The sequence below is a fragment of the Clostridioides sp. ES-S-0010-02 genome (assembly GCA_020641055.1).
Taxonomy (GTDB): domain Bacteria; phylum Bacillota; class Clostridia; order Peptostreptococcales; family Peptostreptococcaceae; genus Clostridioides.
Map to the genome: position 1 here is coordinate 2331516 of CP067345.1, position 57110 is coordinate 2388625.

76 protein-coding genes and 3 pseudogenes (2 of these 79 cut by a window edge) are annotated in these 57110 nt (G+C 27.9%); 15 read left to right on the forward strand and 64 right to left on the reverse strand.

What is annotated here, in order from left to right:
* The 53 genes and pseudogenes from JJC01_10600 to JJC01_10860 form a co-directional block, all read right to left on the reverse strand.
* Window positions 1-155: the 5' end (the start) of a hypothetical protein gene (locus JJC01_10600; protein UDN56648.1), read on the reverse strand. Its footprint begins 541 nt before the window's first position; only the first 155 of its 696 coding nucleotides appear in the window; it begins with the start codon at window positions 153-155; its stop codon lies off the left edge, out of view.
* 119 nt (window positions 156-274) lie between these two features.
* Window positions 275-442, reverse strand: a complete 168-nt coding sequence (locus tag JJC01_10605; GenBank protein UDN56649.1) for a hypothetical protein — start codon at window positions 440-442, stop codon at window positions 275-277.
* A gap of 413 nt (window positions 443-855) precedes the next feature.
* Window positions 856-1608, reverse strand: coding sequence for an SHOCT domain-containing protein (locus tag JJC01_10610; GenBank protein ID UDN56650.1), 753 nt, complete (start codon window positions 1606-1608; stop codon window positions 856-858).
* A gap of 72 nt (window positions 1609-1680) precedes the next feature.
* Window positions 1681-4464: a phage tail tape measure protein gene (locus JJC01_10615; protein UDN56651.1), complete on the reverse strand. Its 2784-nt coding sequence runs from the start codon at window positions 4462-4464 to the stop codon at window positions 1681-1683.
* A 3-nt stretch (window positions 4465-4467) separates the two neighbouring features.
* On the reverse strand, window positions 4468-4614 hold the full coding sequence (locus tag JJC01_10620; protein UDN56652.1) for a hypothetical protein: 147 nt from the start codon (window positions 4612-4614) through the stop codon (window positions 4468-4470).
* Between the two features lie 26 nt (window positions 4615-4640).
* Window positions 4641-5111, reverse strand: a complete 471-nt coding sequence (locus JJC01_10625; GenBank protein UDN56653.1) for a hypothetical protein — start codon at window positions 5109-5111, stop codon at window positions 4641-4643.
* Between the two features lie 30 nt (window positions 5112-5141).
* Window positions 5142-5573 carry a phage tail tube protein gene (locus tag JJC01_10630; protein ID UDN56654.1) on the reverse strand — a complete coding sequence of 144 codons (432 nt, stop codon included), beginning with the start codon at window positions 5571-5573 and terminating at the stop codon, window positions 5142-5144.
* Between the two features lie 14 nt (window positions 5574-5587).
* Window positions 5588-6658 carry a phage tail sheath subtilisin-like domain-containing protein gene (locus tag JJC01_10635; GenBank protein UDN56655.1) on the reverse strand — a complete coding sequence of 357 codons (1071 nt, stop codon included), beginning with the start codon at window positions 6656-6658 and terminating at the stop codon, window positions 5588-5590.
* Window positions 6659-7108 (reverse strand): hypothetical protein, encoded by a 450-nt coding sequence (locus JJC01_10640; GenBank protein UDN56656.1) that lies wholly within the window; start codon window positions 7106-7108, stop codon window positions 6659-6661.
* Window positions 7109-7118: 10 nt separating this feature from the next.
* A complete protein-coding gene (locus tag JJC01_10645) occupies window positions 7119-7529 on the reverse strand; it encodes an HK97 gp10 family phage protein (protein UDN56657.1) in 411 nt (136 codons plus the stop codon).
* Complete coding sequence (locus JJC01_10650) at window positions 7529-7879, reverse strand: hypothetical protein (protein ID UDN56658.1); 351 nt, start codon at window positions 7877-7879, stop codon at window positions 7529-7531. Before JJC01_10650 ends, JJC01_10645 begins: the two co-directional genes overlap by 1 nt.
* Window position 7880: 1 nt before the next feature.
* The gene (locus JJC01_10655; protein ID UDN56659.1) at window positions 7881-8228 is read right to left on the reverse strand and encodes a phage head-tail connector protein; all 348 of its coding nucleotides are present in this window, start codon (window positions 8226-8228) and stop codon (window positions 7881-7883) included.
* A 28-nt stretch (window positions 8229-8256) separates the two neighbouring features.
* On the reverse strand, window positions 8257-8478 hold the full coding sequence (locus JJC01_10660; protein ID UDN56660.1) for a Rho termination factor N-terminal domain-containing protein: 222 nt from the start codon (window positions 8476-8478) through the stop codon (window positions 8257-8259).
* A 12-nt stretch (window positions 8479-8490) separates the two neighbouring features.
* On the reverse strand, window positions 8491-9429 hold the full coding sequence (locus JJC01_10665; protein UDN56661.1) for a hypothetical protein: 939 nt from the start codon (window positions 9427-9429) through the stop codon (window positions 8491-8493).
* Window positions 9430-9460: 31 nt separating this feature from the next.
* Window positions 9461-10060, reverse strand: a complete 600-nt coding sequence (locus tag JJC01_10670) for a phage scaffolding protein (GenBank protein UDN56662.1) — start codon at window positions 10058-10060, stop codon at window positions 9461-9463.
* A gap of 118 nt (window positions 10061-10178) precedes the next feature.
* Window positions 10179-10370 (reverse strand): hypothetical protein, encoded by a 192-nt coding sequence (locus tag JJC01_10675; protein ID UDN56663.1) that lies wholly within the window; start codon window positions 10368-10370, stop codon window positions 10179-10181.
* 34 nt (window positions 10371-10404) lie between these two features.
* Window positions 10405-11265: a hypothetical protein gene (locus tag JJC01_10680; GenBank protein ID UDN56664.1), complete on the reverse strand. Its 861-nt coding sequence runs from the start codon at window positions 11263-11265 to the stop codon at window positions 10405-10407.
* Window positions 11266-11445, reverse strand: a complete 180-nt coding sequence (locus JJC01_10685) for a hypothetical protein (protein UDN56665.1) — start codon at window positions 11443-11445, stop codon at window positions 11266-11268. It abuts the gene before it with no gap.
* A gap of 68 nt (window positions 11446-11513) precedes the next feature.
* Window positions 11514-11711 (reverse strand): hypothetical protein, encoded by a 198-nt coding sequence (locus tag JJC01_10690; protein UDN56666.1) that lies wholly within the window; start codon window positions 11709-11711, stop codon window positions 11514-11516.
* Complete coding sequence (locus JJC01_10695; protein ID UDN56667.1) at window positions 11704-13125, reverse strand: minor capsid protein; 1422 nt, start codon at window positions 13123-13125, stop codon at window positions 11704-11706. The genes JJC01_10690 and JJC01_10695 overlap by 8 nt, the downstream gene beginning before the upstream one ends.
* Window positions 13126-13134: 9 nt before the next feature.
* Window positions 13135-14718, reverse strand: a complete 1584-nt coding sequence (locus tag JJC01_10700) for a phage portal protein (protein UDN56668.1) — start codon at window positions 14716-14718, stop codon at window positions 13135-13137.
* A 19-nt stretch (window positions 14719-14737) separates the two neighbouring features.
* Window positions 14738-16144 carry a phage terminase large subunit gene (gene terL, locus JJC01_10705; protein ID UDN56669.1) on the reverse strand — a complete coding sequence of 469 codons (1407 nt, stop codon included), beginning with the start codon at window positions 16142-16144 and terminating at the stop codon, window positions 14738-14740.
* Entirely contained in the window at window positions 16137-16865 is a 729-nt protein-coding gene (locus JJC01_10710; GenBank protein ID UDN56670.1) for a helix-turn-helix domain-containing protein, read from the reverse strand. The genes terL and JJC01_10710 overlap by 8 nt, the downstream gene beginning before the upstream one ends.
* 37 nt (window positions 16866-16902) lie before the next feature.
* A complete protein-coding gene (locus tag JJC01_10715; GenBank protein UDN60159.1) occupies window positions 16903-17535 on the reverse strand; it encodes a queuosine precursor transporter in 633 nt (210 codons plus the stop codon).
* Complete coding sequence (locus tag JJC01_10720) at window positions 17532-18299, reverse strand: hypothetical protein (protein UDN56671.1); 768 nt, start codon at window positions 18297-18299, stop codon at window positions 17532-17534. Before JJC01_10720 ends, JJC01_10715 begins: the two co-directional genes overlap by 4 nt.
* On the reverse strand, window positions 18299-18790 hold the full coding sequence (locus JJC01_10725) for a ParB N-terminal domain-containing protein (GenBank protein UDN56672.1): 492 nt from the start codon (window positions 18788-18790) through the stop codon (window positions 18299-18301). The genes JJC01_10720 and JJC01_10725 overlap by 1 nt, the downstream gene beginning before the upstream one ends.
* Window positions 18791-19457: 667 nt before the next feature.
* Window positions 19458-19964 (reverse strand): hypothetical protein, encoded by a 507-nt coding sequence (locus JJC01_10730; protein UDN56673.1) that lies wholly within the window; start codon window positions 19962-19964, stop codon window positions 19458-19460.
* A gap of 111 nt (window positions 19965-20075) precedes the next feature.
* A complete protein-coding gene (locus JJC01_10735) occupies window positions 20076-20360 on the reverse strand; it encodes a hypothetical protein (GenBank protein UDN56674.1) in 285 nt (94 codons plus the stop codon).
* Window positions 20361-20374: 14 nt separating this feature from the next.
* Window positions 20375-20782: a RusA family crossover junction endodeoxyribonuclease gene (locus JJC01_10740; protein UDN56675.1), complete on the reverse strand. Its 408-nt coding sequence runs from the start codon at window positions 20780-20782 to the stop codon at window positions 20375-20377.
* A 12-nt stretch (window positions 20783-20794) separates the two neighbouring features.
* A pseudogene (locus JJC01_10745) lies at window positions 20795-21599 on the reverse strand (DNA adenine methylase).
* A 136-nt stretch (window positions 21600-21735) separates the two neighbouring features.
* On the reverse strand, window positions 21736-21966 hold the full coding sequence (locus tag JJC01_10750) for a DUF3850 domain-containing protein (GenBank protein UDN56676.1): 231 nt from the start codon (window positions 21964-21966) through the stop codon (window positions 21736-21738).
* Between the two features lie 82 nt (window positions 21967-22048).
* Window positions 22049-22372 (reverse strand): DUF1827 family protein, encoded by a 324-nt coding sequence (locus JJC01_10755; protein UDN56677.1) that lies wholly within the window; start codon window positions 22370-22372, stop codon window positions 22049-22051.
* A gap of 17 nt (window positions 22373-22389) precedes the next feature.
* Window positions 22390-22602, reverse strand: a complete 213-nt coding sequence (locus JJC01_10760) for a hypothetical protein (GenBank protein ID UDN60160.1) — start codon at window positions 22600-22602, stop codon at window positions 22390-22392.
* A 44-nt stretch (window positions 22603-22646) separates the two neighbouring features.
* Window positions 22647-23336 carry a hypothetical protein gene (locus JJC01_10765; GenBank protein UDN56678.1) on the reverse strand — a complete coding sequence of 230 codons (690 nt, stop codon included), beginning with the start codon at window positions 23334-23336 and terminating at the stop codon, window positions 22647-22649.
* 112 nt (window positions 23337-23448) lie between these two features.
* Entirely contained in the window at window positions 23449-23625 is a 177-nt protein-coding gene (locus JJC01_10770; protein UDN56679.1) for a hypothetical protein, read from the reverse strand.
* Window positions 23626-23739: 114 nt separating this feature from the next.
* The gene (locus tag JJC01_10775; protein UDN60226.1) at window positions 23740-23979 is read right to left on the reverse strand and encodes a hypothetical protein; all 240 of its coding nucleotides are present in this window, start codon (window positions 23977-23979) and stop codon (window positions 23740-23742) included.
* On the reverse strand, window positions 23976-24116 hold the full coding sequence (locus JJC01_10780; GenBank protein UDN56680.1) for a hypothetical protein: 141 nt from the start codon (window positions 24114-24116) through the stop codon (window positions 23976-23978). The genes JJC01_10775 and JJC01_10780 overlap by 4 nt, the downstream gene beginning before the upstream one ends.
* A gap of 9 nt (window positions 24117-24125) precedes the next feature.
* A complete protein-coding gene (locus tag JJC01_10785; protein UDN56681.1) occupies window positions 24126-24500 on the reverse strand; it encodes a hypothetical protein in 375 nt (124 codons plus the stop codon).
* 12 nt (window positions 24501-24512) lie between these two features.
* Window positions 24513-24770, reverse strand: coding sequence for a hypothetical protein (locus tag JJC01_10790; GenBank protein UDN56682.1), 258 nt, complete (start codon window positions 24768-24770; stop codon window positions 24513-24515).
* Entirely contained in the window at window positions 24757-24942 is a 186-nt protein-coding gene (locus JJC01_10795; GenBank protein UDN56683.1) for a hypothetical protein, read from the reverse strand. Before JJC01_10795 ends, JJC01_10790 begins: the two co-directional genes overlap by 14 nt.
* Window positions 24943-24944: 2 nt before the next feature.
* A complete protein-coding gene (locus JJC01_10800) occupies window positions 24945-25244 on the reverse strand; it encodes a hypothetical protein (GenBank protein ID UDN56684.1) in 300 nt (99 codons plus the stop codon).
* 69 nt (window positions 25245-25313) lie between these two features.
* Window positions 25314-26147, reverse strand: coding sequence for a hypothetical protein (locus JJC01_10805; protein ID UDN56685.1), 834 nt, complete (start codon window positions 26145-26147; stop codon window positions 25314-25316).
* A gap of 15 nt (window positions 26148-26162) precedes the next feature.
* Window positions 26163-26873, reverse strand: coding sequence for an MBL fold metallo-hydrolase (locus JJC01_10810; GenBank protein UDN56686.1), 711 nt, complete (start codon window positions 26871-26873; stop codon window positions 26163-26165).
* A complete protein-coding gene (locus tag JJC01_10815; protein ID UDN56687.1) occupies window positions 26873-27745 on the reverse strand; it encodes a recombinase RecT in 873 nt (290 codons plus the stop codon). Before JJC01_10815 ends, JJC01_10810 begins: the two co-directional genes overlap by 1 nt.
* Before the next feature lies 1 nt (window position 27746).
* Window positions 27747-29699, reverse strand: a complete 1953-nt coding sequence (locus JJC01_10820; protein ID UDN56688.1) for a DUF2813 domain-containing protein — start codon at window positions 29697-29699, stop codon at window positions 27747-27749.
* Window positions 29700-29780: 81 nt separating this feature from the next.
* Window positions 29781-29951 (reverse strand): hypothetical protein, encoded by a 171-nt coding sequence (locus JJC01_10825; GenBank protein ID UDN56689.1) that lies wholly within the window; start codon window positions 29949-29951, stop codon window positions 29781-29783.
* 12 nt (window positions 29952-29963) lie between these two features.
* Window positions 29964-30179 (reverse strand): hypothetical protein, encoded by a 216-nt coding sequence (locus tag JJC01_10830; protein ID UDN56690.1) that lies wholly within the window; start codon window positions 30177-30179, stop codon window positions 29964-29966.
* A gap of 14 nt (window positions 30180-30193) precedes the next feature.
* A complete protein-coding gene (locus tag JJC01_10835; protein UDN56691.1) occupies window positions 30194-30421 on the reverse strand; it encodes a hypothetical protein in 228 nt (75 codons plus the stop codon).
* Window positions 30422-30543: 122 nt separating this feature from the next.
* Window positions 30544-31449 carry a hypothetical protein gene (locus JJC01_10840; protein UDN56692.1) on the reverse strand — a complete coding sequence of 302 codons (906 nt, stop codon included), beginning with the start codon at window positions 31447-31449 and terminating at the stop codon, window positions 30544-30546.
* Window positions 31450-31452: 3 nt separating this feature from the next.
* Window positions 31453-31659: a hypothetical protein gene (locus JJC01_10845; protein UDN56693.1), complete on the reverse strand. Its 207-nt coding sequence runs from the start codon at window positions 31657-31659 to the stop codon at window positions 31453-31455.
* Window positions 31660-31705: 46 nt separating this feature from the next.
* The gene (locus JJC01_10850; GenBank protein UDN56694.1) at window positions 31706-32413 is read right to left on the reverse strand and encodes an antA/AntB antirepressor family protein; all 708 of its coding nucleotides are present in this window, start codon (window positions 32411-32413) and stop codon (window positions 31706-31708) included.
* Between the two features lie 28 nt (window positions 32414-32441).
* Window positions 32442-32894: a helix-turn-helix transcriptional regulator gene (locus tag JJC01_10855; protein ID UDN56695.1), complete on the reverse strand. Its 453-nt coding sequence runs from the start codon at window positions 32892-32894 to the stop codon at window positions 32442-32444.
* Window positions 32895-33008: 114 nt separating this feature from the next.
* On the reverse strand, window positions 33009-33230 hold the full coding sequence (locus tag JJC01_10860; GenBank protein UDN60161.1) for a helix-turn-helix transcriptional regulator: 222 nt from the start codon (window positions 33228-33230) through the stop codon (window positions 33009-33011).
* Between the two features lie 164 nt (window positions 33231-33394).
* Here JJC01_10860 and JJC01_10865 point away from each other — a divergent pair, with 164 nt between their 5' ends.
* The 3 genes from JJC01_10865 (at window position 33395) to JJC01_10875 (ending at window position 35898) form a co-directional block, all read left to right on the forward strand.
* Complete coding sequence (locus tag JJC01_10865) at window positions 33395-33790, forward strand: helix-turn-helix transcriptional regulator (GenBank protein UDN56696.1); 396 nt, start codon at window positions 33395-33397, stop codon at window positions 33788-33790.
* A gap of 616 nt (window positions 33791-34406) precedes the next feature.
* Window positions 34407-34655, forward strand: coding sequence for a helix-turn-helix transcriptional regulator (locus tag JJC01_10870; GenBank protein ID UDN60162.1), 249 nt, complete (start codon window positions 34407-34409; stop codon window positions 34653-34655).
* 196 nt (window positions 34656-34851) lie between these two features.
* On the forward strand, window positions 34852-35898 hold the full coding sequence (locus JJC01_10875; GenBank protein UDN56697.1) for a site-specific integrase: 1047 nt from the start codon (window positions 34852-34854) through the stop codon (window positions 35896-35898).
* Between the two features lie 414 nt (window positions 35899-36312).
* Here the strand turns inward: JJC01_10875 and JJC01_10880 are convergent, their stop codons facing one another.
* Together JJC01_10880 and JJC01_10885 are read right to left on the reverse strand one after the other, a co-directional pair.
* A complete protein-coding gene (locus JJC01_10880) occupies window positions 36313-36996 on the reverse strand; it encodes an isoprenylcysteine carboxylmethyltransferase family protein (protein UDN56698.1) in 684 nt (227 codons plus the stop codon).
* A gap of 251 nt (window positions 36997-37247) precedes the next feature.
* A complete protein-coding gene (locus tag JJC01_10885) occupies window positions 37248-38138 on the reverse strand; it encodes an MBL fold metallo-hydrolase (GenBank protein UDN56699.1) in 891 nt (296 codons plus the stop codon).
* Between the two features lie 148 nt (window positions 38139-38286).
* On the opposite strand from JJC01_10885, the gene JJC01_10890 reads away from it, so the two are divergent.
* From JJC01_10890 to JJC01_10905, 4 genes are all read left to right on the forward strand, one after another.
* Window positions 38287-39147 (forward strand): YitT family protein, encoded by an 861-nt coding sequence (locus JJC01_10890; protein ID UDN56700.1) that lies wholly within the window; start codon window positions 38287-38289, stop codon window positions 39145-39147.
* A 510-nt stretch (window positions 39148-39657) separates the two neighbouring features.
* Window positions 39658-40224, forward strand: coding sequence for a TerD family protein (locus JJC01_10895; protein ID UDN56701.1), 567 nt, complete (start codon window positions 39658-39660; stop codon window positions 40222-40224).
* Between the two features lie 41 nt (window positions 40225-40265).
* Window positions 40266-40847: a TerD family protein gene (locus JJC01_10900; protein UDN56702.1), complete on the forward strand. Its 582-nt coding sequence runs from the start codon at window positions 40266-40268 to the stop codon at window positions 40845-40847.
* 804 nt (window positions 40848-41651) lie between these two features.
* Window positions 41652-41969, forward strand: a complete 318-nt coding sequence (locus JJC01_10905) for a hypothetical protein (protein UDN56703.1) — start codon at window positions 41652-41654, stop codon at window positions 41967-41969.
* Between the two features lie 51 nt (window positions 41970-42020).
* Here JJC01_10905 and JJC01_10910 read toward each other — a convergent pair whose 3' ends face one another.
* Entirely contained in the window at window positions 42021-42587 is a 567-nt protein-coding gene (locus tag JJC01_10910) for a hypothetical protein (GenBank protein ID UDN56704.1), read from the reverse strand.
* A gap of 544 nt (window positions 42588-43131) precedes the next feature.
* Window positions 43132-43326: pseudogene (locus JJC01_10915) on the reverse strand (DUF1835 domain-containing protein).
* Window positions 43327-44534: 1208 nt separating this feature from the next.
* Between JJC01_10915 and JJC01_10920 the strand changes: the two are divergent.
* Window positions 44535-44927, forward strand: a pseudogene (locus JJC01_10920) (LysR family transcriptional regulator substrate-binding protein).
* 131 nt (window positions 44928-45058) lie between these two features.
* Here the strand turns inward: JJC01_10920 and JJC01_10925 are convergent.
* A complete protein-coding gene (locus tag JJC01_10925; protein ID UDN56705.1) occupies window positions 45059-45964 on the reverse strand; it encodes a LysR family transcriptional regulator in 906 nt (301 codons plus the stop codon).
* Window positions 45965-46091: 127 nt separating this feature from the next.
* On the opposite strand from JJC01_10925, the gene JJC01_10930 reads away from it, so the two are divergent.
* Window positions 46092-47723, forward strand: a complete 1632-nt coding sequence (locus JJC01_10930) for an FAD-dependent oxidoreductase (GenBank protein UDN56706.1) — start codon at window positions 46092-46094, stop codon at window positions 47721-47723.
* A 2-nt stretch (window positions 47724-47725) separates the two neighbouring features.
* Window positions 47726-48673: a (4Fe-4S)-binding protein gene (locus tag JJC01_10935; GenBank protein ID UDN56707.1), complete on the forward strand. Its 948-nt coding sequence runs from the start codon at window positions 47726-47728 to the stop codon at window positions 48671-48673.
* 283 nt (window positions 48674-48956) lie between these two features.
* Here the strand turns inward: JJC01_10935 and JJC01_10940 are convergent, their stop codons facing one another.
* The 4 genes from JJC01_10940 to JJC01_10955 all read right to left on the reverse strand — a co-directional run bounded on the left by JJC01_10940 (window position 48957) and on the right by JJC01_10955 (window position 50970).
* The gene (locus JJC01_10940) at window positions 48957-49220 is read right to left on the reverse strand and encodes a DUF1883 domain-containing protein (protein UDN56708.1); all 264 of its coding nucleotides are present in this window, start codon (window positions 49218-49220) and stop codon (window positions 48957-48959) included.
* Window positions 49221-49325: 105 nt separating this feature from the next.
* The gene (locus JJC01_10945; GenBank protein ID UDN56709.1) at window positions 49326-49571 is read right to left on the reverse strand and encodes a hypothetical protein; all 246 of its coding nucleotides are present in this window, start codon (window positions 49569-49571) and stop codon (window positions 49326-49328) included.
* Between the two features lie 418 nt (window positions 49572-49989).
* Window positions 49990-50358: a C-GCAxxG-C-C family protein gene (locus JJC01_10950; GenBank protein ID UDN56710.1), complete on the reverse strand. Its 369-nt coding sequence runs from the start codon at window positions 50356-50358 to the stop codon at window positions 49990-49992.
* A gap of 441 nt (window positions 50359-50799) precedes the next feature.
* Complete coding sequence (locus JJC01_10955; GenBank protein UDN60227.1) at window positions 50800-50970, reverse strand: hypothetical protein; 171 nt, start codon at window positions 50968-50970, stop codon at window positions 50800-50802.
* A gap of 441 nt (window positions 50971-51411) precedes the next feature.
* Here JJC01_10955 and JJC01_10960 point away from each other — a divergent pair, with 441 nt between their 5' ends.
* The 5 genes from JJC01_10960 to JJC01_10980 all read left to right on the forward strand — a co-directional run bounded on the left by JJC01_10960 (window position 51412) and on the right by JJC01_10980 (window position 55167).
* Complete coding sequence (locus JJC01_10960) at window positions 51412-52368, forward strand: L-threonine 3-dehydrogenase (GenBank protein UDN56711.1); 957 nt, start codon at window positions 51412-51414, stop codon at window positions 52366-52368.
* 289 nt (window positions 52369-52657) lie between these two features.
* On the forward strand, window positions 52658-53005 hold the full coding sequence (locus JJC01_10965; GenBank protein ID UDN60163.1) for a hypothetical protein: 348 nt from the start codon (window positions 52658-52660) through the stop codon (window positions 53003-53005).
* A gap of 40 nt (window positions 53006-53045) precedes the next feature.
* The gene (locus tag JJC01_10970) at window positions 53046-54017 is read left to right on the forward strand and encodes an exonuclease domain-containing protein (protein ID UDN56712.1); all 972 of its coding nucleotides are present in this window, start codon (window positions 53046-53048) and stop codon (window positions 54015-54017) included.
* Window positions 54018-54124: 107 nt separating this feature from the next.
* Window positions 54125-54784 carry a DUF421 domain-containing protein gene (locus JJC01_10975; GenBank protein UDN56713.1) on the forward strand — a complete coding sequence of 220 codons (660 nt, stop codon included), beginning with the start codon at window positions 54125-54127 and terminating at the stop codon, window positions 54782-54784.
* A gap of 2 nt (window positions 54785-54786) precedes the next feature.
* The gene (locus JJC01_10980; GenBank protein UDN56714.1) at window positions 54787-55167 is read left to right on the forward strand and encodes a DUF4363 family protein; all 381 of its coding nucleotides are present in this window, start codon (window positions 54787-54789) and stop codon (window positions 55165-55167) included.
* 55 nt (window positions 55168-55222) lie between these two features.
* Here the strand turns inward: JJC01_10980 and JJC01_10985 are convergent, their stop codons facing one another.
* Complete coding sequence (locus JJC01_10985) at window positions 55223-56386, reverse strand: MerR family transcriptional regulator (GenBank protein ID UDN56715.1); 1164 nt, start codon at window positions 56384-56386, stop codon at window positions 55223-55225.
* A 226-nt stretch (window positions 56387-56612) separates the two neighbouring features.
* Window positions 56613-57110, reverse strand: the end of a protein-coding gene (locus tag JJC01_10990) for a DUF4872 domain-containing protein (protein ID UDN56716.1). It continues 555 nt past the right edge of the window; 498 of the gene's 1053 nt are visible here — the last part of the coding sequence; its start codon lies beyond the right edge, outside the window — the gene reads right to left on this strand; its stop codon occupies window positions 56613-56615.

Here is a 57110-nt window from a genome sequence, read left to right on the forward strand (position 1 = left end):
TGTATTTTACTTATAGCTATCCTTGGTTCTGTATACTCTAAAGCCATTCCTATTTGTTCTCTAGTCATTAATATATCTTTAGTATCATTTTCATAAAAATTACATTCTACTTCTCCAAAGTTTTCTGATTTGATTAATTCTAAATTAGTTTTCATATAAATTCCTCCTCAAATTGATTTGAAAGAAGTACCCTTATATGATAGAATATTTCATATAGAAGGCAACTTCTTGTACAAGTAGTCCATTTTGCTTTGGTCGGCGGTTGGGCTACTTTTTATTTGTCTTTTAGTAGTTTTATACCTCTTCTAACTCCTTCGGCTTTATCTATATTTTCTTTTTCACAATATTTTTCTAGAATATTTTTAGATTCTTCATCCAATCTTATAGTTATTCTACTACCTTTGGGATTATCTGTAGGTCTACCTATTTTTTTACTTGGCATATCTTCACCTCACTTTCGTCTGCCTTAATTATATTATATAGTTTCGGCAGACAAAAGTCAATTAAATATCCAATTTTTTCTAATTATTTTACCCAACCGACCAATTTGAGCAAAACAAAAGCACTTACCACAAAAGTAAGTGCTTTCTTTGTTTATTTAGTTTTGAATCCACATAGTTAATATAAAACGATTAATGCAGTTATAGCAATTATAGCGATACCAATATTTACATACCACTTAGTTAATATAAATTTGTAACACAAGTTTGGAGCGCTACTTTAGCTACGTTATTTACATACCACATTGTTAATATAATTCTGTACCTATATTATATCATTTTTTAACATATAAAGCACTTGAAACAATGTAATATCCAAGTGCTTTATATGTTTTATTTGATTATTATTCTAATATTATAAGTTCAATAATTCTTTTTTCTTAGTATTAAATTCTTCTTCTGTTATTGCTCCCATATCTAATAACTCTTTTAATGTTTTTATTTTCTCTAGTGGGTCAATAGCATTATTTTTATCAGCTATATTATTGTTAGCATCTTCAACTTTATTGTTTTTTCTATATTCAACTAATTTTTTATAAATAATTGCACATACATTGTCATTTTTCTTAAAAGATAATATAAAATCTTTACATTCTACTATTAAGTATTCCTTTTTATCTATTGTCTTTTTTTTCATAGCAAGAGCGAATGGTCCAAACAAAGCTATTCTAGTTGCTGTATACCTTCTAATAACTTCCTCTTCTTTTTCAATAGAAACACTTTTTATTTCTGAATATGAAATTTCAAAGACATCAATCATTTTATCATTTAAATTTTTTCCAGTCTTTTTAAATAATATTTTATTATCTTTAACTACAACAAATAAAAGCCCTTCTTCATTTAAAAGCGGGTGCCCTCCTATATATTCTAACATTACCATTTCGCTCTTGCTGAAGTTTCCTTCTTCATCTTTACTATTTTCCATACATTCTAAAATATCATTTTTAGTTAGTTTCTTTATTGGCTTTCCTGATGAAACTATCTCAACTCTGCATTTCTCAAGACAATTTTTACACAAGTATCCATCTGAAACTTTTAAATCATTTGTATCAGTTCCACAAATTATACATGGTTCTTTTGTTTTCTCTTTTCTACTGAATAATCCCATATTTATCCCCCTAAAATATAATAATTATACTACGATTATAGCATATACTGGTATCTTTTAGGAGAAATATGTCTATACACCACCAGCTATTCCTAATTTTATTTCTCTTACTAACATCTTAGTTAATTTAGTCATATCAGCTTCTTCTTTAACTGTAACACCACCTAAGTTTATATTTATAGTAATATTATTATCTTCTTTATTATTTGTAGTCTCGCTATTAGTTTTATTAACAGTATTTTGTTCAGTTCTTTGAGTTATAGCCTCTTTGTATTTACTTGTATAGTTACTCTCTTCAACTTCTTTAGGATTATACATTCTACTAACTAAACTGTTAACCATCCCAGTAATATTAGTCTCTAATTTTGGCAATGTCATTTTTATTCCATTCCAAATACCAGGAGGAAGAAATTTACCTACCAAATCCCTTAATTTCCAAGATGGAGAATGCACTCCAAAACCATCTTTAAATCCGCTTATTACACCATTTGCAAAATCTCCAATCTTACCTTTTAGCCAATCTCCAGCTCCTGTAATACCTTCCCAAAGCCCTTTAACAATATTTTTACCTATATCCATCACTTTTTTAGGTAAAGACTTCAATGTGTCCACTACTGTAGTAATTAATTTTTTAGCACCTTCTTTACCTTTAGTTGCCATTTGACTTCCCCAAGTAGCAACTTTTTGAATTGTATTTGTAAGCCAAGTCCAAACTCTGCTAGGTAAGGTTTGAAAAAACACCACTATATTATTAATAATCATCCTAGCATAAATTTGAGCATATGCTATCATAACCATACCCCACTGACCTATTTTTTGAACTGTATTCACTAACCAAGTCCAAATTTTATTAGGAAGTTGAGCAAAGAATGTTCCTATATTATTAATCCATATAGGAACATTTGTAACTAAGTAAGTCCAAACAGAAATACCCCAAGAAATTATTTTGCCTAATGCAAATCCTAATCCATAGCCAATTTTTGCAGGTAATTGTCCAAACCACACTCCAATATTATTTATCCATGTTGGAATAGTTTGAGTAAAGAAAGCTACAATAGCATTCCAACCATTTACAAAAGTCTGTTTTATATTGTTCCACATCTGTACAAACCAAGTTCCTGCATTTGAAAAACTTGTACATAGACTTTCCCAAGCTTGTGGAATAGTTTGTGTAAAGAAATTACATATACTTCCCCAAACTTTTGTTGCTGTTTCTTTTATATTGTTCCAAGCATTTATAACAAAATCTCTAAAGCCCTTGTTTGTATTCCACAAGACTACAAGTCCTGCTACGAGAGCGGTTACTGCAATTACAGCAATTCCTATAGGACCACCTAAAAGAGCACTTGCTTTTGCTAATAGCATTGTCCTAGCTTGAGCTATAGTCATTTCTGTAGTTAATACTCCAACCAAAATTTGAAAACTACTCAAAACCGTACCTGCCTCTGCCATGCCAACCATATAGGTTCTTACAGCCAACTTTGCCACAATCCAAGAGTTTTTCAGAGCTACAATGCTTTTAACTGCACTAGTCATAATAGAAGCTGTTTTTATACTTACAAAAATACTTGCGATTACAGGTCCATTCTTTAAAATCCAACTTAAAGAATCAATTAAAAGTGGTAATGCTTTAGTTGCAAGTTTTACAGCACTTGATAATCCATTTCCTATCTCATTTGCAAAACTATTTATCGACTTAACTCCATCATTTTTCAACCAATTGGCAAAGTCATTTAGAGCAGGTAACATCCGCTGACCAAGGGGTATCAACACATCTGCATTTATAATTCTGCCAATACCTTGTAACCCTTGTGAGAATGACGCATATTTAATTTGATTTATTTCATCCATAGTATTTTTTGTTTCATCAAACTTATCTCCTATATTGCCAAGTTGCCTACAAACGTCTGGTCCTAAATCTTCCCACATAGTCTTAAAAAGCTGAGCTCCAATAGTGCTTTGCTTCAAAGGGTCATTTACATCACCTATAGCTTTCATAGTGTCCATAAAAGCTTTCTTAGCAGATTCGCCTCCTCCTGCAAATTTCTTAGCCATATCGTCAGCGTTGAAACCTAGTTTCTTAAAAGCATCTACAGTAGTATTAGAACCATCGATTGCGTTTACAGAAAGTTCTTTTATTGCGTCTCCAACTTTGTCAAGGTTGAATGCTCCACTATTCATGCCTGTTTCAAAAATATTGAACATGTCTGTAGCAGTAAACCCAAATTTTTTAAATTGAACCGAATATTCATTAATATTATCGAGTAATTCGCCCGAATAATCTAATCCTCGTTGCTGCCCTTGTGCCATTAAATTAAATGCTTCGTCACCACTTATACCAAAATTTTGTATCAGTGCATCTGCTGACCTAATACTTTCAGATACCTCGTATCCGAATGTATCTCTGAATCCAATTGCTTTTTCAGTTAAACCTTGTATATTTCCAGTTGCTCCTGCTAGGCTTTTGTCCACTATAGACATAGCATTTGCTATATCTGCAAAATCCTCGCCAAAATTATTTTTATATACTCCAAGCATTGCATCTTTTAAATGTTCCATACCTTGTGCTGTATTTCCTGTTGACGCTTGTATTTGATTCAAAGCTTTTTGATAATCATCATTAGCTTTTATTGCCATCCCACCAATACTTAGCACTCCTGCACCTAATCCAGCACATGCTTTCGTTGCTATTTCTCCAACTTTCTTTAACTGTTCTTGTAATCTTTCTTGTGCTTCTGATGTTGAATCAGTTTGATTTTGAAGGGCTCTAGTAGCATCTCTAACTTGTTGTAGGGTTCTACTAGCTTCATCTCGCATTCTTATAACAGCTTCCAAAGCTCTGCTTCCTGCTGACATACTCTAAAGCCCCCCTCCAAAATTCTTTATTTCTTCTATTTTTTCATCCATTTCTTGATACATAAATGCTTTAGTTATACGTTTCTCTCCATGTTTAATCTTATAAAAAACAGATGGCATCATTCCTTTGTATTTAAACATTAAATACATTAAATTAACTTCACCATCTGTTTTTATTAGTTTTTTATTTTTTCTTCTATTCTCTTATCTTTTTCAGAATTAGATTCGCTATATCCATTCAGCTCACATATTTTGTTATATAAATCATTTATTTCACCTGCTAATAACATTTTTCTTAGCAATTCCCTTGGTGTTGGAGATTTAAAATGTTTTAATAGTTCTTTATCTTTAAATGTTTTGCAAGAAGCTAATATAATATTTGTTTTCATTTTAAAATTATCTAAATCCTTTAATGAACCATTCTCTATTTTCAGTCCACTTGACTGTAATTCGTCAAAAGTTTCGGGTTCTAATGCTGTGCACTCAAAAGGTAACTCTATACCTACTTTTTTGCAAAATATTTTGTATGTCATGCTTGGCATTTTAATTTCACCTGCATCCATTTTGAGTAATAATTCTACTATATTTTTTACTTCTGTTACTTCTTTTTTATCTACTATTTCTTTTTCTAATCTATTTTCGCTCATACTAATTCTCCTTTTTATTGTTAATTATTTTTATGCTGCATCTAATATCTCAAAATCTTCAAAAGTGAAAGATGCTTCAATCTCTCCTTCTTTTCCATTTTCCCAATCTATAATTGATAATCCATCAAAAGAAACTCCAGTTAAAGAGATTCTTTCCACCCCTTTAGCATCAGGGTCAGCTAGTTTACTTATAATAGTAAATTTAGGCTCTCTACCTTCTTTTATAATTTGAGTTATATACTTTAACATATTTGAATCTACATGATATAGAGTTATAGAACCTTCCGCACTAGCACCTATCACTTTTTGACCTTTAATCATTTTTCTAGGTCTGACTATTTCAGCTTTATCTAGTTTTATTTCAGCTTTTAATGCTTTGCACTCTGCTATTTGTACCTCATTTAACCAACACTCTCCAAATGTTCCATTTATTACGTTTTTACTTTCAAAACTTGTAGCCATGTTATCACCTCTTTCTACATTTGAACTCTTATATCTATATCTTCCATCGCATCAACTAATTTTAGATTTATTAGGTAAAATCCATTTGAACCAGTATTAGCTTCTTTTATTTCATTCTCTTTCATTTTACTAACATCTACTTTTTTACTTTCTAAGTATTCTTTTTGCTTTTCTAAGTCAATTTCGACTGTAAAATTAGAGTCAATCAATTCTTGTCTTGTTAATTCAGTTAAATATGACTGTACAGCTACTATGAATAAACATTTATTGTCATAAGTGTTAGGGCATTTACGTAAATACTTCTCTACATAAATATTCTTTATATCTTTACTTATTAAATCTTTTGTATCGACAAGCTTAATCTTTTGAAATATTTCTCCTTTTTCTGCTGTTAAAGTTGTAAGAGAATTTACTCCCCTAGCAATTCTAATCTTACCTGATAATCTTCTTAAAATTAATTCTCCCGATTGTACTTTAGCGTCTGCACTAGCTTTGTCTATCTTTGTAATAGATTCAACTTCATCAAGAGGAGCATAAGTAACAGATTGTGTGCCAGGTGTAGAGGCTATAAGAGAAGCAATACGTGGCGTGTATTTTTCTGCTGTTATTTCTTCACCATCAACTACTACATTTTCAGTAAAATTAATAATTGCTTCATTATCAGCTTTGATATTTGCAAGAACCGCTTTAGCCTCTGTGCTTTCTTCCTCTCTTATTTTCTTAATCCATTTTGCAATTGTTTGTTTTTCTGATTCTATAGCTTCTGGCATACATAAGTAATTAAATTCTACAGATTCTAATTCTTCTAGTATATCCTCAACTTTTCCATCTTCTGTGAAAGTGCTTATAATAACTTTACTTGGTTTTAGTATCTTCTCATTGTCAGTAGAACCCATAAAAGCATATTTTATATATTTTTTATTAGAATCACTTAACGATGTTGATATATCATCTTCGCTTGTAAGCTCTTTATACATCTTTGTTGTATCTTTCAATACAATTACTACTATTCCAGCTCGGGAACGTTGTATAAAGCTTGTAGCCAACTCTTTAAACTCTATATTTATGTTAACTAATCCAGCCATTTAATCACTCCTTTCAAATCTCATATTTAGTTCTTCCATTAATTCATGTTTTTCTTCTTCAAAATAAATTTGTTCATGATAATTTATAGATATAAGAAATTGAACATAATTTCCTATTTCATCTTTTTCTATACTTCCACTTTTCTTACTGAAAGTTAAATATCTGTCTTTTACTTTTATATTTCTAGTGAATATGTTCTCTAATTTATTTAGAATGTCAAGTAAATCTTTTTTCTTTTTTCCCCATTTAGGCAAATATTTTATATCAACTAAGAAGCTTTTTATATCAGTTTTTTTAGTTGCTGTCTGTACCATTTCTGGCAATATCTGCACAAAAAAACAAGACTTTTTATTGTCTTGTATGTTATATTCTCCTACAACTATAGTTTCTTTAAAATTATTATCTATAGTTTTAGTAAATGAATCTAGTATTTCATTATAACTTAGCAACACATCACCTCTAATTCCAAAAATCTATTATTATTTGATTTAGTTCATTGTCAATTATACTGTTTATTTCATCAACACTTTTTGCTAGCATAAAAACACCTTCAACAAACTGTATACCACCCTGTTTTGGTCTATAGTTTTCACTAGTTCCTGTTCCTTGCCTAGTTCTATGTCCAAACTCTAGATGTCTAATATACTCTGTGTTATTAAAAACAACTCCATCAAAAGTGCCAAGCTCCTTGTATTGCCAATTTTTTCTTGCTGTTCCACCATTTTTTTCAGCGACTGGTGTTTTCTGTTTTACTTTTCTAAGAAGTTGATTACCTATTCTATTTTTAGCTTTTCTAATGTTCTTAGTTAATTCTTTTTCTTGTCTCTCTAAATCTCTTATCAAGTCATCTAGACTATTAAACTCTATCATTAGTATCTTTCCTTTAGAGTTAGATTAGTTTGCAAGTGGCTTAAATGAGGGAAGGGTTTAGATGCAATGAAAGTTTCTATATTTCCATTTTCTAAAGTTATATCAAGTATATCTCCAACCTGCAAATCTATATTAGGTCTACAATATAATTCAAAGACTGAAATAGAACTTGTTATATCTGTATCTGTAATATTAGGTACATTTCCATTTACAGCACATGGTATATCTTCTACAATTACAACATTCTCATCAAAATCCGTAACTCCTGTTTCCTCGTTTTTAATACTTGCACATCTTCTTATTGTCATTTTACAAAAGTATGTCAGTGCTAGTATATCTGCTTCTGTCATATTACCACTTCACTTTTCTAAAATTATTTAAAATATTCTTATCTTTTTGAGATAATTTTATTTCCATTAATTCATCTGTTGTTTTAGCTGTTGCAACATTGTAAGTAACAGAATAACCACCCCTAGAAACTGAACTAACTTTGCCATTATCAGCACTATTATTACTTAATAGTGTTTCTTTTAATTTAACAATGACTTTATCTTCTATGATATTTTCAAGAGTATCATTAAGTGTTTCTATATTGCAGTATGCAAGAACTAGAGTAGTGTATTTTTTAATGTACAACTTTATTAAATTATCATGAGTATCATCTTTTAAATTTAGAATTAACTTTATATTTTCTAACATCTAACCACCTCAAATAAAAATAGAGAAACTAAATATTATTTAATTTCTCTATTAATTCATCTTTTTTCAGTTTTGAATAACCTTCTATACCATTTTCTTTTGCTAAGCTTTTCAGTTCTTCAAGAGTTGAATTTTCTATATCAATACTTTTCTTATCTTCTAGTAACTTAAATCCATCTTGTATTAGCTTATCTTTTAAAAAAGAATCTTCTACTCTACGTTCTATATTTTCTTTAATTAATATAAACATTTAAATCACTTCCTAAGCTGTAGGTTTGGCATCTTTAAAATTAGCATATACAGAGTTAACTTTGTTATCAAGGACCCACAATTCATGGTATCTTCTATAGTCCATAGACCATCCATCTGCTGTTTGATTTGTATCAGGGTCAAAGATTCTCATTTTATCTTGTTTTGTAACAGCGATAGGCACATCTATTGGAGCTATTATAAAGTTAGCATCTATTGCTTTTGTCCCTTTTGAATAACCTCCCTCTGTCTGGTTAGAAGAAGTACCATCATTAAGTATTATTGATGAATACATTCTGTTTTGAGGTGTTTTTATAAGAGGGCATCCATCAATTGAAGGTACTTGTGTTTCTATACCACCTTGTATAAAAGTAACAGAAGATAGCTTTTCTAACACTTTTTCTTCTACTGCAAACATACTATCATAATTCAAGTGACAAACTAAAGGTCCATTATATCCATTTTCTCTAATTACTTTTATACCAGCTTTTATCTTATTTATTATTGTACTTGAATTTACTGTGTATCCATATTCAACGTTAGTGTCTCCTGCTACATTCATAGCAGTAGTAGCTAACTTACTTAGTCTGTAAGCATCTATTTCCGGAATAACTTTTAATCTTTGGAACTCTCCCATAATATTTGTTGCAGTTACCAAAAAGTTAGTTTCATCCACATCCATAGAATCTAATGTGAATTTTCTTCCTCTATCTTGTGTCATAACCTTAGTTTCATATTCAAATTTAACATCCCCATTAACATAAGCATCAGACGAACCTCTTGCATAATCTCCTAAGCCATCTGTAGAAAGCTTACCTATTTTTACTTCTTTTCCTCCTGTGTATTTTATTTGTTTTGCGTTAGAATCCATCCATCCAGTTAATAATTCTTGTGTTACTTGTTTGTCTAAACCTTGTTGTAGAGCTTGCCCATACGCTAATATATTAGCCATATAATCATCATCCTTTCTTAATCACATTAATTTATTTAACTCCTAATATTTCATTTACCATAGCTTCCATATTTACATTCTCGTTTGTTTCTCCACTACCACCTGGTACATACTTGTAAAAAGGCTGTGTATTTGTTTGTTTAGCAGTTTCAGTAACATTAGATTCAAACAAATCTTGGTAGCTTTCTTGCAACTCTTTTAATTGTTCCTCTATGCCTGTTATTTTGCCATCCTCACCCACACTTATTTTTTCTAAGTCAAACTTATTTGTCAATAAATCAGTATGCTTAGCTTTGTTAGTTAATAAAGCTTTCTCAACAGCACTTAATTTTCTTGTCTTTATACTCTCACTTTGCATTTTTTCAACTTCTAACTTGTGATTTTCTTCTATCTTTTTAATTTCTGTTTGATGCTCTGTTTTAAGCTTCTCAATATCATCTTGAGTCATTTTACCATTAAAGCTTTTTATAGTCTTATCAGCTTCTTTTAATTGTTCATTTACCTTATTGAAAGTTTCTTTAGGTACTGCGTGTTTGGGAAATTCAGCATTAACACTTTTTAATATTTCCTCGATATCAAGCTTATTTTCTTCGATTTTAATACCTTCTAATATTTTTCTTAACCATTCCATTTAATCATCATCCCTTCTTATCTTCTCTATAGATTTTTATAGTTGCCCTCCAACTGCGAGAGTTTCTTTGTTCTTTATGCTCTACAACTTTTTTAAAAAGAGCAAAATAAAAAAGCCTCTATAGACTTTTATGTTTTCTTAGCTCATCATTTAATTTTTTCAAAAGTTCATTAGAAACTTTATTTATAGCTACTTCATATTCTTTTTTTAAACTTTTTAGATATATTTTTAAAACCATATCACTTATTAAACTTATAATAAGTATTATGTTTACAACAATACTTATTATTTGTAGTATTAACCAACTCATTTAAATCACCTCATTTTATAAAATAAAAAGCATACTATATATAATCAATTTCATTGTCTTCAATATAATCACTAATTACTATAGATTGGACATTAGACATATTAAACATAACTGTTTTTTCTTCATCTTCAAAAGCTCTCAAACAATCTATATCTGATTGAGAATCAGAAAAACAAGTTACTAATTTATCAGCTATATGTTCTTTAACTATGCCAAATATACAATCATTATTTTTAAAATGTATGTCATATTTTTTGAGCTTTTTATCTTCTTTTGAAACTATAAGTTTTTGTGATTTTAATTCTTTAAGTAACTTTTCATTTACTTCTTCTACACTTTCAGATTTTGATATTGTTGGTATATTTATTTTTACTTCATTTACCTTTTCTCTACCAAATATTCCATTAATTTTTTTCTCTAATTTGCCTGCTGCTTCATTAAATGTTTCAATTTCTTTTGTAGCACTTTTTATATTTTCCTCAAAATCTGTTGTATCTAGTTCCAACTTAGCTGAAAGTTCTAATTTATTCTTCTTGTTGTTATCCTCATCAACATATCTATGTCCTTTTTCAATATTTTCAGTATAGTTTCTTATATCCTCAATAGTTGCAGTATATTCAACTTTTTGATATATATCATCAAATAATTTAAAGTTGCAAGAGTTTATTTCTCCATGCGAATTTCTGATTATATAATCATCAAGCTCTCCTCTCCACAATCCTCTTTTCTGAGTTTTTATCATCAAAATCGGTTTTTTAATATATTCACCCTCCTGAACATATTCAGTTGAAATAATTTTGTTTTCAACTGCTTCTGATACCCATTTTGGTATTTCTTCTTCGTCTCCAAATCTGAAAACTTCTACTACATCTGATTTCTTCACAAATTTAGCCATTTATTCATCCTCCTCAATTCCTATAAGTCTAATTTTATTTTCGCTATTCTTTAATTTTATCTCCTCACATGCTATATCCTTTGGGTACTGTAACTCCTCAATAATATCAAATTTTATTTCTTTTTCATCTTTTATTCTATTTAATAACTCTTTTTTTTGTTTTATACAGAATTTAGTCATATCTTAAACCACCTAGCAATAAATTTGCATAATAAAAGCACTTACTATTTAAACTTAGCAAGTGCTTTTTATATAACTTCTATACTTTTTATTTCATCTTCTTGAAAAGATACCAAGCAATCATTTTGTTTTAAGCCAATCTCATCTATTTCATTATCACTGTCTATAGCTGGTGTATAAGTTTTTACATAACCAATCCATTCTTTATTGTCTATATCTATAATTTTAACTTTCTCACTCATATAATTAATTAAATTTTTACTCATCCTTTTCAACTCCTTTCATTGTTGGCACTATATGAGTACCATTTTTACTACTATAGTGTATATAAAACTTATTAGTTGCTGTTTCTTCTCCTGTTAGATTGCTTATATTTACACCTATATTTTTTTCACATGTTATTAATTCTTTATTTTTAAACTTACTATTTCTATCAAGTTCCAATATTCCTGTACCTGCATATTTGTTAATGAGTTCTTGAGCTTCTTCTTTTGATACTGTTAAATAACTTCTTCCTTCTGTATAATTATTATGGTCCTTAAAATGTTTTCCTTGTTTGCCGTCATGGATATTTAGGTTGTATTTACCCTCTTTTATATCTTTCTTTATACTATCTATTATAACATTATTTTTATTTTCTTTCTCTTTATTTATAGTAACTTCAACATGAGTTTTATACCATTCATTGTATGACATATTTGAAGGAACTTCATATGTCTTACCTTTTGGCAATCTTGCTGTTCTTGTTTCTTTTTCATCCTCAAAATATGGAATAGTCGTACATCGACATCTAGGATGGAGTGGAGGATAATTTTCTCCTTCTTTTGCTTCTTTAACTAAATATACTTTCATATCTACATTTCTACATCTTTTACAAGTATTATCCTGTAATGTTGCTAAAAATTGATATTTGTCTACTTCTTGGCTTTTATATGCTCTTTTATCAGCTTCTGACATAAAATGAGAATGTTCAGTCTGAACTAATCTTATTGCATTTTCATAGCTAGAGTCCATTTTCTCTGACACTCTATTAGCAATCTTTTTCAAACTTTCCCCTCTTATAACCATCTGAGTGACTTCTTCCTTAATGACTTCACTTAATAAATCTCTATTCTTCCATATCCTTTGCGAAAAACTTTTGCCGCTCCAAGGGTATGTAATTATATCTCTTACAGTTTCTTTATTAAGCTTAGTAAAACTTACACTAACACCTGCATACTTTTGTATCTCATATATACTCTTATAGTAACTATCTTTTACAGATTCCTCTAATAGCTTTTCTACTCTATTATTTTGAATATCAAATGTATTATATATCTCTTTAGATATTTGATAGAATAGTTCTTCTAATCGATTTATTCTACTCTTCATAGCTAATGTATTAAGTTCTAATAGTAATCTTTCATCACCAGTTTGTTCTATTAATTTAATATATTGCTTAATGCCCATACGCCATGCCTTAAACTCATTATTAGTTAAATATTTTTGTGTTTCTGCATATGTTAGTTTATTTTGCTCAGCATATTTGTAAAATAAATTAGCAATTTCTTTTTCTATATTTTTCATTGCAATTTTATATTGTTTATCTAGTTCATTTAATACCTCTTTTTCATCTTTTAATCTTGCATTTAATCTTTGCTTTTCTCTTTCTTTCCAATATTCAGTATTATTATTTTCCATATTAAATACCTACATTGAACCTTCAAGTATTTTTTTAGCTTCATCTTTTGTCACACCTATAGCTATAGATATTACATTTATAGCTTGACCTAATGTTAGTGTTCCTGCTGAATATTGAGACAATACACCTACCAGTGATTGTGTCTGAGCACCATTTAGAGTTTTTCCTGCAACTTCTTCTACATTGTCTATTGTGTCATTTACACTTTCTTTTTCTTCTACATTCTTTTTTTCATTCGGTAAATCGTCAAAGTTATAATCATCAGAAACTAAAGCTGCTTGCGTTTGTTTTTCTTCTAAATAAAGTCTCTCAGCTTCCTCGGGGTCGTCAATCCAAGGATGATGTCTAAAAATAATTTTGGTAGGTATTATTCCCATGCTTTTGGTTGCTATGTCTGCATCTTCTAAATCATTAGACATCATGTTACGTGTATATGTCTGTTGTACCTTTTTATAATTTGTAACTCCTAAAAAACATAGTATAGCTTTAATTAGCTTATCAAAAGAGGTTCTAAACTCAGTTTCAAGTAATCCACTTTTTAGTTCTAGCTTTCTATAAAAGAATTTAAGTGCTACACCACTTGCATTGCCAAAGCTCTCAGTATCCTGTTGTAGTCCTTGACCGCTTTCATATATTTGCTTTTTAAGTATCTCTAATATTATACGTCTAGCTTCTGTGGGGATTTCTATTTGCATAGTTTTAAGACCGCCACTATCTCCTTCTGAGTCCGTTTCAGTCTTTATTGTTTTATATCTCTTTAATTCCTTTAAGAACTCTGATGTATCTTCTCCGCCAAAATTTTCAAGTATATAAATTATTTGTTGTATATCCTCTAAATCATTTGCAAAACCACTCATAACTCGGTCGTATAAGTCCAATATTTTTTTATACTTAGATAAGTCACTTTGTTTTTTTATATTGTTAGCAAATTCAATAAAAGGAACTGAATTAAATCTATGTTGTACTGTTATATGCTCTATTTGAGAACCACAACACGATACTCCAAAGAATTTATATTTATTTAATACTTTATCTGTCCAAAATTCAACATAAGTATATGTTTGTTTCTGTATCTGTCTTTCTACATCTTCTAACTGAACATAATATCTTATAACAGCTTCTAATTCTCTTTCAATACCATTTCTGTATATAGGAATAATTTCTTCTGTATTCACTACCCCATACTTGAATGTTTGGGCTATTATCTGTTCATTACTATATTCTTCATCTATCCAATAATGCAACCATGCTGTGCCACAATTTGATGCTTCTATAGCTAAATTCTTAGCTTTTCTAGTAAACTCATTCCCTAGAACATCTGTTACTTTCTCATTCAATTCCTTGTTATTGTCAATGTCAAATAAAACTGGATAAGTAAACATATAAGAAGCTTTTTCATCAACAAGTATTTCATGAAAGTTATGACTAATTCTATTGTCAGCATTTCTGAGAGGATTTTCGTCTCTATTTTGAACAACTACACCCTTTTTCAAGATATCATTTTCATTATAATAATATGATTTAGCTTGTAATATTTCTTGTCTTCTAGCTATATCAGCATTTATTATACTTCTTATTTTTTCTAACTCCACATCATCACCACCACCTATATTACTTAAATACTGATAATCCTTGACCTTTTAGTGCCTTTTCTGCAACTCCTGTTGTAGCGTCAGGTGCATCATCATGTTTATTTTTTCCTTCTCTTTGATAACTCACCATCGCCTTATAATAATCTTGCCATTTATCTCGCCAATTAACTGGAAAATATATATGTTCCATTACCCACGAACTGTTAGATAAGATTCTAGCTTCTTTATTTTTCGATTGATGAAACCATTTAATAATAGTTTTATTACTTTTAAACTTTTCTTTCAATATTCTTTGTACATTTCTTGCAAAAGCTCTACCACCACTATTACTTTCTATATCGGCTTTGTTAACTTCATTTTCATAGAACATCCTAGCTGTTTTATACTCTGTTATTTCCATACTTTCCTTAGTGTATAAAACATCTAGTATATAAGCTTCTTTGTTATATACTCCATATACAATAGCACACAAATAATCTGCTCCCTCATCTGCTGTATCTACATAAGCTTTTATAGATGTAAACAATATATTTCCCTTATCATCAGTAGGAGGCTTGTTATACGTCTTAAATCTAGTGTATAAACATCCTTTAAGGTCAATAGGCTCTTGTTGATAGTTAGCACTTGCAATATCTTCGCCCATCGCTCTTATTTTTGATTTATAACTATTTAGAGATAGCACTTCTTCACAAAGCATGTTGCCATCTTCTAATGCTTTCATATTAATATGTTTTACTTTCTTACCTTCTTCTTTATAATGTTCTAATGCTCTACCAGCCAAGTCCTTACTAGACCATCTAGTCATTATGATAATTATTTTTCCATTCTCCTCGAGTCTTGATAGCATAGTATTAGTAAACCAATCCCAGTGTTTTTCAAGAACATTTTCGTTGTAGGCTTCCTCTGCATTTTTAATTAAATCATCTATAATCATCAAAGAACATCCAAAGCCTGTTGCTGTGCCACCTGGAGACGTTGCCAAATAATTATTATAACCACCTTCCAATGACCATAAATTCATAGCTCCATCACCATGTTTGATTTTTGTGTTAGGAAATATATCACTATAGATAATAGTGTCTATATCAGCTTTTTCTTCTTGAATAGCATTTCTGACATTCTTTGAAAACATAGTTGAAAGAGTTTCATTATAACTACCAGTCATTATTTTTTCATTTTTATTTTTACCTAAAATCCATTCTACGAATAAACCTGCACTTCTACTCTTCCCATGCCTAGGTGGCATATTTATAATTAAAACTTCATCATCTGAATAATAAAAATCTTGAAGCTTATTACAGGTTTCAACTAAATACTCTCTATCTTCTTTATAAAAGTTTGGTGCTAATAAATTGCAATAAAAAAAGAAGTCTCGCCTTGCAAGTTCTTTCTTGGCTTCTAGTGCTATCAATTTATTGTTAATCATCTAAACTCGCCAACTTTTTCAACTCCTCTAAGGATAATTCTTTGAACATATTTTCACTTTCATTTTGACCTAGACTATGATTTTCTAATTCAAATTTCTTTCTATCTATCTTCATTTTCTCTAATGTTTCAATACATTTTCTTTTTTTATCTTGAATTTTAGTTAGTTCAGCTTCTAATTTCTGTATAACCTCAAAAGTGGAAACACCTCTAGTTACCATTTCTTCTTGAACTTGACCATCTTTTAATACATTTCCAGTAATCTCTAGCCTTCTTTTATTAACACTTTCAAGGCTTATACCATCTGTTTTTTGAGTGTATTCCTTTATTCTAGCCATGTGCCTATGTTCTCTTATAGTAAGTAAATCTATTTCTAATTCTAAATCATATATTTTATCACTACTTTTATTTTTTATTAACTCTAACTCTTTATCTGTCAAAGTATCAAAATAAATTTGTTCAAAGATACCATGCTTAAAATTATTTTTATTTCTTAATGGAGCACCATGCCCTTTTGCATTAGAATTGTTAGGCTGACCACCTCTTTTTGCCGAACGCTCGTTATTATTTTCCGAACGTTCATTATCCCAATTATAAGTTTTTTTCCATCTTCTTACTGTTCCATCTGGTATATCTAATTTTTTAGCAATCTCAACTAATTTCAGACCTTTTAAATATAATTTTCTTGCTTCTTTTTCTTTCTCATTTGGTGCTCTAGCCACATCACCACCTCATTGTTCGTTTGAATCTTATTTTTTATTATGAAGCTTGTTTATCTACTTTTATTTCTTTATTTCTAGTTAATAAATAGAAGAATGGAGTATCTGCTAAAGCTAAGAAGAACTTAACTACATACTGACTTAATATCATAGTTAATATACTTGGTACAGTACCCCAAAAACCAATCGTAATGAAAATAGCTGTATCTATCAACTGACTTAACATAGTACTAGCATTGTTTCTCAACCACTTATGTTTTCCATTAAATCGCTCTTTAAGCTTATGAAATATAAATACATCATTCGATTGAGCTAATATATAAGCTATTAAACTAGCTAATACAAACCTTACATTCTGCCCTAACACTACTTTTAGATTACTTGAATAATCTTGTGCAAAACTTGCACTTGGAAGGGCTATTGCTATTGTAATTAATAAAAGACTAAATAACTGCATTAAAATACCTCTTTTGACTGTTCTGTTAGCTTCTTCTTTGCCCCATATTTCTCCAATGACATCTGTACACAAAAAAGTTAGTGGATATGCTACAACCGCGGCAGGAACAATTAACCCAAATACATCAATCACCTTTCCTGCAACAATATTAGAAACCACTAAGCTTGTTACAAATACACAATTTAATAATGTTAAATTTCTTTCTGTCTTTTTCACCATCTCACTCCATCCATATATTTTTGATATTTAACCCACTCGCACATGCTATGAGCTACTAATTTTTTTAAATCAGTTTTCTTATTACCTTCTTTTTCTAACCTTCTTATATGTATATCTCCATTTTTAAATGTATATAATTGCTGACCAATACTTGCCCCTATAGTCCAACTACTGCTGTCAACACTATAAAACTTAAATGATTTTAATATCTTCGTCTTAGTAAAGCCTAGTCCATGCACTTTTACACCTTTTTGATAAGCATACTCGACCATTTTTTGTATTAAAGGATACTCTTGTTTTTTTATATCATTTATTGCAAATCCTCCAACTGCAATATATTTATATGTTGCACATAACTTTTTCCAGTATTCTACTCCCCGACTTTTATGCCATACAGGTATACATTGTCTGCCTACTTCATTTTCTATTTTTTTAGTCCATTTTTCTACTTGCTCTAACCCAAAAATATTGTCTACATCCACTTCAAAGAAATATTTTATGTTGTATTTTTTTATAAACTCTATATATCTATCAATATAGTTTTCCATTCCTTCTTTTGAGATTTCTGTGCCATTCATAAAAGAAAAAGCACCCGAATCTAATAAAAAATTCTCATTTCCTACTATTTGCAAAGCTTCTAGGCATGTTTTCTCTTTATTAAAAAAAGTTTCTAAGATATATAAAGGTTTACATTTCTCTATTGTTTCTAATCTTAATTCTTTATTCATTCCACTTTTTGTTGCAGCAAGAAAAATCCTCATTATACTTCAAACTCCTCATTACAATGTGGACATTTCACTATTTTAGCTTTTTTCTCTTTTTCTTCTAATTCTTCATCCAATATAAAATCTGCATCAATAACTCCTAAATCTTCAAACATGTGTATGTTAAATCCCAAATTACTCATATCAATATTTTCTATTTCAGCTAATTCTTTTGTCAATTTATCAAACTCCCAGTCTGAAAATTCTCCAACTTTATTGTCAGCTAATCTATATGCTCTTATTTCTTCATCTGTTAAATCTTCTAAAACCATACATGGCACTTGCTTCAAACCAAGTATTTTAGATGCTTCATACCTTGTATGCCCTGTAACAATTATATTGTTTTTATCAATTGTAATTGGATTGTTAAAACCAAATTCTTTAATTGAATTAACTACTTTTTCAACTGCATACTCATTGTTTCGAGGATTATTTTCGTATGGTTTTATATCTTCTAAATTAAGATAAACAACTTCTCTTTTGTTCATTTTAAGACCTCCTTTTTAAAATTTAAATATAATAAAAGAGTCACCTGCAAAGATGACTCTTTAAACTAAACACTCATATTTTTCTTTAAACTCTTTTATAGCTTCATTCCAAGCTTCTTGCTCTGTTATTCCTTTTTCTATAGCAATTTTCTGTGCTATATCTCTAATTAACTCAGCACCTTCTAATATCCCCACATTAACTCACATCCTCTTTTTTATATAAAATACAACAATTAAATCCATTTTCCTTCTTAAAAAAAATAAAAGACTAAGCTTACCCAAACTTAGTCTTTTTATGAGGGAGGTACATATTCTTTAAGGGAGCAAGTTCTAGGAATCGAACCTAGATTAAACACCAGCACCTGCATGGTGAGTGAGGTTACCAAGCCCCACTCTTTTTAGACTTCTGAATTAAGATACAAAATATAAAATTTTGCCCTCAATTTCTCTACTTTTTAGTGTATCCGTTGATTAATATTTAAACATAGTTAGAATTGAACTAACAGCATCCTCATGCCCTGCCTAGTCTGTTCATAGTGACTAGGGCAATCCCTTAACCCTAGCCAATTATTTAGTTTTGAGAGGGAAATCTTTCATTTCCACAATACTATTATCTCATGTCTAAAATTAAAAAAACGGCACATTTTTGGCAATTAAAATTCATAGTCTAATTTAGTCTGTAATCTAACAATTCAAAAAGTGGTTCCTGCTCTATTAATGCTTTCTTTCCAAATAATGCTATTGATATTGAATTTATAGCTTGATTAGCTCTTTCTCTCAATTGTCTTTCTTCTAAATATACCTTATCAACTATTAAACTCAATTCTAAGCCTTCAATATATTTGTATGTTATGATTTGTTTGTGTATAGGTTTTAAATTCCTTATAGCTAAATCTATGGTAGATTTAATTATTTCTGACTCATATAACTCTATTTCTTTTTCTGTTATTAAGTCTGATACATTAACAATAGCATCCTCAATCATATTACTAGTTTTGTTTGTTTTTCCTGTTTTGACACTATCATAACTTATAGCTTTTGTTAAATCTCCAACTGAATTATCTTTCAACATTTGTATTTCATTTTTTAATTTTATTATATTTGCATTTAATTGTTTGTAATTAGAAAGTTGTTTCTTAGTTGCATTAAAAAACTCTTTTTTAGTTTTAGACATACTCACACACTCCTATCAATTATTTATGTTATAATAATATTTGTATATAAAAGTTTTATATTTTTGACAAGTGGAGTGTGAAAGCACTCCTTTTTTCTTTATTACTAAATACTATGCTTTAAAATTTATTGTTTCAATTTCTTCTAACAGTTCCTGCAACTTTGTATCATGAGATTCAATAATTTCTAAATTAGTTTTAGTAAACTCACACTCAATACATACTATATCAGTCCATTCTTGAAGTGTTGGATTATTCTTTACAACTTTACCAGTAAATTTACCAGTTGTTTTGTTTATTTTTTTAATAATCTCATATCCATAATTTTGTATGAATATTAGTTGCCCTCCACATTTTGGACAAACAAATTTTTTTAAATCTTTTTTATTGTGTTGCATACTAACAACTCCTTTTAAACAACATCTTCTAGTACAACCTCAACCCTTGGCTTATCACTAAAATATTTACTAGCCACTACCTCAACTATCTGTGTATCATCCTTATACGCTATCTCATTAAGTGCATCAGCCACAATCTTAACAACATTATCAATATCTGGTTTCTTACTAGGTCTTAACACATTATTTCTTTTCTGCTCTTTAACCTTTTTACTGTTACTTTTAGCTATAGAATAATAGCACCTTAAAGTCATTTTTATATAACCTGTAAAATGATACTTAACTTTAGATTGATATAGCCACTTTATAAGATTCTCATAATTTTTAGTTTTCTGTGGAGTATGAGTTCTTTTAGTAGCCGAATTAAATCTTGGTCTCTCTTTGCCAACTGGTTCTCCATCTATTACAAGAAAAACTTTCATTACTCTCTCCTATTATTTAAATAAACTAAGTTGCTTATTAGTTTCAAAATTGGTCCACAATACTTCTTTTCTTAATCTGCCTTGTTCTGCGTATGCCCTAAATTCTAATTTGTTCCAACTTTTAAGCATACAATTATACAAGTTAGAATCATATCCACTTATTATTGCAGGACCAGCGTGATTTAAAAGCACTTTTAATAATTTTTCATGTTCTTCTGTTTCCATTTCGATATTGTACATTTTCTGACTTCTTGTTTTTAGCAGATAAGGAGGGTCTGCATATATTAAAGAATCGCTTTTGTTATATTTTTTTATTAAGTCTATAGCATCTCTGTTTTCTATTTCTGCATCTTTTAATCTTATAGCTGTATTTAAAATATAATCAGGTAAATCATTCCACTTACCTATAACTTTTTGAAAATTAGTTTTACTTAGTTTAGGTCCTGCATGTCTCCACCCAGTCTTATATTTTTGTAGCCCACCTCGAGACATATTAGTTCTTACTATAAATTTTCTAGCTTTTTCTATATCATTATCAGTTTCCTTAAAATTGCAATTGCTTATATACTCATCTCTTGCATATGGAGTAAAGTATATAGCATTTGCTAATTCAACTGGCTTATCTCTTATACATTTGAATAAGTTTACAATCTGTCCATCTGCATCATTCAATATCTCTGTGTTACATATTTCTTTATTAAAAATACCGCTCCACTTCCAAAAAAGGTTCTAAGTATATATTATGTTTTGGAAGTATACTTATTATGTTATGTGTCACACTCCATTTCCCACCTGGCCAATTCAAAACCTTATTCATTTTTTCACCTTCTTAGCCTTCTTCCTACATTCTTTACAACAATAAACACCCTTAGATTTTTCATCAAGATAAAATAACTTACCACACCAACTACATCTTATTCGTTTCATAAACTCACTCCCTAGTCACAAAACATTTATTTTATTCCTAAAACAACATATCCATTTTGAAGATAATCGCTATTATCAAGTACATAAGTAATTTCTTTTCGTGTCTCAAGACCTGTATATTCCTTTCCATCAAACTCCTGTAGTACCAACAAATCACCTTTTTTAAAGTTTCTATCATTCTTTCTAACCTCAAAAGTTTTGTTCCCATTTACAACTTCTTTAAAATATTGGGGTAGTATTTTTAATTCATGTATCATACAATCACCTCTTTATAAGTCAAAGTAAGTCTATAGACTTTTAGTTTCATTCACAAACTTACCTTGACTATTTATTTTACAATTATTTAGTTGGAACTGCATTATCCTCTATTTCCCAAAGATGAAAGCAATTTTCATGTAAATTTATATATTCTTCTTTTGGTGGTAATATCTGTACTATAGTCTTATTTGGTTTCATTAATTTATATCTAACATACTTAATTTCATTCCAATTAGGAAATCTTTTTTCATTTGATATAGTTAGATGCTCTTTTCCATTTTCAACTGAATATATAACATTGCTCCCAGTATCCATATTATATATTTTCACATTTTTAGCCCCTAATCTTTCAAGCGATTCTTTTGCAAGAATGGACCTATCATTTTTATTCTCAACTAATAACATTTTATTCCCTCCAAATTTTATAAATAATTTTCTGCTTCCTTCTTCAACCATATTTTATGTGCTGTATCACAATCTTTACTTTCACAATCTCTCTTATTATTTTTACAGCTTTTACAAATTTCTTTACTAAATTGCTGATAACTTTCTTTCTCTGTGATATTCTTTGACTGGCACATTTCTTTGCTACCATATGTGCAGTGAATTCTTTTATTTTCTAACAACAATCCCATTTGCCATCTTAGTATATATTCAGACATTTGTTCCACCCTCTATCTTAATAATTTTCTCTATTTGTCAAGTTATAATCATCCGAACTATTGCCTAAATCTAAAATTATTTTTGAACCATGAGCAAATATTTTAAATAATAAATCTCCAAAACCATCAAATCCACTTATTATATCCTTAGATGATATTTCTCTATTTTCGTGTCTATATGATGCAATAGTTCCGTCTTCTCTCAATAGTATGGAGTGCTCGCATCTGTATTTACTTTTATTTGGTTCTTTATCAATTTTAATCCACCCTGAACCATATTTATTTTCATCAAGAATAAATGTTATGCAATCTTCATCACCTTCATATTCATTAATATCATATTTATCCATTTTTAACATTTTCAACAATTCGCTCATTTTGTATTCTTTTTCAGCACCTACAAGCATGTTATCTAAATTTCTTTTTAAGTGTTCAATAGCTTCTACCTTCATTGTCATATCAATCTTTTCTTTTACTGTAGTTGCTACAAGCACATTATATTTTTGTATATCTAATTTATCTAAATTTATATTTATATTTTCACTTAGATGTTTTTCAATCTTTTTACTAAAATCACCCCAATTTCCAAAAACCTCATTCACAACTCTTTTTATCGTTTCTTCTAATTGTTTTTTAACTGTTTCCTCTACAAATCCACTTTCTTCTAATTCCGCTAGTGCATCATTCATAATTTTATTTAAATCCATTATATTATTCCCCTCTCTATTTTCATTTTTAAGAGTCGCAAAACACTTAAACAATATTTATATTAAGATAAATTTTGCAACTCTCTAAACTGTTTTTGTTAGATATTTTCACTTATATTTCTTCTAACATTTCCTCGAGTTTATTTTTTAATAAATCATATTTTTCTTTAGTTTCTAAATCTAATATTCTAACTCTTCCTTGCTCTGCTATAATAGCCATATTTGAACTTTCACATATCATCTGTATATAATTTACAGAAGCATTTATCATTTCTAATCTATCATTCATTATTAAACCCTCTCATGTTATCACAATTTTCACACTCTTTTAGATTCAATCTATACTCATAAATCCTGCCTACTACAATGCCTATCCCTAACAACATTAACCCTCCTAAGATATTCATTTTTCAACACCTTCTCTATTTTTATAATATTTTCTTCTTCTATCTAAAATGTTTTTGTAACACTTTTTATCACATGTATCAATTTCTTTTGAGCAATACTCGCATAACTCATTAGACTGTATAAATTTCCTCATACTTTCACATTTTTCACAGTTTTTAGCTCTCAGATGATTCTCATAAATCCTACCAGCTATAAAACTTCCTACTATAAGTATTAAACCACCTAAGATATTCATTTTTCTAACATCCCCTCATATTCGTATCTACTTAATATTTTTATAGCTATATCAATAGCTTTATTTACAGAACACTTTTTCTTTTTTATTATCTTTTCTGCTAATTTAATTACTTGTTCTACATTTGCTAATACCATCTGTCACTCCTATATTTCATTCCATCTTAGTTTTGCGTACTTAATATCATATTTACCTTCATATAACGTATTTTTATTCAAACAATAACTAATTGTAGTAGGTGAACATTTAAGTATTTTAGATAATTGAGACATATTCCCTAGTCCAATTCTTCTGTTTGTATTTATATCAACAATTTCTACATTCTTCTTTTTAATTCTTTCCTCTACAAAACTCAATACTGCATCTTCAAACTCAAAATAATGTTCATCATTTTTAAAACCTTTTCTTCTATAAACCTGTGATTTTATAAAATACTCTAAATCACTACCCCATACCATTCCTTCATTTACTAATTGATAAGCTATTTCAGAAGCTCTCTGTCTAGCTGTTTTACTCAACATTTCCTTAACCCCCTATTCAACTGGCATTTCAAACACTTTTTCTTTGTAATACCTAACTCCATCTTTATTTATAATGTCAAACTTAGTTGCTGCAATAATAGCATCCTGTATTTCATTTAATACTTCAAAAGCCCTTTTTTCATCCTCATACTTGCCTATTTCTTTAAAATTATCTATATCTCCAAACATTGCATATATATATTCCTTATCAACATTTATCCAATTAGCTTTTACTAAATCAGTTTTATCTTGGCTTCTAATTATTATCATTCCCAATACCCCCATCATCACATTTTCTTAATAATTCTTCTAAGCAACTCTTACATATAGTAATTACAAATTCTCTGCCATACAAATCCATGACCTTAGCATTTGTAAATTTATCATCGTAACTGTCAACTAAAAACTCTCCACAAACGCTACATATAGCTGTTCTGCTCATTCCTATCCCTCCAACACTTTAGGCTTTCTTATCTTTTCTAACATCTCAGGATTTTCGTATATATTTCCAATAATCTTAAAATTAATGACGTGGCCAGCTAAGCTTTTTTTAGATAAAGAAATTTTTTCTTCCAATAAATCATTTGTAGCAATAAATCTACCATCTAAAAACTTAACCTCACATAAAAATTTAAATTCACGTATTAAATCATTACACAAAACAATATCACCCTCATACATTTTTCTTTCATTGCAATCTTTCAAATCTGCATAATTATTCCATTCTCTAAATTTTAACTCCATTTTTTATACCTCCAATATTTTTAACTTCTAGGAAGTAATCTTGTATAATTTCTCCCTAGATTATTTAATTTATCCAAATTTACTTTCTTCAAGTTGACCTCTTGTAGCCATGTTTTTTAATTCCTCATCTGTATATTGTCCAAAGGTTTCATTGAAATTATGAAACTTATTTTTATTGAATTTACTTTGTATAGGCTTGTAATCTTCTTCTAATGCTTTTATAAGATAACCTGTGATACTTTTTACTCCATCTGTATTTTTAACCAACCTTAGTTTTTCTTCTAAGTAGTCATTTCCTCTACCTGTATGTATAAATACATCAATGATTTTTTCAATGTCTTTAGATTCTAAATCAAAATATCTTTTTATGTTATCCACAACCACCGTAACATCTTTATTGTTGTTGTTATTATTATTGTTATTGTTATTGTTATTGTTATTCCCCTCGTCACGAGCTTCGTTACGTACACCGTTACGGAGTTCGTTAAAATATTCTTCAAATATCTGTTTGAATTTCTTATTTTCTATATGTTCATAAATAAGTGATAGCAATGATTTGTCTTTAATATCTCTCAATTCTTTCCTTACACAATTTTCCATGGGAGTACCTGCTCTATTGAGATTATACTTAGCCCAATTCTTAATTGCTATTTCCCTAGTTTCAGAATTATATTTTATAAGTTGGTGATGATTAATAAATCTATCCATAACTGCACTTGTAGATTCTAACGTCCAACCTATTTCAAAAGCTATTTGTTTTTTAGTTATCGTATATATTCCAATTTGAGTAGTATGAGGATTAGTCAATAAATACATATAAAATAGCTTATCTTCTACTGAAAATTCTTCTTGTATCTTTGGGTCAGTCCAAAAATTTGTATATACTTGCCTAAAAAGTGGCATTTTATCACCTCTAATCTATAAATAAATTTCTAGCCCTTTCTCAGCTACAACAACTGGTATTCCTAAATTCTTTTCTATCTCTTTTATAAATAAATTCTTATCACTGTTATCTTCACTTAGATGTAGTAAAGTAATTGTTTTTATATTGCTTAAATCATTAGCTTTTAAAAAATTAATTACATTACTTAACTCAAAGTGACTTTTAACTATTCTATTTCTCAAATAAATCTTATTTTTGTTGTTGTCTAATAAATCTTTACTATAGTTACATTCAATCATGATGTGATTTAAATTCTTAAAGTTATATTCACAATAGTAACTATCTGTGATGAAAAGTAGATTACCAATTTCTCCATGATTTATTAAAAATCCAAGCGGCTCTACTGCATCATGTTTAGTTGAGAAAGGCATTATATTAAAATTACCTATCTTAAATAACTTCTCATTTTCTATAACTTTAGTTCTATGACTTTCTATTTCTAAAGCTTCTAATGTTCCTTTGCTAGAATATACATCTATTCCATTATTTGTAAGCTCTACAATCGCTTTTGAGTGGTCTTTATGTTCATGTGTGGCCAAACACCCAACAACACTTTCTAAATTAAAATCTAAGCCTTTTAGTATCTCTTTGTAACTGACTCCACATTCTAAAATTAATGTCTCGTTTTCCAGTTGGAGCAAGTAACAATTACCTTTGCTACTACTCCCTAATACTTTAATTTTCATTAAAATGGCGGTGCTTCAAATTCCTGTTGTTTTACTTCTTCAGACTTAGACTCTTTGATTTCAATAGCTTTTTCTTTTTCTTCTTCTGCCAAAATATCTATCGTTTTTTTGTTAGCATTTTCTTCTATTTCTTCTTCTACTTGTCTGTCTACATACTCAACTGAATTATCATCTTTTATGACTGCTTGGTCAGTTTCAAGTGCCTTTTGCATTTCTATACTTAATATTCCGTATTTAGATAACAATCTTTTAAGTACTGTTTTAACTGCCATAGCATCAAAGTCAGTTGTCCAAAGACTTGATTTTACAACATAATCTTTATTGCTTTTATATGTTTGGCTGTATCTCTTAGCATACTTTTCCATATCTTCTTTACTCATATATAGAGTTTTTTCAAATCCATTTAGTAATTTAAAATACGCTATATATCCAACCACTATCTCTCCATCTATCTCGTCTTTATTTTCGTTAAATTCTATCTCTCCAGTTAGCCTATTAACTCTTTTAATCTCGCCCTCATAAATTTCTATTGCATTGATTGTTTTATACTGTCCTGTCCTCATAGCTAGTTGTATAAACCCTTTATATCCAATTTGAAATTGAGCTTCTTTAACTCCTTTGTTTACAAAAGGTACTAAGTAAGAAAATCCTAGATTTGGGTCTATTGGTAAATCTAAAGTTGCCGCAACCATGGCAGATTTTAAAATTGAATTAGGTTCTGCATCTTTTAAACTTGGTAAGTTAGATACATTAACGACTGATGCCATAAATGTATTAGCCTTGTCTTTTAATACCTCTTTAAATCTTTTCTTATAAGCTTCTGTAGATAGTAAATTCTTAACACTTACTTGTCTTTGTATTTCATTCGCCATATTAATTCACCCCTTCTATTTTTAATGGATTATTATTACTTACAACTAAATTTATCACTTGGCTATCAATATCAATCAAAGTATTCACGCTTTCCCTGTTATCAATAAAGATTGGCATCTTAACTTCAAAATGATTAGACAAAGTATTTATTATATCTAGCCCTCCGTTTATCTGTCCTGCTGTATTGACATTGCTGAAAGGCACACCATTTATTAAAGCTTCACAAGTTTCTTCAATGCCTCCATTTATTTGTTCTTTAAATAGCTTAAATGTTACATTTTTAAATTTACTACTTATATTACTTTCTAATAAACTAACTTTAGTCTTTATAAATAGCTCGCATAAGTTGAGTATTTTTTCTTGATGAGCTAGTTCTATGCCTAGTTCTTTTTCTTTTGCTAATAGTTGTTCTTTTCTATCTAATAATTCTCTGTTAATATCTCTTTTAGCTAGTTCTTTATTAAGAGACTCAATTTCAATCGTCAATTTTTTCTTATTTTCTTTTAGTTCATCAATGTTTTTTTCATCATCTTTATTGTTTATTTTTTCTTCTAGCTCTTTTATTTCTACACTAATTTGTTTTAATCTATTTTCTTCTTCTGCTATATATATCTCTGTAGATTTTGTATTTTCTAATTCTTTTTTTATTTTATCTATTAATATTGCTTTTTCTTGTATCTCTTTTAAGTATCCCCTTTCATCCATTTGTAGCTGTTCAATCTCTGCATTAAGCTTTTCTACTTCTTCCCCTTTAGACTTGCCTAATATTCCTATCTCTTTTAGTATTTTTACTTTATTTAAATTAAAGTTATCTAACATTTCTTTTTTCTTTGCTTCTATATCATCAACCTCTAAAGGTCTTTTGCAAGTTGGGCACTCTGTTTGCACAGTACTTAAATTTAACATTGTTTGACTTTCTTTAGACCATTCATTTCTAAGTCTATTTGTTTCTTCAACTAATTTATCTCTCGAATTTTCTTTTAGTTTTCTATCCCTTTCTGAATATATAAGGTTATTTCTTAGTGTTTGGACATTATAATTTAAACTTTCCTTTTCATTGATTAACTCATTTCTTTTTTTACTACCTCTTCCAGTAGCTGATTGTATTACTTTTAATGTCTCTTGTTTTAGTTCAAATATCTTTTCTTTATCTTTTAAAATCTGTTCATTTGCCTTTGTGCCACTTAGTAACTCATCCTCAATAGCTTCTAAATCAGCTTTTTTAGCATTAAGTTGAGCTTCAATTTCTTTAAAATCTACATCATACATTCCTCTGTCACATTCATTTATTCTTACTGGGATTTCTTCTTTTTCTTTAGATAGATTATTCTTAGTAGCTTTTCTATTTTTAATAATCTTGTCTATGTTATTTTCCTTTTCAAACTCTGTAATAAGTGGGGTTAACTCCTGCTTAGTTTCTATAATTTGTTCTGTTGTTATATCTCCACATACATTTAGAATTAATTCTCTACCTTTCTTCCAGTTAAGTTCATTTGAAAAAAAGTATGGATTAGTAAGTAATTTAAACTGGTATTCGTCTGCTATTTCAGCTATCTCTTTTACATATTCACTCTTTTTTATTGGAGTATCATTTATCATGTAAGTTGTTTCATTTTTAGTAAAAGTCGCTTCTGATTCCCCTCTTTTTCTAGTCCATTTTTCTTCATATTTCTTAGTTAACTTTATCTCTTTACTATTAACTTCTAATACTGCTGTTACAGTCGTCACAAGCCCTCTAATAACCTTATTGTTACTATTCAAAGGTTTTATCTCAAATACGCTTCTATTCTTGCTATCTTTATCAAACATCACCCATGTAAAAGCATCAAATATGCTTGTTTTACCAGTCGCATTTTCTCCAAACACATTAGTTACATTTTCAAAATCTATATGAAGTTCTTTTACTCCTTTAAAATTCTCTATATCTAAACTTTTTAATAAAATTGCTTTCATTTTAGTTCCCCCTTGTGCTATAATATAGCTACATAAATTTGATTTACCTTTTGATTAGAGCCAATCGTAATGGCTCTTTTCTTATGCTTTATTTTCTATTTCTAAAAACTCTAGTATATTCTCACTAGCTTGTTTAACACCTTCCCACCAGCTTAGAGTGTCTTTGTCATAATCCTCTTTTGCTTTTAATTCTTTTATGCTTTTCTTTGCTTGTTTAATTTGACTTGTTGCAACTGATATAGCTAATTCCATTAAATACACCCCCTAAGATAAAACTTTAATCTCGTAATCACCATATTGAGTATCCTCTGTTATTAAAGCTTGATACTCCATACATCCTCTTTCTTTGTCGTAGTAAGCTAAATTTAGCTCATTTTCTGTTGCTACTACTACAATGCAATCAATTTCAAAATTAAGTCTTTTACAATTTACCTTTACTGCATTTCCTACTTCAACTTTCTTTAAATCGAATTTATTCATAATTACCCCCCTTTTTAATTTAATATTTCAATATAATATTCATTGTCTATTGCATCCTTTATTGTTAAAACTGTTTCTACTATTTTCTTTGTTTTTTTATTAAAATAAATTATTGTTAATTTAAACTTACTTGCTTGCGTTACTATGCAATCACTTTCAAAATTAAATTTCTTGCATGTCACTTTTATTGCTTTACCACTTTTAAGAACTTCTGTAGGAAATTTTACTTTAAGTATTTTCATATCACTATCCCCTTATTGTATTTTTTAAGACCCTCAAAACTTGCTTTTATTTGCTTATCTTTACAGAACTGCATATAAACTATTAGTACTTTTACACTCAACTAAATCACTCCCATTCTTTTTTATATAGTTACTTTAGGAAACATATCTTTAGCTACTCTCATAGCATTTTTAGTTAATTGTCTTTGCCATGCCACTTCTCTTGGTGACCATACAAATCCATGTTTTTTAAGTCTAGTTCTTAACTCCAAATTTGGTTTTTCATCAAAGAATACTTGCAATCTATCAATGTCATAATTGACAAATACCTCTCCACCATTAAAATTAAACCCTTCTAATTTTCTTAACTCTTTATGTTCTTTTACTTCTTCAAGCCTTTTTTTAATATCTCTTATTCTTTTATTGTTATTCGTTAATTTGAAAGCTTCATAGAGCTGTTCTTTTTTATCTTTTCTAGCTTTTTTATTTGCTTCTTTCATGTCTTTTTGTAAATTTTCAAAATAAAACAATTTAGCTTCCAATTTTTCTATTGCATATATATCACTTGTTTCTATTGCCTTTCCATATTCAAAACTTCCAGTTCGATATGCTTCTAAAATTTTTTCTATAGGTGTCATTTTTTCTAAATTCTTCTTTGTATTTTCAATAAATCTTTTTATAACCTCAGAGTGCTCAAAATTACGTTTCATTATCATATCAATTTGTTTATCAGCTTTTTCATAGTTATATCTAGCTGGTCCTGCAACTGTAACAGGTACAAAATTTGCTCTTCTATTTAACTTTTCGTTGTAGATTTTTTCTATTAATCCTTTAAAACCTGCTTTTCTTAACTGTATGTACTCTAATTGTTCTTTTGTATATTCATCATTGCAATTAAAATTACAATCAAAACTTTCAAAAGCTATCTTTGCATCCTTTGCAATGCAATTTCCAGCTTCAAAATGACTCAACTCATTACATCTTCTTATATTATCCTTATTCAAGTTTAACTCCACTACTTCTCTATCTATACAATTTACACATTCCATTTTTTATGCCCCCCTTTTTGTTTTATAACAATATCTTTCTTTAAAATAAGTCACTGATACCCTGCCAGAAAAAGTTCTCCAGCCCTCTTTTTCTAATTCTTTATTTAATTCTCCAATTATTTTATAAGCGGTTGCTTCGCATACATCTAAAATTTTAGCTATATCTTTTGCCCTATAAAACAATTGTTCTTTAGCTACTGCTTTTGCCATTTAAAACACCTACTTTCAAAATATTCTGTATTTAAATTTTAAAGTTCTAACCTAACATTGATAGCTGTTCTTCTTGTTCCTTCAATAATCTTTTTAAAATATACTCTTGACCTTTTCCTGTAACTCTAGTTGTTTTAAAAGTAAATGTGCCAGCTGAGTTCTCCTTAACACCTTCTATGGTTTCTAAATAATCTCTATCTATTGCAACTTGCTTTGGTTCAGTAGAATTCTTAAATACTAAATCCCATTCTCTTAATTTCTCGTATAATCTTTTCTCTCCAATAACTATCCCTTTGCTTTTAGAAATGATTTTTGCTACCTCTCTTACAAGTAAACTATTTTTCGATGATGCTATTTGATTGATAAATTTACTTTTTTCCTGCAACTCTTTATTTTTTTGCTCTATTGTTTTATTTGCTACAATTAATGCTCTAGCCATAACTTTTTCGGGACTATTCCAATCCTTTTCTATCTTAATAAAATATTGTCTTGCTTGTTTACCTTTTTCATTACGCTGTATCATAGCTATTTCTTTTGCCATATCTAACTTAATCGCATGATTTTCACTTGGTCGTCCTCCAGTACTTTCTTCCAAAATTGGAATAAAGTCTTCGTTTATTGTAAATCCATATTCACACATTCTTTTAAACCAAGTTGTATAATTGGAATTCACCTCTAAAAATTCATGTAATTCTCTAGCATTTACTATTGGTTCTTGATTTTCATTTATTTCAACATTTATAAGCTCATTCATGACTATCTTCCTCTCTATATTTTTAGTGTTATTCAATATTACTTGCTTTAGTTGCAAACTTTAAACCTAGTACAGCTTCATGTAAATCATCTATACTTTCCATTCCGATATTCCAAACTTCTTCTTCATCTTTGTCTATCACATCATCTTCAACTACTCTTATAAAATCATCTTCTAACTTTAGGTAATTCCTTATCGCTATGTATAGTTTTAGAGCTGCATTAGAAATTGTTTTAAGTTTTACATTTGGTAAATCAATTAATTCATTCCCTGTACTAGATTTTAAGTGCTGGTATCCTAGAAATTGATTATTATAAATTTCTGTCATTTTCGAAACTACTGTAGTTGGTGGCATTCTTTTATCGTTCTCATATGCTCTTAAACTCTCTACTGATATATCTAGTAGTTCAGATGCCTTTTCTTGTGTAAGACCAGTATTTTCTCTTGCTTTTTGGTAGATATTTTGGTATTGATATGACATTCAGTTTTCCTCCATTTCATCCTATAATTAGTTTATAATTAAAAATACTTAATTGTTGTGATATTCAGTTACTCTTAGATATTGTGTTTACTGATTATGATTTTACTTTTGGTTTCATATCGCAACATTTTTTCCGAAAAAAATTTCATCTGGAAAAGCATCTTCTAACGAGACATTTAATGCCTTTGATATATTTATTGCTACTGTTACACTTGGATTTCTTCTTCCAGATTCAATTAATGAATAGGAAGACCTACTTATTTTTGCGTTTTCAGCTACATTTTTTTGTGTTATTCCAAGTTTGTGTCTTAATTCATATAATTTATATCTTTTTATGTTATTCATTTTTCCACCTCGTTTCATTATGTAACATCTTATATTTACATTATAGTGTTACAATTTGTAACTGTCAAGAGTTTTTTTAAATTTTAGTTACATATCGTTACCAAAATTGAAATGTTACATTTTGTAGAGTATAATAAACTAAAAGGAGGTGCATTATGTTAGGAGAAAAAATCAAAAGCCTTAGAATAGAGAAAAAGATGACTCAAGAAGAATTTGCTGAAAATTTATGTATTTCCAGGCCAGCTTTATCTTTATATGAATCAAATAAAAGAAAACCTGATTTTGAGGTTCTAAAAAAAATCGCTGAACATTTTAATGTTTCTATAGATTTTTTGCTTGATAATAACATAAAGGACAACAAATTAGCGAAAGCTAATCACTCTGATGAAGATAATCTAGTTTCTAAAAGAGATTTAAAAAAAGATTCAACATATCCAAATGAGATAGATGAAGAAGTAGAAGCATTAGTCGATATGATATACGAATTAGATAAAGAAGATAGAGAAACTGTTACAAAAATACTTGATGCTCTAATTAATAAACATAAATAAATAAAAAACATTGACATAGTCAGTCAATGTTTTTTATTTAAATAACTGTCATTTTGACCACATAATATTATTAGGCTTTTTCATATATAACATGAACTCTATTATTTTTATTATAACTAATAAAAATATGTATACTCATTTTTCTTTTAATTTTATATAAAAAGATATTACTATTTTCATAAAACTTTCATAGTCATATTTATATTCTTTTTTTAATTTTTTTATAGTAGAAACCATTTTTTCTCTTTCATCTTGCATATTACCATCCCCCTTGTTTTATTATAAATAACTTAACTAAATTTTTTTCTGAATATTCAGTTTTTTATATATAGTTTTGCTTTACCATATATTCTGCATGTATAAAACTATGAAAACTTGGTAATTATTGTATCTTTCTATTTTTGTGTATATCAATAATCTTTGAAATTTTAATCCTTTTTATTAAAGTTCTTAGTATACTAATCTTTCTTAATTAAATATTAACACATAAATCGACTAGAAAAATATCCGTACGAGGAATATTTCCGATACTATTTTACAATATTTACCATATTTTTTTTGCCTATTACTATTGAAAATAACCATTATTACTACTACAATTTAATCTTGTATGAATATGTCATTATCATTAAAACAATATCGAAGGAAGAGACAGCTTACACAAGAAGAATTAAGCAAGTTGACTGGAATCAGTCAAAGTTATATTTCAAGACTAGAAAAAGATGAATTTATTCATAGTATTTCTTCTACAAAAATAATTCTGTTATCTGATGCTTTAGAAATAGATACGCTTGAGCTAGCAGAATACTTTTTTGACAAAGAGAGAAAACATTTGAATAATATGAAAAAAGGAATTGATAAATAATCAATTCTTTTTTCATATTTAAAGATTTATTATTAAGCAACCTTGTAATATAATTGTAGTTATAAAGCTATTAGAGAGGATTATATTAGAAACGTGGAAAAAAGTATACTGAGTTAAAACCTGAATATGAAAGTTTGAAAAAGAATTATTAAATGTATAAAAATACTAATATTAAATAGTTAAAGAGGTGACGCAAATGCCTGCTTATAAAGATGAAGAAAGAAAAACTTGGTTTGTTAGCTTCTATTTTACAGACTTCAATGGAGATAAGAAAAAGAAAACTAAGCGAGGTTTTAAAACCAAAAAAGAAGCTTTAGAATTTGAAAGAGAATTTTTAAATCAAAAGCAAATGAGTACAGATATGACATTTAAAAGCCTTACAGAAGAATATTTGGCAGATATGGAAACAAGATTAAAACCCTCAACTATGAATGGTAAGAAACATATAATAGAATTGAAGCTTATTCCATTTTTCGGCAAGTTAAAGATAAATGAAATTACTGGTATACATGTTCGGAAATGGCAGAATGAATTATTGAAAAGTGATTATAGCCAAACATATATTAAAACAATACATAGCCAGCTCGTTGCAATTTTAAACTATGCAGTAAAATACTATAATTTAGACAAAAACCACGCAAGCATAGTGGGTAGTATAGGTAAAAAAAGTGCAGAGGAAATGAACTTTTGGACTTTAGAGGAATTTAAGAACTTTATTAAATTTGAAAATAAAGATGATGCAAACATAGCTTTTAAAATCTTATTTTGGAGTGGAATAAGATTAGGAGAACTACTAGCCATTACTCCTCAAGATGTTTCTGAAACAGAGCTAAATATTAATAAAAGTTATATAAAATTAAAAGGAGAGGATATTATTTCATCTCCAAAAACCGCTAAGAGTAAACGTGTTGTTACTATTCCGTTTTTTTTATATAATGAAATTAAGGATTATATTTCTAAATTATATGATTTAAGAGAAAATGAAAGAATATTTAAATTTTCAAGAGCTTATTTAAATTTAGAGCTGAAAAGATGTGCCGAATTAGCTTCTGTGAAAAAAATTAGAGTACATGATTTACGACATTCTCATGCTTCCTTACTTGTAAATATGGATATCAATATATTAACTATAGCTGAACACTTAGGGCATGAAAAAGTTGAGACAACATGGAATATATATTCTCATTTATACCCTAATAAACAGCTAGAAATAGCACAAAAACTTGAAATTTTAAACAAATAGTATCATAATAGTATCACAGATAAATTATAAAATCTACAATCGTTGTAATTGCAATAATTGTAGATTTTAATTAACAATTGCAGTTAAACTATTAAAAAGAATTAGAGTCAAAGCCAAAGTTGATATACCTATTTTTTTACTGAATTTTTTGAACTTTTTATTCATAATTCCTAATATTTCCCCCTTATTATAATTAATTATTTTTTTAATTTTTATAAATTTACCTCTTTACTTACAAATTATAGCATAATTTTATAATTAAATATCTATTCACCTAAAATTATTTAATATAAAAAAGCTGTATTTCTATTTATTAATTACTTGACTATTAATTAATAAATAGAAATACAGCTTAAAATGTTCGACTTTTTACCAAAGTTATTTAATCCGATTAATAAACTAAAAATTTGCACTCTACCAAATATAAGGTATAATACGATATTTTGTTTTTTGACAATATTCTTTATACCCATCAAGTTCAGCACTAAGCAACTTTTCTTCATCTAATATACGAAACACAACTATTATGCATAAAGGAATTACAGCAATCATTCCCCACCATGAATTCAGTGCTAGAGGTGTAAAAAGTATAATTAATATAGCACCTAGATACATAGGGTGTCGCACAACTGAATATGGTCCATCAGTAATTACTTTTTGATTACTCATAACAACTATAACTTTTGATGTAAAAGAATTGTAGCGAAAAACAAAGAATACAATTATAAATCCAATTAAAATAAGTACATCTGATATTATTGTCAAAATAATTGGAATACTAGACCAAGCAAAGCGGTTGTCTAGAGCTGGTACTCCTAGCAATCCAAATAAGAAAAGAAATCCAGCGATACTTTGACCAAGTATTTGTTGTGGACGTGTTTCCTTTGATTTGATGCGACGTTCAAGTAATACTGGGTCATTAATCATCAGGTAAATTGTAATTATACAAGTTGGAATACAAAAGGCAGTCAGAAATATCCATCCTTGCCAAAAATCAATTGTACCAGTTAAACCAAAAATTAAGCATGCTAAAACTAATATAAAAGCAATAACAGATACACTTGCTAAAATGTATAAAGATTTTATTTTTTCTTGCATTTAAAACCTCCAGCACAGCTTTTTTCTATAAAAGCAATAAACTATATGTAAGATAAATTAAGATAAATATAGAAAACAATTATAAGTTAATAAAAAATTAAGTTCCTTAGACTTTTAAATATATTATAAAATTATTTGCTACCATTGTTTGTTATTGTGGCAATTTGGTAGCAAATTTTATTTCTATCCCATTTTTTAGAATATACTTATATTAAAATATTTTTATTGCATAGTTTGATATTTTTCAATATTTATACAGCTTTTATCATCATCTTGCCACCATCAAATACATACTCAACCATATTATGTTCATATAAATATGTTATATAAGAACGTATTGTACTACCAACTAGAACGTATTGATTAGCATCTAATTTAACATTGTACACATCACACATTTTTTCAATGACTTCATCAATCATAATTGGTTCACAGCAAACCTTTTTAATATTAGATATTATTTCTTCCATCTTGTCTTTATTTACATCAATTAAATCTTGTATACTTGTAGTCTTGACAGAGTGACTTGGAACAAAAAAATCTGCATTAAGAGTTTTCATTTTTTCTAACGTTTTAAATTGTGAATCTATATCTAACAAAAAGAAGAAATGATATTTACTAATTATATTTTCTGGTGTAAGACTGTCTGCAACAAACAAAACATTATCTGGAGTTCTAACACCAATCATTTCAAAATAATGACCAGGAAGAGAAATCGCTTCAAGTTCTGTATCTAAAATTTTTCCATTTGAAGGTATAATATAATCAACTTCACTCTCTTTTGCTAATAAAAATTTATTTTTTAGTGCTTTACTTGGATACCCTCCATACAAAAATGCCGATTCTAATATTGGATTTTCTGTAAAGTATCCTTCTATTTTAGTTGTAGCAATCTTACATTTTGTTTGATTTTTCAAATATGCATTCCCTCCTATATGGTCTGCATTTGAATGAGTGTTTATTATTAATTTAGGATTTAAATTATGCTCCTCTAATAGTCTAAGAATTTGTCTAGCAGTATCTTTGTTATTTCCACTGTCAATTAAAATTGCATTATTTCCATCTACATATACACCTACTATTGTAGGAAGTGGAATATAATATGTATTTCCTTTTATCTTCTCTAAAGTCAGTTTAGCCATTTTATAACCTCCCTTTAAATTTATTTTTAATTATAGCATTAATTTTCAGAAAATTCCAATCAAATTATTTTTATAATATGTTTTTATTTTTTTTATTAAAAATTGGAAAAACTATATAATATATATTATAATCTATATATAAGGAGTGATGTTATTGAAAAAAGATAGAATAACTTTTTCAGAAATTTTAATATTAATTGTAGGCTGTATATTAATGGCAATTTCTCTTAACATGTTTTTTAATCCACATGCAATTGCTGCTGGTGGTATAACAGGTCTTGGAGTTGTTTTAAATTCATTATTTGGTGTACAACTTTGGATTGTCAATTTACTTTTAAATATACCTCTATTCATATTTGCTTACAGAATACTTTCAAAGAAAGATTGTTTTAAAACAGTCTTAGGAATAATTTTTCTTACTATAGCACTTAAAGTTACTGCAAATATGACTACACTAGATATTACAAATGATATGTATCTTGCAATTATATCTGGTTCTATTTTAATGGGAGTTGGTCAAGGCCTTATTTTTAGAATAAATGGCTCTACAGGTGGAACCGATTTGATGGCACTCCTATTGAATAAATATTTCCCTACACTTAGTATTCCTGTTTTGATGGGTATTGTTGACTGTGTTGTAGTAGTACTATCGGGAATAGTAAATAAGCAAGTTGAGATTGCACTTTATTCAACTGTGGCACTATACATTTTAGTAAAGATTAGTGACTTACTTATTGAAGGATTTAATTATTCAAAATCATTTACTATTATATCTGACCTGTCAAAAGATATAAGTAGAAGAATAATGGAAGATTTAGATAGAGGCGCAACTATTCTAAAAGGTGAAGGTGCTTATACTGGAGAAAATAAAAATGTGCTTTTAGTTGTAGTTGAAAAAAAAGAAGTTGTCGAACTAAAAAAATTAGTGAAAAGTGTCGACCCTAATGCGTTTATAATAATTACAGATATACATGAAGCTTTAGGAAATGGATTTAAAAAAATAGAATAATCACAAAAACAAACAGCAAGCATAAATTTCAAATATAAAAAACTTATATTTTTATATTTGAAAATTGTGCTTGCTGTTTTTCATACAATAAACAGTCAAAAAATACACTACTTAGATTTATTTTAAGATTTATCTCATTATTCTAAGTTCACATTATTTATTAGTTTAATATCTATAATTACATTATAATTATCTCCCAACTTTGTATAAATTCCTATGCATATAATCTTATCTGCAAACTAGAAGTTTTTATAATTATTATTCTCCATTATATCATTTATTGATTTTTTTAACAATTAAAGCAAATATAAACTTAAACACCTATGTAATTACTAACTATAAAGTGTTTTAAAATTACACAAGACCTATATTTATAGATTATAAGATATTTATATAAAAATGATTCATAAATATAGCCAAATTGCTCTAAATATGTATATAATAAAAATAATATGATGATTATATTTAACACTGTCAATAAAACTAAAAATATTAAAAGGAGAACTTAAAATGAGTGTTAATTTACAAAAAGGACAAAGAGTAAGTTTAGTAAAAGATGCTAATCCTGTAAAAAATTTAATTGTAGGATTAGGATGGGATATGAACAAATTAGGTAAAAAAAACTATGATTTAGATGCATTTGCAATAGCATTAACTAGTGAAGATAAAATGAAATCATCAAAAGATTTAGTTTATTTTGGACACCTTAAACATCCTTCTAAATCTATCATACATACTGGTGATAACTTAACTGGAAGAGGTGAAGGAGACGATGAACAAATAAATGTCAATTTATGTGATATACCTGAATATGTACATAAAATAGTTTTTGGAGTTTCTATATACAGAGCTAAAAAAAGAAATCAAGATTTTGGCCAGATGAATAATTCTTTTATAAGGCTAGTTGATTCAAATTCTAGACAAGAATTATTTAAATATAACCTTCAAGAAGACTTTTCTGGTAAAGTAACCGTTTTGGCTGGCGAAATTTATCGTAGAAATAACGAATGGAAATTTAATGCCCTAGGAATTGGTCAAAATGAAGAGCTTCATGAATTAACTGATATATATCGTTAATACTAACTATAACAAAAAAATTATAAAAGGAGTTGTTTTAAATGGGTATAACTTTAGCAAAAGGACAAAAAGTAAGTTTAACAAAAACTAACCCAGGTCTTAAGAAAGTAATGGTAGGATTAGGATGGGATACTAATAAATATGATGGTGGTTTTGATTTTGATTTAGATGCTTCTGCATTTTTAACTGGAGCTGATGGTAAGGTAACAAATGATGGGGATTTCATATTCTACAATAATTTAAAACATGCTTCTGGAGCAGTTGAATACATGGGAGATAATAGAACAGGAGTTGGAGATGGTGATGATGAGCAAATAAGCGTTGACTTATCTAAAATACCACAAAACATTGCAAAGATATCATTCACTGTTACTATAAATGAAGCTGTTACAAGAAGACAAAACTTTGGACAAGTTGAAAATTCATATATAAGAATTTATAATGAAGAAACTAGTGAAGAGCTTATCAAATATGAGTTAGGTGAAGATTTTAGTATAGAAACAGCAATAGTGGTTGCAGAGTTATATAAACATAATGAAGAATGGAAATTCAATGCCTTAGGTTCTGGTTTTGAAGATGGGCTTGCAGGATTATGTGGAAATTTTGGTGTTAATATAGGTTAATAAGTAGTTTAAAATAAAAAGGTAGCTACTATTTTAAGTGCTACCTTTCAATCTACTCCTCTTATTCTTGCTGACTTTTTATTCATTCTTCTAATGCTTCCATTTTATCGCCCTTAAATTATTCTTTCTCCTATAGTTTTGAAAGATAATAATAAATATATATCTTATTTCCTGAATATTATATGCTTCTCAATATAATGCATTGTAGTTAGAAACTCACTGAACCATACTTTAATACAAGCCAACTATCCCTATTGTAATTGTTATAGTGGTCTATTGTATTGGTTTGTTTCCATATTGCCTACCTTTCATATATTGGAAAATATAAATAATCTACTGTGTGCATTGTTCGGCTAAGCCAAACAAATACAACTCAATTTTCTCTCATTCTAATACCACCATAAAATATCTTATGTTTTAGGATGATAATTTTCATTCATTTTATTACAATTTATACTATAGTTTTATGTGCTTTGTTAATATTTGTAATATTTTAGACACTCTTTATACTTATGTTACTGATATACTTTGATTAAGAAAAGTAAATATAATATGAGTTGGTGATTATTTATGAAAGATATTTTAAAGAATTCTTTTCGTACTATACTAGGGTTTTGTATTGGTGCGTTAATATGTATATCTTATGAATTTATTTCTAAAAAAGAAATAAGCTTTTATACAATTAGACTATTTATTTTTTTACTTGCTGGAGTGCTTATAGGTACTCTAATACGTATAATATTTTTATATTTAAGACAAAACAGAAAGCATTAATAGAGTATATTATAAAGGAGATAATGATATATGGATTTTTGGAACAATACACTTTTAAGTATAGGAGTAATATTCTCAATAGGAACTACAATAAGATACTTAATTAAAGGTAAAGCTAATTATTGCAAGAAAAAATATTTAGATAAGTTAGAATTGAAATATGGAAATATAGACAGAGAAAAAGCTATTAAACTAGAACTATTTTTTAACTATTTAATAAGTTTAGAATACATAATAATGGGTTTATTAATAAAAAAATTTGATACTGCAATAATATCAGTGATATTAGTATCTATTATAACACTAGTATCTTATTATTTAGTTAGGAAGAAATATATAACTCTATAAGAACCACTAAGATTAATTAAATTAAAAAAAGAACTCCTGTTATTGAGTTCTTTAATACGCCTTTATTGGTATCCTAAATTCTTTTGTTTCCATGTTATCAGCTGATAATACTACTTCTATATAAGCTTCTTTTTTAAGCATAATACAATTTTTAAAATTAAATTGTTCTATTCTAAAATTTATTCCTTTATGAATTGTAGTATTATCTTTTGGGTGCCATCTAAGTTCTTTATTTATCTGTTCAAAATTGTTATTTTCTCCAATATCTACTTCCATATTAATAAATTTCAAACTTAATATGGGGCTTTTTGCAACAATAGTACTTTTATTTTCTATTACAAAATCAACTAAGTTATTACTATGAATTTCAGCATAAATATTAGCTTTATCATCTAACTTATTTGAATCAAGTCTAATATATCCATTACCATTCTCATAATAATCACCCGCCATATTATTCTCATTATTTCTTCTATATTTTAATATCAATTTGGCTTGTTTATTAGATTCCATAAAAGCCATAATTGATATAATTAAGGCTGCTATTGCTGCAAATGATGCAATTACAGAAATTATATTTACATAATTACCAAGAAATTCATTAAACTGATTGAGCATATCTTTTTCTCCTTAAAAACATTACTTTATCTTATTATAGTTGTATAATATTTTTTACATTTACTTTTAATTTATTACACAAACTTCTTATATAAAAAAAGACCATCTATCAAGATGATTCTCTAGACTAAGTATCTATGTTTTTGTTTATACTCTGTAACAGCATCATTTCATGCCTCTTGCTCTCTTATTCCCTTTTCTCTAGCAATTCTCTGTGCTATCTTTCTAACTAATTCAGCATTTTTTAATATTCCTATACTAACCACTTCCTTATCTCTATTTTATATTATACCATACAATAAGGAATAAAGCTAATTCCTATTAAGTTTTGTTGCTCGTTTCATAAGTTCAAAAACTTAATCCCCCTAACATCTTCTTTTAATTTATTATATAAAAAAGACCATCTATCAAGATGACCTTTTGACTTAATCTATTTTTTACCTTTACACCACTTCTTATTGGTATCATCTTTTATGTAAGTTCTAAATATTTCACAACAACCTAAACATAAATCAGAACATTTCTTTGAGACTTTAGAGAAAAATCTTGGATTATTTGCATACCATATTATTATATCTCTATGTTTTACTAATTTTCTATCTTCTAGTAAATTTAGGTTAAATAATAATTTAGGATTATTTTCTCTTAATTCCTGATTATTTACATCTGAAATATTACCTATTGATAAATTATCTTCAAATGATACAATTTTATTATGTGGTATTAACTTTAACTTCATTGCTTCTTTTAATAAATAACAGCATCCTCACACCCTGCCTAGTCAGTTCAATAAGCTAGAGTAATCTCTTAATTCTAGCCTAGTATATATTTAGTTTTGATAGTAAAATTCTTCATTTCCACAATATTATTATCTTACATAATTATCAATAAAAAATCTCAGGATAGTTTCTAAATAGTCTCATTTTCAAGCTTTTCATGAAAAAATGGGTAATTCAAATTCCTTTATTTTGAGATATAACATATTAATAATCTTACTATTGATAACTGAATTATTTAATAATCTTATTTTTTCTACTTCTATAGTTCATAGCATTTTGATTTCTTTACTTAAATTTTCATCCATAATCCATATCTCCTTTTCCTTTTGAATAATTTATTTCAATTTATTTACAGTTCTGCAAAATTGATTGCTATTATTAACAACTCATATTACTCTAGAGTTATACTAATTTATGAGGTAATTATTTATGGACTATTATCCTATGTTAAAGTATTTAATAACTTTTTTAATTGCGATTTTTGTTTTCATTCTGATAAATTCCATTTGTCAAAAGATAGAAAAAAGTTTCAAATTAAATGGATTTAAAAAGTTTCTTTTTTATTTATTTACATATTTCATTGGTTATTCAATTATTAGGTATTTAGATTATTTTTTTACAATTTATAGTTAATATTAGGAGAATAAATTTATGACTGTCTTTTCTTATTTGCAAGAATCAAACACATTTATCATTCTGTCTATAATTTTAGGAATACTTATGACAATCAATGATAATAAAAAACAACTATTAAAATTTAAAATACTGAATTATTGTTTTTTTATATGTATGAGTATCTCTTATATTTTTTCTTTTTTAGTCTTTTTTAAAGACTTTAGTTCAAACATATTAGAAATTATTGCTCATATTTTGTCTATAATACTATTAATCGCTTGTAATAGAGTTTCGACTAAAAATACTTTAAATACTAGTCTTTACACTTTACTAGCATTTTGGTTTAGTCCTCTATTTGCAATAATATTATTATTTTGGATACACAAACCTCACAAATATCTTAACAATTAAGTTTCTTATTTTTAGAAGGTAAAAAATATAATAAAATTTCTCTCAACACTTGTAATTACAATTCTTTTATATTATAATTCTTTAAATTAAATATTTAAAGTTATACTTTAAAATTATTTAACTATCTAGGAGGAAAACATGTATCTTAAATATCTGCAAACTTTTAAGACTATTGTTGAAGAAGGTAGCTTTTCAAAAACGGCAGACAAACTGAATTACACACAATCAACAATTAAAAATACCATTTATAATAGATGAGAAAAACTGCATTTTTAGACAGATATTTGAGACATATTTACGAGAAAAGGATATTACTTTAGACCATACAATTGAACTTTGGAGTATACCAACAATTAAAAATTTAGTAAAAAATGATATGGGTATATCTTATCTCCCCACATTTACAATAGAAAGTGAAATTAAATCAGGAGATTTATGTGAAATTAAAACAGATTTAAGTAGTAAAACTATCACAGCTGTCTGTGCACATCACAAAAATAAATGGATTAGCCCTCTTATGCAGTTATTTATTTAGTTAGTTGCTGCAAATTAAAAATAGTAAAACAATAAATATGACATAATAACCACTCAACTTCTAAATTCAAAACTTTGTAGTTATGAATATACTTTAGATATGAAAAAGAAGGTAACAACTATACTTAGTTGCTACCTCCTAATCTTTTTTCTCATTTCTTTTTTCCCAAACTCTACTGAAATATCAAAAAATGATGCTATATTCTCAGTAAAAAACTTATTTTTATGATATGCAATATCAAATGTCCTGCATAAGTCAATGCCTTCAATATCACAAGACCATAAAAGATTTTTCTTTACGTAATCTTCAACAAGAAGTTCAGATATAACAGCAATACCAAAATTATCTGTAACTGCTCTTAGAATAGCTTCAGAGTTATAACATGACCATCTAATATTCATTGGTATTTTTAATTCTTTCAATTGATTTTCTAATTGCGCTCTTGTTCCACTTCCCAGTTCACGCATAATTAATGGCTGGTTTGAAAGTTCTGAAACTTTTACTGAATCTCGATTGTAAAATTTATGCTTATTGGAACATACAAGTACAAGGTGGTCCTTAATAATGCTTTTTATCACAATATCTGGATGATTAATCTTTCCTTCTACAATTGCAATATCTAATTCACTATTAAGTAATTTTTTTACAATTAGACTTGTATCTTCAACAAACACTTCAGGTTCCACTAAAGGGTTTCTTTTATATAACTCTAATATTATTGGGCTTATCACACAAGTACCAACAGTTACTGTTGCTCCAACTCTTATTCTAATATTTTTAGCACAATGTTTCATACAATCAATCATCTCTTCATTTATAGATAAAAGATGCTTTCCATATCCTAGAAGCTTTTTTCCTGCTTCAGTTAGGTATAGTTTTTTTGAAATTCTATCAAATAATTTAACTCCATACTCTCTTTCTATTTCCGAAATAGCTTGACTAACTGACGACTGTGTAATATACATATTTCTTGCAACTTCACTCATTTTGCCACATTCAGCAACCCTTACAAATATCTCAAGGCTACGAATAGTCATATTATCACGACCTTACCAAATATTAGTAAATACTTATGATTTTATTAACATTTTAGTATTTTACAAATACATTGTCAAGAACTATAATTTTAGCATAGAGTTATAAAAAGGATTGGAGTGTGATATTGTGAAAGTATTAATTATAGGTGGAGTTGCTGCTGGAACAAAAACTGCTGCAAAAATAAAACGTGAAATGGGTGACAATTGTTCTGTTACAATCCTCAATAAAGGCGAACATATTTCTTATGCAGGCTGTGGCTTACCATATTATGTTGGTAAGGTTATTGAAGATAAATCATCTTTAATTGTAAATACACCTGAGAGCTTTTCTAAACTAACAGGAGCAGAAGTTCGATGTGGAGTTGAAGTTACATCTATTGATAGAAAATCAAAACAAGTAGTTTTGAAAAGAATTTCAACAGGAGAAGAAGAAACTATTAGTTATGATAAACTTGTAATTGCCACAGGAGCAGACCCAATAAAACCACCAATACCTGGAATCGATTTATCTGGAGTATTCTTCATGCGTACTCCAAATGATGCAATAGCATTAAGAGATACTGTCGAAAATGGAGTCAAGAGAGCTGTTGTCATTGGTGGAGGCTTTATTGGTCTTGAAATTGCTGAAAATCTTTCTGCTATGGGTATACGTGTAAGTGTTATTGACATGGCCGAACATGTTATGCCTGGATTTGATACCGATTTCGCTGAATATGTTGAAAATCACCTAGCTGATAAAGGTATTATGATTTTCACAGGCGACCAAGTTATAGGAATTGAAGGTGAAAATAAAGTAGAAAAACTTCGTACCAAAAATAGAGTTATTAAAACAGATTTAGTGGTTATGTCAGTTGGAATTCATCCTAATACAGCCTTTTTAAATGATACAGATTTAGAATTTGCTCCAAACAAAACACTTATAGCTGATGAATTTATGCTTACAGCTGATGAAAATATATATGTAGTTGGAGATTGTGCTTGTGTAAAAAATGCTTTGACAAATAAACCTACATGGTCACCTATGGGTTCATCTGCAAATCATGAAGGTAGAATTTGTGCTCAAAATATAGCTGGAAAATCTAAAACTTATAAAGGAGTTCTTGGAACAACTGTAGTCAAATTGCCAGAACTTAATGTAGGAAAAACAGGTTTAAGTAAAGAGTCAGCTAAAAAAGAAGGTTATGATGTTTGTTCTGTTACTATAGCTACTGATGATAAGGCTCACTATTATCCTGATGCATCTAATTTTATAATAAGAATGGTTGCTGAAAAACATACTAGAAAGTTATTAGGTGTTCAAGTTATGGGCCCTGGTGCAACTGATAAGATAGTAGATATAGCTGCCACTGCAATAACTTTGGGAGCAGACCTTTATTCATTAGAAAGTATGGACCTTGCATATGCACCACCTTTCTCAACAGCTATTCATCCTTTTGTAGTGGCAGTAAACGTGTTACAAAATAAACTTGATGGAGAACTCGATAGTGTTTTACTTGATGAAATTGAAGATTTTGATAGCTGGACTAAACTTGATGTTTCAAAAGCCCCTTCTATTCCTAACCTACGTTATTTACCTGTTGGTGAAATTAATGGAGAAATTGAAGGTCTTTCTAAAGATGAAAAGATTCTTCTTCTATGTGCAAAAGGTAAAAACAGCTACATGGCTCAAAATCGTTTAAGACGATTTGGTTATACAAATACAAAAGTCCTTGAAGGTGGAATACTATTTTATCCAAATCTTAAAGCAATGGAGGATTAATTATGAATAAGATTACAACAGAACAAAAAAAGGAATTAAAAGGTAGAGGCTTTTTACCAAGTAGAGATGGAGAACATTTTGCTGCACGTATAATAACTGTAAATGGAGTAATCAATACCTCACAAACGAAAAAGATTGCTGAGGCTGCTGAAAAATTTGGAAATGGTCAAGTAGCATTTACTACTAGATTAACAGTAGAATTACCTGGTGTAAAATTTGAAGATATTGAAGCTTTAAGTGAATTCATTGCCAGTGAAAATTTAATCACAGGTGGAACAGGTTCAAGAGTTCGTCCTGTTGTAGCATGTAAGGGAACTGTTTGTGTTCATGGATTGATTGATACACAAGCACTAGCTGCTGAAATTCATCAAGAATTTTATAAAGGATGGTACGATGTAAAGTTACCTCATAAATTTAAAATCGGTGTTGGTGGATGCCCTAATAATTGTATTAAACCTGACTTAAATGACCTTGGAATTGTTGGTCAACGTGTACCTGATTATGACCCTGAAATATGTGTTGGATGCAAAAAATGTTCTGTTATGGAAGTCTGTCCTGTCAAAGCCGCTAAATTAACAAATAAAGGAAAGCTTGAAATAGATAATAATTTGTGCAATAACTGTGGTAAATGTATAGAAAGTTGTAATTTTGATAGTATTGAAGAAAAAGAATCTGGCTACAAAATATACATAGGAGGAAAATGGGGCAAATCTGTTCGCCCTGGAACACAAATTGATAAACTATTTTCAAAAGAAGAACTTATGACTTTAATTGAAAAAACTCTTCTTTTATTTAGAGAACAAGGTAAAACAGGTGAACGCTTTGGAATTACGATTGATCGAATTGGTGTTGATAAATTTATAGAAATGCTTTTATCAGATTCTGTATTGGAAAGAAAGCAAGCTATACTTGATGCTCCTTTACATCTTAAAGGTGGAGCTCAGTGTTAATAAGAGTATTTTTAATTTAAATTTTAAGAGTATATTTAGCGTATATAAATAATCTATATAAAAATAATATAGTAATCATATGCCAGATAGATATAGACACAAAGGATTTATAAAGATAAATTTTTAATGCATCTTTATAAATCCTTTCTTTATCAAAACTGTATACTTATTTTATTCTAATTATATATCAACACTCTTTTTAATATTTATTAAGATAATTTTATATATAAACCATGATACAATAAAAAGACCTAGATATTAATCCAAGCCTTTTAGTATTAAATTAATTTTGAATTGTATTAATTGAAAAGTTTACTATACCACTATTTCCATTTTCATTTACAACCAAATACCAAGTTCCTGTATTAGGAACTTTCATTCTACATAGAGTTTTCTTAGCAAATCCACCATAATAATCATAGTTTCTTTGATTTTTAAATTTAACATAATTTATATGATCTAATAATATCACATTAGCTTGTTTCTCCAAGTTTACTTCTACAATATCCCCTTTTTGCAGATGCATCTTACTATAACTATATTCCATTTAATTAACCCTCCACAATTGAATAACTTTTCTTATTTATTACATATTAGTCCTCTATATCTGAAAATTTATTTAAAATATCATAAATACTATATAATTACATGATTAACCAGCTCTAACCTTATCTACTACAACCCAAAGTCTATTTAAAATATTATTAGCAACAACTTTTCCATCCCATGTTACTTTTTCATCCTTATTTTCTAACAAAGCATAATACCCAGAGTCAGAACTTTCATCTTTATAGATTGTAACATAAAATTCTTCATCACTATATTCAGGTCTATCTTTAAAGTCTTCAGATATTTTACATTTTATTATATATCCTTCTAATTCTTCCTCTATAAACAAATTAATTCCTCCAATCTCTATATTTTTACTAATTATACCATATTATGTCATAATCTATGTATTTTATAGGAAATTTCTATTTTTTCTTTATTTTATAAGAGTATTATATAATTTTATACTTTTTTACTTTATATTATATTCATTAACTCTTTTATTTTCTTATATATTTCTTTATAATTAATATATTTTTTTATTAGTTTCTACAATCTTATAGACATAATTATATCTACTCTCTTTATGTTAAATAATTTATTTTTATTTAGCATAGTATATTTTTTCTTGTCAATTAATATTTTCTATATTAAATTATATTGGCTAAAATATAATCAAATTGATTTAAAAATTATATTAAAAGAAAATAATATTTATCTAATAAAAAATAGCACTCCCCTAAATGGGAAATGCTCATTTTTCAAGATTATTTTTGATCTTCTAGTATATCATTTAAGGCATCATATGTGAAATTTATTATTTCACCACAGCTTACTTTATTTTTTTTCAATGAAGCACATATTTCTGTACTGTATTTAGCCCTTACTTTATTCATTAATTCTCTTGAATACTTTCTTGCCATATTTTCATCTAAGTTATTATTTCGTCCATTTAAATATCCTATTATAACAACTGCTGCATTTACAGCTCCACAGACACTCCCTACAGTAATTCCAACTCCCATACCACTTCCTATTGAAATTGGTATATCTGTTTCATGTTCTTCATTATAAGATTTTATTAATGCTTCTGCACAAGTGTATCCTTGGCTATGATATATTGATGGTCTTGTCATTTTTATACTTCCTTTCAATTTTTATTTTAGTTTACGTGTTCTCATAGTGTATAAATAAAATATTATTAACCTTTTTATATAATATTTATTATGACTATAAACTTAGAATTGTATTTACTTCAAAAAATTCATAATTTTATTCATTTGATTGTCTAATACTTCAAATATTACAAAACAATGTTTAACAAAAAACTACAATAAGTTACAACTAAACTAAAAACAACATTTATACTCAGTTCAATACTTATGATACTTTTTTATTTGTAGAAACATCTTTGTTATATCTTAATATTATATCCTAAATTTACTTTGACTTCTGTGACTTAGTCACATACTCTATATTTATACCTCATTAAGATTTAATTTAATAAGAAATACGCTTATAAAAACATATAATTTTTATTCTCAGATTTTATGGGAAGGATATATCAAAGTTATTCTTTAAACTAAATACCTATACTTTTGTTTATATACACTAACAGCATCATTCCATGCTTCTTGTTCCTTTATGCCCTTTTCCTTAGCTATTTTTTGTGCTAATTTTCTTATTAATGTAGCACATTCCAGTATTCCAATATTAGATATTTTATCTCTATCAACTCTATATAACATATAAATTTATCTCCTTTAAACTTTTATACAAATTAATTTAATTTTTAATCTTACTTAATACTTATCTTTGTAGTAATTTTAAACTTTATATATGTGATATATGTGAAGTACATTAGAATAAATTTAGAATTTAAACAAAAGTAATCTTATAAATATTACTTTTTAAACTTAATCCACTGTCCACTTTGACTCTCTTTGTACTTTACCTATCTTTAAAAACAATTTCATAAATAATATATATAAACGTTACTATTACTATGTCTTACCTATATGCTATATACTTAATTTTGATATTTATTACATTAAACTCTGAAACATTTATTATAATTTATTAAATTAAGTAATGCATTAAGTAGTTTAATTCTTTGTATTTAAACAAAAGATTTGCTAAAATAAAAATAAGCAATAATACACAAATTAAACTCTAAGGAGGTTAGCAAATTGAAAAAAATACTTATAACAGGTGCATTAGGACAAATAGGCTCAGAATTAACACTCAAGCTAAGAAATGAATATGGAGAACAAAATGTAATTGCTAGCTCAAGAAGAACAAAAGAAGGAAATCCTGTATGTGAATCTGGTATATTTGAAATATTAGACGTCACAGATAAAAATCGATTCTTTGAAATCGCAAAAAAATATGATGTGGATACTATAATTCATCTAGCTTCTCTGCTTTCAGCAGTTGCAGAAAGTAAACCTTTAGAAGCTTGGAATTTAAATATGGATGGATTGATAAATGGTCTTGAAATAGCTAGAGAATTGAATTGTAAGTTTTTTACACCTAGTTCAATAGCTGCATTTGGTGAAAATTCTCCAAAAAACATGACTCCTCAAGATACACTACAAAGACCTAATACTATGTATGGTGTAACTAAAGTATCTGGTGAATTACTATGTGATTATTATCATTCAAAATTTGGAGTGGATACTAGAGGAGTTAGATTTCCTGGTCTTATTTCTTACGTTACTCCTCCTGGTGGTGGAACTACAGACTATGCAGTTGACATATATTATGAAGCATTAAAAAATAAAAAATATAAGTCTTACATAGCAGAAGGTACAAAAATGGATATGATGTACATGCCTGATGCTCTTCAATCTATAGTAGATTTAATAGAAGCTCCAGCTGAAAAACTTATTCATAGAAATGCTTTTAATATCACTGCTATGAGTTTTGCTCCTGAAGAAATAGCTGATTCTATAAAAAAATACATACCCGATTTTACAATAGAGTATGATGTAGACCCTGTAAGACAAAGTATAGCTGATTCTTGGCCTAATTCATTAGATAGTAGCAGTGCTGTAAATGAATGGAGTTTTAAAGCTAATTATGATTTAGATAAAATGACTAAGGATATGCTAGAAAAATTATCAGAAAAAGGAATTGGCAAATAACAAATTAAGAATTTAGTACCAAAAAATTCAGAGAATAAAACATCTTATATTTATGATTCTATTTTATAATCTTCACTTTTACATAGCTTTTATTCTCTGAAAGACTAACAGTTTTTATTTTTAACATACAACAAACTATTCTTTATAAGCATATTAGTAGTTTTCTAATATGGATTAATCATATAAAAATAAACAGAAAGGAAAAAGCTACTATTGCAAGTATAATAAAAAAACTTAATCAAATTTTACTATACTTTGCATATTATAATACAAGTAGTAGGTGTTAATGTTGCTAAATTTAAGAGAAATTAGAGAAGAAATAATTAAAGAATATATAGGCAATAATTTAATCTCTGAACTTACAGAAGAATTAAAGAACATTCTTATAACTGATTTAAAATCTAACCCATTTAAAAGTAATATTGAACTCAGTATAATACCCGCGAATATAGAAATATTTAAAAAGATAGAAACTAAATTGTTAGAAGCTAAGGTTAATCTAAAAATAGGTTGGGAAAGAATACTTATAAATTCTATCTTAAAAGATTCCTTTGATTTAAATTACGAAATAAATAAAAGTTGTAATGAGCCTTTGATGTTCAGAATCATTATATCAATTGATTCTTATGACGCTTAATCTCATTAAATAAATATCTATGAGGATGTGCTTTTAATTTATGAAATACAAGTTATTTATAGACTTTGAATTTAATATATTAGATGATAATAAATACAAGCTAGAATATAGTGGAGCTGAATTGATTTCAATAGGTTGTGTTTTGGTAGATAATGACTTTAATATAGTTGATGATTATTATTCTTTAGTTAAACCAAAATACAATGAAATACTTTCATTTAAGTGTAAAAAACTCACTAAATTAAACCAGTTAGAAATTAATAATGCTCCTAATCTTTTATATGTTATGGATGATTTTTTCAAATGGTTTAAAAAATTTAGCGATGTTACAATATATAATTGGGGTGATTTTGATATTGCTGGTCTTCTAAATTCCTTTAGAGTATATAAATATGCGGGTACCTGCTTAGAGTTATTCAATATGATGATTGATATTCAACCTTTTATATCTCAGCATATTACATATAAAAATAGAGTCTTATCTAAGCAACTATCTTTACTAAATATGAAAAAGATTTTTTCTGTAGAGGGAGAAATTAAACATAATTCACTTTCAGATGCTCTGGATTTAATGAATGTATGTAAATGCTTTTACCTTAACTATCCTAAAGATACTAATACACTTGAAGAATTATACAATAAACTGCCTCCTATTAAAAATCCTTTATATTATATTCCCTATTTTGAGGATGAAAATTTTGAACTTAAATTTGATAAGACTCCAGAAGATATAATAATGTATCTTAAACAAATATTCAATATATTAAATATAAGTAAAAAAGACATTTATTTTAAAAAAAGAAGTGTATTAGTAAATAATTCTAAAATTATCAACTTCAAAAACTTATCTTCTTCTTTTAAATTAATAAAGCTCAATGAATTTGAAGAATATCCTGATTTTGTATTGAAATTAGGTGATAAAAAGAATTTTGTTGAATCTGTAGTTAAGATAAATAAAAGTAATAGAAAATCCATAAAAAATTTAATATTGAGATTATCAAGAGTACCTTAAATGATTGAATTCAATTGTTTAAGGTATTTTTTATAATCTGAATTATTTTTTTTATATAGGATATACTAACTTAGTATAAATATTTTTTAAAGGAGTAATTGATAGATATGACAGTGGTATTAATAAGAAGTATTATATTATACATAACAGTGTTGATTGCACTTAGAGTCATGGGAAAAGGTGAAATCGCTGAAATGAACTGTTTTGACTTGGTCATAACACTTTTAATTGCAGAAGTTGCATCCGTCCCAATGGAAAATAATAATATACCAATTATAAATGGTGTTGCAGCAATAACTGGCCTTGTAATTATGCAGACTCTAATTTCATTTTTATCCTTAAAAAGCAGAAAATTAAGTTCATTTTTATCAGGTAAACCTTCTGTCTTAATTGACAAAGGAAAGATTGTATATAATGAACTTAAAAAAGAAAGAGTTAGTATAGATGAGTTGTTAGAACAATTGAGAATTCAAGGTTACTTCAACATAAAAGATGTACAATATGCTATTTTAGAGACTGATGGTAATTTAAGTGTGGTTCCAGCATCAAGTTATAATAGTACTCCTCCAAGAGCTTTTAACCATTTACCAATTCCACTTATTTTGGATGGTAAAATAATAAATAAAAATCTTGATATGGCTGAAAAAGATACTAACTGGTTAATGGGTATCTTAAAGTCTAACCACATAGAAACTTTTAAAGATGTTCTTATTTGTGTTTTAGATGAAAATGACAAAATATTTATTCAAAATAAGAAGGGTGATTAATATTGAAATCTACAACATTTGTTATACTATGGGCTGTTTTATTTATGCTATTTGGATTTTATGTTAATAATAAACTATATGATTTTACGGAAGATTACAAAAACAATATGTCTATATTAGAGAAATCTATAGAAAATGAAGAATGGGAAAAAGCTCAAAAAGAAGCTGATTCTATATCTACTAGATGGTCTAAAGAAAGAAATCATTGGTATAAAGTTTTAAATCATGAATACTTTGACGAAATAGGTCTAAAATTTAATATTCTTGATAAAGCAATTTATACTGAAAATAAATTAAAATCCTTAGAAGAAGTTGAAAGCATAAAAACATATTTAGGAAATATTGTTGAAAGTGTTAAGTTTGATATAAATTATATATTTTAACAGTCACAAATAAGGATATAGATAAAGTAATAATTCTATATCCTTATTTGTTTATTTACAATTTACTACTATCAGAATAAATTTTTAGAGCTTCTCCAATGAATTTGGATGCTCCTTTACCATATTTCTTATCAGTCACCTGTATATAGCTAGAATTTTGTAAATAAAGTTCTGACAAATAATCTAAATGATTCTCTCCTTCATCTATCTTGTAAAATTCATTCATTCGGTTAATTTCATATACTATATCTCCAACAATATCTTGAATCTCTTCTGAAGAAGGATTTTTACTTAAGTCTGCCACAAGCTTTTCATATAATATGTTTATTTTGGGTTGTTTATTACCTAAATAACTCTTCAAAACTTCTCCAATAAATTTACACGCTCCATTACCATACTTTTTATCAACTTCTTTTATCCATATAGGATTTAGTAAATAATTTTGCACCATGCTATACCAATTATCATCTCCATACTCCATATTAAAAAGTTCATAATCTTTCTTAGATGTATCTGTTATCTCTTTAGCAATTTTTTGAAGTTCCTTTGATAAAGGATTTTTATTTAAATCTGCTACAAGTATTTTATATAGTTCACTTAATTTTGGATGATTATCTTCCAAACAGTCTTTTTTAAATTCATCAAATTGTTCTGCTAAAGTCAATATATCACTATTAAAATTTTTCTTTATAGCCTCAGAATATTTCTCAATACTTCCATATATTTTTATAGCCATTTTAGCAATTTCATCTTCTTTAGATTTAAACTTCTCAATATGTTCATTATATTTCTCTACACTACCATAAATTTTAATTACTTTATCTTCATGCTCTATTTTAAATTCCTCTAATACTTTAAAATATTCACTCATATCAAATTCTTTGAAGTTTACTACATTTTCTCCTTTTAACGTTTTGTCTATAATTTCTATTAGACTATCCAATCTTTTACGTTTTATAATAAGTAGCTTTCTTTGACTTTCTAGAGCATGCATTTTATCAAAGTATGGGCTTAACATTATATCTTTAACTTCTTTTAAAGGTATCTCAAGCTCTTTAAAAAATAAAATTTGTTGAAGCGTTTTAATAGCTTCATCATCATAAAACCTGTACCCTGCTTCTGTAATTTCACTTGGTTTTAATAAACCTATCTCGTCATAGTAATGTAATGTGCGCACACTTATTCCTGTCAAATCTGAAACTTGTTTTACTGTTCTCATTGCCTCACCTCAAAATTTTATTTTACAGCTACGAATATTAATAAATATTTATATACCTATCAGTATTTATTAATATTTTCAAACTATGTTTTCATATTACAATATAACGTGGTGTTAGAGTCAACACTTTATAAATATATAATTTGATTTTTTGAACTCATTTCATATTTAAATTTTGATTATCTAGTTAATATACTTTTTATTAAAAAGAAATCTTGTTCTATATTCATATACCTAACATTAAGTATCCAGATTTCATTTGTTTCAAAATTTCGGAAAATAGTAAAGGAAGTTTTTCAGTTTCATCAGCCTTATTCAATAAATAATCTATTATTATATTAGATATTTTTTCAATTATAATTGCGCTTTCTTCAAAAATCTCTGCTACTTCTACCCAACAGTCATTTTTGTATTCAGTTCCAATAGATTTAAGCATCTTGCTCATTTTATCAAAACCACCTTTAAATTCGACACTATCTGGTTCTTCAATTCCTTTGATTGCATTTGGAATAGTTGGTACTGTTCCAAAAAACATAACCATATTAGCTAAAATCCTATCATAGTCATCTTTTTCCAGTTCATGTTTCCATTGTGACAATTCTTTGATAAACTTTTCAAAACCTTTATATCCTAAAAACCCTGTAGGTGGATTTAAAAACATATCACGCTTTATAGCGAGTGCTTCTTGAGCAATCTGATATTTATTCTTTGAACTATTCATTCT

Excerpts from the sequence above, each read along its gene's own strand:
- JJC01_10645 (UDN56657.1), bottom strand. The coding sequence starts at position 7,529 with ATGATAGAGTTTAATAGTCTAGATGACTTGATAAGAGATTTAGAGAGA.
- JJC01_10610 (UDN56650.1), bottom strand. The coding sequence starts at position 1,608 with ATGGGATTATTCAGTAGAAAAGAGAAAACAAAAGAACCATGTATAATT.
- JJC01_10780 (UDN56680.1), bottom strand. The coding sequence starts at position 24,116 with ATGGTATTAGCAAATGTAGAACAAGTAATTAAATTAGCAGAAAAGATA.
- JJC01_10810 (UDN56686.1), bottom strand. The coding sequence starts at position 26,873 with ATGAAAATTAAAGTATTAGGGAGTAGTAGCAAAGGTAATTGTTACTTG.
- JJC01_10880 (UDN56698.1), bottom strand. The coding sequence starts at position 36,996 with ATGCAAGAAAAAATAAAATCTTTATACATTTTAGCAAGTGTATCTGTT.
- JJC01_10670 (UDN56662.1), bottom strand. The coding sequence starts at position 10,060 with ATGGAATGGTTAAGAAAAATATTAGAAGGTATTAAAATCGAAGAAAAT.
- JJC01_10740 (UDN56675.1), bottom strand. The coding sequence starts at position 20,782 with ATGAAAGTTTTTCTTGTAATAGATGGAGAACCAGTTGGCAAAGAGAGA.
- JJC01_10770 (UDN56679.1), bottom strand. The coding sequence starts at position 23,625 with ATGAATGATAGATTAGAAATGATAAATGCTTCTGTAAATTATATACAG.
- JJC01_10870 (UDN60162.1), top strand. The coding sequence starts at position 34,407 with ATGTCATTATCATTAAAACAATATCGAAGGAAGAGACAGCTTACACAA.
- JJC01_10650 (UDN56658.1), bottom strand. The coding sequence starts at position 7,879 with ATGACAGAAGCAGATATACTAGCACTGACATACTTTTGTAAAATGACA.
- JJC01_10720 (UDN56671.1), bottom strand. The coding sequence starts at position 18,299 with ATGAGGATTTTTCTTGCTGCAACAAAAAGTGGAATGAATAAAGAATTA.
- JJC01_10970 (UDN56712.1), top strand. The coding sequence starts at position 53,046 with ATGAAATACAAGTTATTTATAGACTTTGAATTTAATATATTAGATGAT.
- JJC01_10865 (UDN56696.1), top strand. The coding sequence starts at position 33,395 with ATGTTAGGAGAAAAAATCAAAAGCCTTAGAATAGAGAAAAAGATGACT.
- JJC01_10760 (UDN60160.1), bottom strand. The coding sequence starts at position 22,602 with ATGGGATTGTTGTTAGAAAATAAAAGAATTCACTGCACATATGGTAGC.
- JJC01_10830 (UDN56690.1), bottom strand. The coding sequence starts at position 30,179 with ATGAATAAATTCGATTTAAAGAAAGTTGAAGTAGGAAATGCAGTAAAG.
- JJC01_10615 (UDN56651.1), bottom strand. The coding sequence starts at position 4,464 with ATGTCAGCAGGAAGCAGAGCTTTGGAAGCTGTTATAAGAATGCGAGAT.
- JJC01_10620 (UDN56652.1), bottom strand. The coding sequence starts at position 4,614 with ATGTATTTAATGTTTAAATACAAAGGAATGATGCCATCTGTTTTTTAT.
- JJC01_10605 (UDN56649.1), bottom strand. The coding sequence starts at position 442 with ATGCCAAGTAAAAAAATAGGTAGACCTACAGATAATCCCAAAGGTAGT.
- JJC01_10765 (UDN56678.1), bottom strand. The coding sequence starts at position 23,336 with ATGGATTTAAATAAAATTATGAATGATGCACTAGCGGAATTAGAAGAA.
- JJC01_10840 (UDN56692.1), bottom strand. The coding sequence starts at position 31,449 with ATGGAATGTGTAAATTGTATAGATAGAGAAGTAGTGGAGTTAAACTTG.
- JJC01_10800 (UDN56684.1), bottom strand. The coding sequence starts at position 25,244 with ATGGAGTTAAAATTTAGAGAATGGAATAATTATGCAGATTTGAAAGAT.
- JJC01_10660 (UDN56660.1), bottom strand. The coding sequence starts at position 8,478 with ATGTTTATATTAATTAAAGAAAATATAGAACGTAGAGTAGAAGATTCT.
- JJC01_10725 (UDN56672.1), bottom strand. The coding sequence starts at position 18,790 with ATGAACAAAAGAGAAGTTGTTTATCTTAATTTAGAAGATATAAAACCA.
- JJC01_10985 (UDN56715.1), bottom strand. The coding sequence starts at position 56,386 with ATGAGAACAGTAAAACAAGTTTCAGATTTGACAGGAATAAGTGTGCGC.
- JJC01_10795 (UDN56683.1), bottom strand. The coding sequence starts at position 24,942 with ATGAGCAGAACAGCTATATGTAGCGTTTGTGGAGAGTTTTTAGTTGAC.
- JJC01_10680 (UDN56664.1), bottom strand. The coding sequence starts at position 11,265 with ATGGCTAAATTTGTGAAGAAATCAGATGTAGTAGAAGTTTTCAGATTT.
- JJC01_10625 (UDN56653.1), bottom strand. The coding sequence starts at position 5,111 with ATGAGCGAAAATAGATTAGAAAAAGAAATAGTAGATAAAAAAGAAGTA.
- JJC01_10825 (UDN56689.1), bottom strand. The coding sequence starts at position 29,951 with ATGGAATTAGCTATATCAGTTGCAACAAGTCAAATTAAACAAGCAAAG.
- JJC01_10685 (UDN56665.1), bottom strand. The coding sequence starts at position 11,445 with ATGACTAAATTCTGTATAAAACAAAAAAAAGAGTTATTAAATAGAATA.
- JJC01_10875 (UDN56697.1), top strand. The coding sequence starts at position 34,852 with ATGCCTGCTTATAAAGATGAAGAAAGAAAAACTTGGTTTGTTAGCTTC.
- JJC01_10935 (UDN56707.1), top strand. The coding sequence starts at position 47,726 with ATGAATAAGATTACAACAGAACAAAAAAAGGAATTAAAAGGTAGAGGC.
- JJC01_10905 (UDN56703.1), top strand. The coding sequence starts at position 41,652 with ATGGATTTTTGGAACAATACACTTTTAAGTATAGGAGTAATATTCTCA.
- JJC01_10750 (UDN56676.1), bottom strand. The coding sequence starts at position 21,966 with ATGATACATGAATTAAAAATACTACCCCAATATTTTAAAGAAGTTGTA.
- JJC01_10690 (UDN56666.1), bottom strand. The coding sequence starts at position 11,711 with ATGAGTAAAAATTTAATTAATTATATGAGTGAGAAAGTTAAAATTATA.
- JJC01_10890 (UDN56700.1), top strand. The coding sequence starts at position 38,287 with ATGTTATTGAAAAAAGATAGAATAACTTTTTCAGAAATTTTAATATTA.
- JJC01_10665 (UDN56661.1), bottom strand. The coding sequence starts at position 9,429 with ATGGCTAATATATTAGCGTATGGGCAAGCTCTACAACAAGGTTTAGAC.
- JJC01_10755 (UDN56677.1), bottom strand. The coding sequence starts at position 22,372 with ATGTTATTAGTTGAGAATAAAAATGATAGGTCCATTCTTGCAAAAGAA.
- JJC01_10735 (UDN56674.1), bottom strand. The coding sequence starts at position 20,360 with ATGCAACACAATAAAAAAGATTTAAAAAAATTTGTTTGTCCAAAATGT.
- JJC01_10940 (UDN56708.1), bottom strand. The coding sequence starts at position 49,220 with ATGGAATATAGTTATAGTAAGATGCATCTGCAAAAAGGGGATATTGTA.
- JJC01_10910 (UDN56704.1), bottom strand. The coding sequence starts at position 42,587 with ATGCTCAATCAGTTTAATGAATTTCTTGGTAATTATGTAAATATAATT.
- JJC01_10850 (UDN56694.1), bottom strand. The coding sequence starts at position 32,413 with ATGAATGAGCTTATAAATGTTGAAATAAATGAAAATCAAGAACCAATA.
- JJC01_10845 (UDN56693.1), bottom strand. The coding sequence starts at position 31,659 with ATGGCAAAAGCAGTAGCTAAAGAACAATTGTTTTATAGGGCAAAAGAT.
- JJC01_10815 (UDN56687.1), bottom strand. The coding sequence starts at position 27,745 with ATGGCGAATGAAATACAAAGACAAGTAAGTGTTAAGAATTTACTATCT.
- JJC01_10925 (UDN56705.1), bottom strand. The coding sequence starts at position 45,964 with ATGACTATTCGTAGCCTTGAGATATTTGTAAGGGTTGCTGAATGTGGC.
- JJC01_10775 (UDN60226.1), bottom strand. The coding sequence starts at position 23,979 with ATGAATATCTTAGGTGGTTTAATACTTATAGTAGGAAGTTTTATAGCT.
- JJC01_10730 (UDN56673.1), bottom strand. The coding sequence starts at position 19,964 with ATGTCTAAAACTAAAAAAGAGTTTTTTAATGCAACTAAGAAACAACTT.
- JJC01_10820 (UDN56688.1), bottom strand. The coding sequence starts at position 29,699 with ATGAAAGCAATTTTATTAAAAAGTTTAGATATAGAGAATTTTAAAGGA.
- JJC01_10675 (UDN56663.1), bottom strand. The coding sequence starts at position 10,370 with ATGAGTTGGTTAATACTACAAATAATAAGTATTGTTGTAAACATAATA.
- JJC01_10655 (UDN56659.1), bottom strand. The coding sequence starts at position 8,228 with ATGTTAGAAAATATAAAGTTAATTCTAAATTTAAAAGATGATACTCAT.
- JJC01_10695 (UDN56667.1), bottom strand. The coding sequence starts at position 13,125 with ATGGAAAATAATAATACTGAATATTGGAAAGAAAGAGAAAAGCAAAGA.
- JJC01_10630 (UDN56654.1), bottom strand. The coding sequence starts at position 5,573 with ATGGCTACAAGTTTTGAAAGTAAAAACGTAATAAATGGAACATTTGGA.
- JJC01_10805 (UDN56685.1), bottom strand. The coding sequence starts at position 26,147 with ATGCCACTTTTTAGGCAAGTATATACAAATTTTTGGACTGACCCAAAG.
- JJC01_10950 (UDN56710.1), bottom strand. The coding sequence starts at position 50,358 with ATGACAAGACCATCAATATATCATAGCCAAGGATACACTTGTGCAGAA.
- JJC01_10955 (UDN60227.1), bottom strand. The coding sequence starts at position 50,970 with ATGTTATATAGAGTTGATAGAGATAAAATATCTAATATTGGAATACTG.
- JJC01_10855 (UDN56695.1), bottom strand. The coding sequence starts at position 32,894 with ATGTCATATCAATACCAAAATATCTACCAAAAAGCAAGAGAAAATACT.
- JJC01_10975 (UDN56713.1), top strand. The coding sequence starts at position 54,125 with ATGACAGTGGTATTAATAAGAAGTATTATATTATACATAACAGTGTTG.
- JJC01_10835 (UDN56691.1), bottom strand. The coding sequence starts at position 30,421 with ATGAAAATACTTAAAGTAAAATTTCCTACAGAAGTTCTTAAAAGTGGT.
- JJC01_10895 (UDN56701.1), top strand. The coding sequence starts at position 39,658 with ATGAGTGTTAATTTACAAAAAGGACAAAGAGTAAGTTTAGTAAAAGAT.
- JJC01_10635 (UDN56655.1), bottom strand. The coding sequence starts at position 6,658 with ATGGCTGGATTAGTTAACATAAATATAGAGTTTAAAGAGTTGGCTACA.
- JJC01_10900 (UDN56702.1), top strand. The coding sequence starts at position 40,266 with ATGGGTATAACTTTAGCAAAAGGACAAAAAGTAAGTTTAACAAAAACT.
- JJC01_10885 (UDN56699.1), bottom strand. The coding sequence starts at position 38,138 with ATGGCTAAACTGACTTTAGAGAAGATAAAAGGAAATACATATTATATT.
- JJC01_10790 (UDN56682.1), bottom strand. The coding sequence starts at position 24,770 with ATGATAATAATTAGAAGCCAAGATAAAACTGATTTAGTAAAAGCTAAT.
- terL (UDN56669.1), bottom strand. The coding sequence starts at position 16,144 with ATGATTAACAATAAATTGATAGCACTAGAAGCCAAGAAAGAACTTGCA.
- JJC01_10785 (UDN56681.1), bottom strand. The coding sequence starts at position 24,500 with ATGTTGAGTAAAACAGCTAGACAGAGAGCTTCTGAAATAGCTTATCAA.